Raw genomic sequence first — 57,671 nt, 5'->3', positions numbered from 1 at the left:
GTATGACGGGCTTGCGATCCCTGATCCTGCTTTTGGACATGTCGGAATGGGCGGCAGCCTGGGGTTTGCCGATCCTCAGCGTGAGCTTTCATTCGGGTATGCGATGAACCGGTTGGGGCCAACGGTGCTTCTGAACGAGAGAGCGCAATCGCTCGTCGACAAGCTGTATCAGACCCTTCCGGCCTGATCCGTCGATCAACACATCCTCAAAGAAGGCTCCGAAGGCCTTGGTGGGGTGCACCAATCTCGTGGGACATCACATGCCGGTCTGCGACACTTGCGCCGCGCTTCGCAGGCGGGCGTTGGAAGGGCGCGGCGAAGGACTTTATTAGCCATATCAGGCTACATAAGCGGGCATGAAAGCTGCTCCCCATTCTGCCGGTTCGGATCTTTACCGCCCGTATTTGCTGACTGGTCACACCCTCGGGCTGTTGATCGTCATCCTGGTATGCTTCGAAATCGCGGGGAACTTTGCTGCGCCGCACAGTCTGGATTTCGTAAGTTTCTGGGGGGCCGCGAAGTTCGGTTTGGCGGGCACACCGGAACTGGCATATGATAGCGTTGCCCTGCACGCGCTTCAGGAAAAGGCTGCCACGTTCGCGCCGGATACCGGAATGCCGTTTCCCTACGCTCCGGCGTTCCTCCTGCTGATCCTTCCTTTCGGGGCAATGTCTTATCCGGTCGCATTGGCTGTGTGGTCGCTGGGCACATTCGCGATCTACGCCATTGTCGCGCGCCGTTTTGCGCCGCAGTCGCAGTGGCTTCTGCTGTCATTCCCCCCCGTTTTCGTCATCGGGGTGCTGGGCCAGAATGGCTTTGTGACTGCCGCCTTGTTCATTGGCGGCCTGCTTCTCCTCCACCGGGAGAAAAAATTTGCAGCGGGCCTCGTCCTGGGATGCTTGATCATCAAGCCCCAATTGGCGTTGATGCTTCCGGTCGCGATGTTGGCGGGTCGGGAATGGCGGGTTATCGCGGGAGCCGTGGTTTCAGCAACGGCGGTGCTGCTTGTGGGTCTGATCGTTTTCGGCTTCGGGACATCTGCCGCGTGGATCGAACAGATGCCGCTATTCGTTGAAATCGCGCAGGAAGGCCTTGTGGGCTGGCACAAGCTGGTAAGTGTCTATGCGACACTTCGCCATGCCGGATTGTCCGACTCTGTCGCATTTGCTGGGCACTGCGCCATCGCGGTGATTGCAGCGGCTCTGGTAGCGCAGGTTTGGCGCTCCGACGCGCAGCCCAACGCAAAGGCTGCCGTCCTCGCCGCAGCCACAATGCTCGCAAGCCCATATGTTTACCTCTATGATGCGCTCGTCCTGATCCCGGCCTTTGTGTGGCTGGTGCAGCGCAAGGCCCCGGTGGGCGTGGTCGGATCACTGTGGCTCCTGCCCATAGTGATCAGCGCCCAGAACGCTTACGATTTCGGCCCTGTGACCATCGCGCCGATCCTCCCGATCCTCCTTTTGGCTCTCTGCTATTATTTGCGGGACGAGCGGACGACGACACATTCTTCGATTGAGGAAAGCCCCGCCCCGCTTCTTCGGCGCGATGTCCCTTCAGGACATGGTGCCTGAAGGTCCGCGACCATCGCTGACTGAAAATTGTTCGGCCCGCCGCGGCCATTCGCTGCGGCTCGTAGTCGCTGGGTTACGCTAGGCTTCGCGTCGCGGTCGCTGGAAGGCCCAGAATTTCGCCAGCAGGAATGTCGTGGGCGGAACGGTCAGGACCACGATCAACGCATAGGCATAGGTCGGAAGGCCGTTACTCTCGACAAACGCAAGTATCGCGCTCGAAAGTACCAGGCTCACAATTGTGACTGCCAGATACCGAACTGCGCCGCCGGGCAGGCCGCGTGCGCTAGGGAAGGTGATCCGGGCATTGCCGAGATACGAAACCGAAAATGCTGCCGCCGCACCGCAGGCATTGGCGGCAAAGCCGTTAAAGGCGGCCTGTTCGATCAGCGCCCATGCCAAGGTGACGTGAACCAAGGTTGCGCATAGTCCCACCGCCCCGAACGAAGCGATCTGTCGCAGCAATGCCACCTTACAGTGGCCGCCTGCGTACGACCGCGAACAGCGACAATCCGATCGGGAAGTTCAGCCGGCCCAGCAGTTTTCCTTCGAACGTGAAGATTGCGGTGAGTACGGCGTTCAAGGGTTCGGCAGGTGCAGCATGATCAGCGCCGCGTCCGCCCATAACCCGCGAAACCAGCCGCTGGGCCAGCGCCAGCGGGAAGAGGAGCGCGTTGAAATAACCGATCCCGACGGGCTCGAACCCTGCCTCATGCAACCGTCTCGTCAACAGGGCTTTCGTGTAGCGCCGCTTGTGCTGGTGAAGCACGTCGTGATCGGACCACAGCCATGGCACGGCCGGAACCGTTATCAGCAGGCGGCCGTCAGGGGCCAGCCGATCGCCGAGCGTGCGGAGCGAGCCCACATCGTCGTCGATGTGTTCGAGCACGTCGAGCATGGCGATCAGGTCAAAGCGATCGTCGGCAAAGCCGATGTCGTCCGGCAGTTTTCCGTAGGCCACCGCCCGGCGCGAAAGCGCGGCGGCGTGGGCGCGCGCAGCATCGTCGAATTCGAACGCCTGAACGTCGCCAAGCTCACTCAACATCGCAAGGTTGCCGCCATAGCCGCAACCGGCCTCGAGCACCCGCGCGCGCGCAGGCAATGGCACAAACCGTTCGATCAGCCGTGCGACGATCCGGCGGCGGCCAACGAACCACCAATGGTGGTCCTGCTCGTCCCGCAGTGATTGGTAAGCGGCCAGTTCCACGTCAGAATCCGATGGTTTCGGCGACGACATAGAGCGGGCGTCCCCGGACCTGGATCGCGATCCGGCCGATATATTCGCCCATCAGTCCAAGACTGAACAGATTCAGCCCGCCAAGGAACAGGACGGTGACCATGATCGAGGCATAGCCGGGCGTATCCACCCCCGAGATGATCGTGTGAGCCACGAGGAAGGCTGCATATCCGAACGCCAGGAGCGATATGATCGCGCCGATCATCGTCCAGACGCGCAGCGGAAATGTGGTCGACGAAGTGATCCCGTCGATTGCCAGCGCCACAAGCCGGGAGACGTCCCACTTGGTGGAGCCGGTCTGCCGCGCAGGCCGGGCATATTCGATCGTTTCGGTCCGGAACCCGATCCACGAAAACAGACCCTTGTTGAAGCGGCACCGCTCGGTCATCTCGTTCAGAACGGCGACAGCGGACCGATCCAGCAAGCGGAAATCGCCCACGTCCGCCGCAATGGGATGGTCGGCGATTGCGTTGATCGTCTTGTAAAACAATCGCGATGTTGAGCGTTTGAAGAACGAATCCTGGCTGCGATCGATACGCTTGGCGTTGACGATCTGGGCACCGGCGAGCCATTTGTCGACCATCGGCCGGATCAACTCCGGCGGATCCTGCAAATCGACATCCATCGGAATGATCGCATCGCCGGTGGCCGCCTTGAGCCCTGCACTCAGGGCTGCTTCCTTTCCGAAGTTGCGCGACAGCGAAACGAGCTTGATGCGGCGATCCACGCGGCACATCGCCCGAACCACCGCCGCCGTGGCGTCGCGGCTGCCATCATCCACAAAGACGATTTCGAAATGCGGGGCGATCTCACCTTCCCGCCAGCTTTCAGCGGCCGCCTTCTCGATCGCAGCGGCAAAATCCGCCACGGATTCCTCTTCATTATAAACCGGCACGACAAGCGAGATCTGCCGCCGATCCACCGCTCGTGTTGTAGAAGCGAATTTCAGACCCTCGATCATGCCGCGCGCCGATCATCATGGCGGCGGAGGCAAGGGAACGGGGGGGCTGCACTGCAACCAATCGCTTCAGGTTCGATCACCGGCACCACCAATTCCTTCGCTACGGATGCCGAATGTATAGGAGGCTATGGTAAACAAGGCCCTAATTGCACGCCCCTGACCGGTCAGATCTCGGTGGCAGAACGGCAGGCTATTGCCGCCATCAGTGATCACCGCAGGGCTGCTTCAACCGCCCGCAAAAATGGCAAAGCCGCCCGCGCGCCTATCGGGCGCGGGGCGGCTTTACATTCGTGTGCACAGTGGTGACCCCAGCGCGATGCCGTCCGGTCACCATCCGAAGCGTCAGCGCGGCGCCATCCGGATACCGCCGTCCAGACGCACGTCCTCGCCGTTGAAATAGCCGGTCTCGATCATGCACATGGCGAGCTTGGCGTATTCGGTGGGAATGCCGAGGCGCTTGGGGAACGGCACCGATGCGGCCAGCGCGTCGCGCACGTTCTGCGGCGCAGCGGCCAGCAGCGGGGTGTCGAAGATGCCCGGCAGGATTGTGTTCACCCGGATACCTTCGTTCATCAGGTCGCGCGCGATGGGGAGCGTCATGCCGATCACGCCGGCCTTCGACGCGGAGTAAGCCGCCTGCCCGATCTGGCCGTCCTCACCCGCGACGCTCGCGGTGTTGACGATCGCGCCGCGCTCACCGTTCTCGTCGAGCGGGTCGAGCGTCAGCATCCCGGCGGCCGATTTGGCGATGCAGCGGAAGGTGCCGATCAGGTTGACCTGAATGACGAAATCGAAAGCGCTGACCGGGAAGTGCTTGATCGATCCGTCTTCCTTGGAACGGCTGGCGGTCTTGATCGCATTGCCGATCCCGGCGCAGTTCACCAGAATGCGCTCCTGACCGTGGGCTTCGCGGGCCTTGGCGAAACCGGCGTCGACGTCTTCATCGCTGGTCACGTTGACCTTGCAGAACACGCCGCCGATTTCTGCGGCAAGCGCTTCGCCCTTTTCCTCGTTCATGTCGAAGATCGCGACCTTCGCGCCCTTGGCGGCGAGCGCGCGGGCGGTGGCCGCGCCGAGGCCGGATGCGCCCCCGGTGACGACGGCGGGGGTATTGGCTGAAACTTCCATTGTGTTTGCTTCCTTTTTCCGTTCGCCCTGAGCTTGTCGAAGGGCTGCATTTTCTTCTGTCCCGCGTCTTCCTAAGAAGGACGTCCCTTCGACAAGCTCAGGGCGAACGGGTGTGGGTGGTTGAGGTCAAAGGCTCTCGATAATGGTCACGTTGGCGACACCGCCGCCTTCGCACATGGTCTGGAGGCCGTATTTCTTGCCGTGACGCTTCAGCGCATGAACCAGCGTCGCCATCAGCTTGGTGCCCGACGCGCCGAGCGGGTGGCCGAGCGCAATCGCGCCGCCGTGGACGTTGAGCTTGTCCGGATCGGCGCCGGTGTGCTTGAGCCATGCCAGCGGAACGGAGGCAAACGCCTCGTTCACTTCGTACAGGTCGATGTCGGCCATCGTCAGCCCCGCGCGCTGCAAGGCCTTGTCGGTGGCGAACAGCGGTTCTTCCAGCATGATCACCGGATCGCCCGCAGTCACGGTCAGATTGTGGATGCGCGCCAGCGGGGTCAGGCCATAGCGCTTCAGCGCGGCCTCGCTCACCACCAGCACGGCGGAAGACCCGTCGCAGATCTGGCTCGCCGAGGCGGCGGTCAGCGCGCCATTGGGATTGATCAGTTTGACGCCCGCAATGCTCTCCAGCGTCGCATCGAAACGGATACCTTCGTCGACGGTGTGCATCGCGGTGCCTTCGGGCGTTTCGATCTCCACGGGCACAATTTCGGCCTCGAACGCGCCTGCCTTGGTCGCGGCAATCGCCTTTTGGTGGCTGGACAGCGCGAAGCGGTCGAGATCGTCCTTGGTGAAGCCGTGCTTCTGGACGATCATCTCGGCGCCCATGAACTGGCTGAACTGGATGCCGGGATACTGCGCCTGAAGCTCGGGCGACATGTAGTGGCCCAGGCCTTCCTTCATGTGCAGCGTTGCGTTGGAACCCATCGGCACGCGGCTCATGCTTTCGACGCCGCTGGCGATCACCGCGTCCATCGTGCCGCTCATCACCGCTTGTGCTGCAAACTGGATCGCCTGCTGGGAAGAACCGCACTGGCGATCAATCGTCACCGCCGGGGTGGATTGCGGCAGCAGCTTAGACGCGAGCACGCCCATTCGCCCGACCTGCATCGCCTGTTCGCCCGCCTGCGTGACGCAGCCGGTCACCACATCCTCGATCGCGGCAGGATCGATCCCGCTGCGTTCGACCAGCGCATCGAGCGACTTTGCCAGCAGGTCGACAGGATGCACCCCTGCAAGGCGACCGCCGCGTCGCCCCCCGGCGGTGCGGACGGCTTCGACGATATAGGCAGTGCTCATTGCTCTCTCCTTGCAATCTTTTCAGGCGCCATCGGCGGATCAGTTTCGTATCGCCACTCGCCTTTGCCCACCCGCCTATTCAACGCGGCGGAGCAAATCAAGCTGGCAAAAGCGACGGCGCTCCTACAGCGCCCTTGCCCCTGCTTACGCGCAGCGATAGCGCCGGTGCGATGAGCGACGGCGTCTCCCCCGATCAGGCCCAACGCGCACTGGCGAGCGGCGATCCGGCCGCGCTCGGCATGTTCGACCGCCTGCTGGCGCGCGATCCGGGCAATGCGCGGTTGTGGCTGGGCAAGGCGCAGGCGCTCGAACTCAATGGCGACGGGCGCGGCGCGCGGATCGTCGCGCAGCAGCTTGCCGATCAGGCACCCGGCTTCACCGCCGCGCTCACTTATCTTGCTGGATTGCGGCTGGCGGCGGGCGAGCCCGATTTCGCGGCCCCGTTCCGCGTCGCTGCGGCGCGTGTGCCGTATGATCCCAACATCCCCGCCGCCCATGTCGAGGCGCTGGCCGCCGCCGACCTGTCAGGTGAGGCCGCTTTGGTGGCCGCAGAGGCGCGGCGGAGCTTCCCGGACGAGGCGCATTTTACCCTGCTCGAGGCGATCCACACCGGCGCCGCAGGCCAATGGGCGCAGGCCGATGCGCTGTTTGGCGAGCTTGGAGCCGACCATCCCCAGCGCCTGCTTCACGAAGCGCGGCACCGGCTGCGCGGCCGTGATCCGGCGGCGGCAGAGCGCCTGCTCGCACAGGTGCTGGCGAGCGAACCGCACGATATCGCCGCATGGGCGCTGCGCGGGATCGCTTGGCGGCTGGCAGACGATGGCCGGGCGGCATGGCTCCACGAACAGGCGGGGCTGGTCGCGCTGCTGCCGCTCGCCGCACGTGACGGACTGCTTGCGGAAGCCGCTGCCCAACTGCGCGATCTGCACGCGTCCGCCCGCCTGCCGCTCGGGCAGTCGCTGCGCGGCGGAAGCCAGACCCGCGGCATCCTGTTCCAGCGCGAAGACCCTGTGCTAGCCGATCTTCACGCCGCTATCACCGAGACGCTGGATACCTACCGTGCCCAGCTTCCGCCATCCGATCAAACCCACCCGCTGCTGCGTCACCGCGATGTACCGTGGCGGCTGGCGGGCTCATGGTCGGTGCGACTGACCGGCGGAGGCGATCACCACAAGGCGCACATCCATCCGCAGGGCATCGTCTCCTCCGCGCTCTATCTGGTCGTGCCGGATCAGGCGCAGGACGAAAGCGAGCGCGCAGGCTGGCTCGAGATCGGTCGCCCGCCGCCCGATCTGCGGCTCGATCTGGAACCGCTGCAGGTGATCAGGCCACGCGAAGGCCACCTCGCGCTGTTTCCCTCGACACTCTATCACGGCACGACCGCGTTCGGTTCGCCCGGCAACGCGTCAGCCGAGCGCCTGACGGTTGCTTTCGATGTTGTGGCAGCGCCTGGAACTGCGGCATCGTCCGGTCCGCCACAAGCGGCCGCCCCCGAAGCATTGCAGAGGCCCTAGGTCAGCCCCGGTCCAGACTCTGTTTTTCGTTGCATCCGCGCACCACTCCCAAGGAAAGACAGCATAAATACTGTTGCATTCAAGTTACAACCTCGGGGCGAACGCCCCCTCGGCCCGGGGAAGTGCTTGGCTTCTTTGTTGCCATGCGCCAACGGTTCAACCCTGTGTGTGATACCACCCCCCAAGGGTGCAATGTCACACCTGATTTTCTGACCGGCTCCGGCGCCTAAAAAACGGTCCGGCGGTCAGGCAATTTGGGGTCTACCTGACAAGGCGCCCCTAAATAGAGGGAACGTTATTACTATGAAGATCTCGACCAATCTCAGGCTGAGTGTCGGCACGGTCGCACTTGGCCTTGCCCTGACGGCTTCGCCTGTCCTTGCGCAAGATGCCGAGGAAACCACCGAGACCGCGACCGAGGAAGCTCCGACCGCGATCGTCGTTACCGGTTCGCGCATCACCAACCCCAACCTCGTGCTTTCCAGCCCGGTTTCGGTCGTCAGCGACACCGAACTGAAGCTGCGTCAGACCAACACCGCGGAACAGTTCCTGCGCGAACTGCCTTCGGCTGTTCCGAGCATCGGTTCGGCTGTGAACAACGGCAACGGCGGTGCATCCTTCGTCAACCTGCGCGGCATCGGCTCGCAGCGTAACCTCGTGCTACTCGACGGCCGTCGCTTCGTCCCGGCTGACCAGACCGGCCGCGTCGACCTCAACAACATCCCGCTCGCCGTGATCGAGCGGACTGAAATTCTGACCGGCGGCGCGACCACCACCTATGGTGCGGACGCGGTTTCGGGCGTGGTGAACTTCATCACCAAGAAGAATTTCGAAGGCGTGCAGCTGGATGCCAGCTCGCAGATCACCGAGCGTGGCGATGGCCTGACCCACCGTGTCGACCTGACCTTGGGCGCCAACTTCGCCGATGGCCGCGGTAACGCCGTGTTCAGCCTCGGCTACCAGTCGACCGACGAAGTGCTGCAGGGCGATCGTTCGTTCTCGGAATTCAACGTCGATTCGTTCAGCGGCGCAGCCGGCGGTTCGTCGGCAGCGGTTCCGGCCGTTATCATTGGCCCGGCAGGCCCCGGACCGGCCGTTTCCGGTCAGATCAACGCGGCAGGGACCGACATCGGCGCCTTCGATCGTCCGTTCAACTTCAACCCGTTCAATATCTTCCAGACCCCGTTCGAACGTTACAACATGTACGGTTCGGCGGACTATGAGATCTCGGACGCGCTTGAAGTCTATGCGCAGGGCGTATTTTCGAAGCAGACCGTTTCGACCATCATCGCTCCGGGCGGGACGTTCTTCAACACCTACCAGGTGAACCTCAACAACCCGTTCATCCCCGATGCCATCGCCCAGCGTTTCGGCGATCGTCTGGGTCTGACGGCGGCGCAGTTCGCTGCCGCGCGCAACACCCAGTTCGGCCCGACTTTGGCTGACGGTTCGCCGAACCCGGATTATGTCCAGTTCGGTACGCAGGTCCGTCGTCGCTCGGTCGAGGCCGGCGTGCGTTTCTCCGACTTCACCACCACCCTGTTCAACATGGTCGTTGGTGCACGCGGCGGGATCACCGACGATATCTCGTGGGATATTTCGGCAACCTACGGCGAATCCGAGCGTATCCAGCGTCAGGGCGGCTTCGCCCGCCTCGATCGTCTGCAGCAATCGTTGTTGGCCGTTCCTGATGGCGCTGGCGGCGTTCAGTGCGTCGACACCTCGCGCGGTTGTGCGCCGCTCAACCCGTTCGGCCTTGAAGGCAACCTCGGTTCGCCCGAAGCGATCGCGTTTGCGTTCGATCTGACCCAGCAGGTCATCGACATTTCGTCGATTGGTACTGTCAGCGGCCTGATTTCCGGCGATCTGCCCTTCGCAATCTCCGCAAGCCCGGTCGCCTTCGCGATCGGTGCTGATTACCGCACGTATGAAGCATCGACGGTTTCGGACGAAGCCTCGCAGACACCGGGTGCGGTTGTCGGCGGCGGCGGTGCCAGCCCGAACTTCGATGGTTCCTATGAAAATATCGACGTCTACGGCGAACTCGTCATTCCGATCCTCGAAGGGGTAAACTTCTTCGAAAGCCTGACGCTTGAACTGGGTGGCCGCTATTCCGACGTGAACATCGTCGGTTCGGAGTTCACCTGGAAGGCTGGCGGTTCCTGGGAACCGGTTGATGGTCTGCGTATCCGCGGCAACTACTCGCGTGCTGCGCGCTCGCCGAACATCAGCGAACTGTTCTTCCCGGAAACGACCGGATTGGACAACCTGGCGAATGATCCGTGCGCAGGCGCGGCTCCGGTTGGCAATGCGCAGCTTGCTGCGGTTTGTCAGGCTCAGGGCGCTCCTGCCTCGTCGATCGGGAACATCCTGCAGCCTGCTGCTGGCCAGATCAACGTCACCACGGGCGGTAACCAGAACCTTGATTTCGAAATCGCCAACACCTGGACGGTCGGCTTCGTCACCACCCCTGCGGCGGTTCCGGGTCTGTCGGTCTCGGTCGATTACTTCAACATCAAGCTCGACGGTGCCATCGGTACTCCGGGCATCGGTGACGTGATCGGCGGTTGCTATGGCGGAACGCTGGACTTCAACACCAACTCGTTCTGCCAGCTGATCTCGCGTAGCCCGACGACCGGTGGTCTTGACGGCTCGCCGGACGAAGTGCGCGGCCTGCTGCTCAACCTGACCAACCTTGGCCGCATCAAGACCGATGGTATTGATGTGTCCGTGAACTGGGGCACCGAACTGACCGACACGATCGGCTTCGACGTTTCGGTTAACGGCACCTGGACCAACCAGAACCGGTTCCAGGCGATTGCAGGTTCGGATGACTCGCCGTTCCGCGATTGCGTTGGGTTCTACTCGGTCAACTGTGGTTCGATCCAGCCGGAATACGTGTTCGACACCCGCACATCGCTCAGCTTCGCTGAAGATGCGCTGCTGTCGCTGCGCTGGCGTTACCTCAGCGGCACCGAGCAGGAGCCGCTGGACATCGAAGATCAGGGCCCGGCCTTCATCGGCGACACCGACCTGTTCGGTGACGTGGACTTCACGCAGATCCCGTCGGAGAGCTACTTCGACCTGACTGCGCAGTTCTACGCGATGGACAACCTGACACTGACGCTGACGGTGCAGAACCTGCTGGACAACCAGCCGACTGTCGTCGGTTCGACCATCGGCAGCACCGCCTTCAACAGCGGCAACATCTTCCCGTCGACCTACGACGCGCTGGGTCGTCGTTACGCAGCTGCGGTCAGCTTCCGCTTCTAAGCGGACGTCTGATCCAACGAGAAAGGGGGCGGGTCGCAAGACCCGCCCTTTTTTTATCTGCTCAGGTCTGTAAGATACAATTTGCATTCCTGCGAAGGAGACCAATCATGATCATCACTCTTGCTATGGCAATCCCTGCGCTGCTGCTTCAGGCCGCGCCTTCGGCCACGGACGCAGCGGCTGCGCCGCAGTCCGACAGTCAGGCCACACAAGCCAGCGCATCGGCCGAAGCCGAATCCGCCCCCGCAACAAAGGTCGCGGACGCGTCGGTCCCCATCACCGACAAGAGCCACCCCGATTATGTACGCTGCCGCAGCGAACGCGTCATCGGCTCGCTCGCCAAGCGCACGAAGACCTGCAAGACTAATCGCGAGTGGGAAGAAGTCGCCCGCGTCGGCAACCGCGGTGCGCGCGACATCGTTGAGAGCCAGCAAGTCGGCATGAACGGCCAATAACGCCGTCTGCCACGGGGCCGGACCAGCGGCGGCGTAACCGCTTCTGCAGGTCGCCGTAGATCAGGGTTCACCCTGCCGCCATCGCCAGGCAAAACAAAAGGGGCTCGGCCATCTCTGGCCGAGCCCCTTTTGCGTGTGCCGTGTGGCTTGGCCGTTACAGCCCGCCAGGCCCGCAATCATTCGCGAGATAATCGAGCATCTTCGTGTAGAATTGCTGCTGATGGTTATACATCAGCGTCACATAGAAGTGGTCGGCATCCTTCAGCGTGACGAACTCGCCGGTCTTGCCGAGCTCCTCGAACTTCTTCTTGTAGTCGGTGTAGTGGTAATAGAGCACGCGGCTGTCGTCTTCCGGATGCACCATCAGCAGCGGGATGTTGACCTTGTCGACCTCGGCATAGGGGTTGACGCCGACGGTCACGCCGCGGCCCTTGAACCATTCGTCGATCGCCTTGGGCGTGCCGGGACCCACGACGTCGCGATACCACACCTCGGGGCGGGAAACCGCCGCACCGGCGATCGCGCACTGATAGATGTTCGGCTCGCGAGCGGCCGCAACCAACGCCGCGTATCCGCCATATGACCAACCGAACATGGCAATCCGGTCAGGATCGACGAGGCCTTGCTCGACGAGATAGAGCGCCCCGTCGTCCTTGTCGTCCTGCATTGCGTAGCCGTGTTCATTGTGGCCGAGGTCGAAGTGCTTCTTCCCCCAACCCACAGTCATGCGGTAACCCGGCTGCAGCACCATATAGCCGGCACTGGCGAGCAACTGCCCCCATTCGTCGTAATCCACGACTTCGGGGACCGCCGGGCCGCCGTGAGGCAGCACGATCAGCGGGAATGGCGGGGTGCCCTTCGGTACTGTGACGTAACCCGGGATCGTCAGCCCGTCACGGGCGGGATAGCGGATGTATTTGACATCGGAGAGCTGCTCCGGCGTCACCAACGGATTCCGGCTGCCGAGCTTTGCCAGCTTGCCGTCCTTGACCAGCCAGAACGAACCCGGATCGCGCGGCCCCGAATTGTACACCACCATCGATTTGCCATCGCGTGAACGGCTGGAGATGTTCAGCTGATGCGCATAGGGTATCTGCTGTTCGAGCGCCTCGTAGAGCGCCTTTTCCTCTTCGTCGAACCAGTGACGCTCCATCTTCGCGCCCGGATAGGACGCATAGGCGAGCTTGTTGTTACCGGGGATCGAGTGAAGCCCGATGCCCATTACGTCGGCATCTTCGGCCTGAAACAGTTTCTTGCCGAACTGGCCGGTTTCAAAATTGAACTCCCACAGCGCGGCCTTGTCTTCGCCATTGCGGGCGTCGATGATGTAGCCGATGTTCGGATTCTCCGCATCGAAACCCGCAAGACCCTGAAAGTTGGCGATAAAGCGGTAAAGGTTTTCCATGAGGTTCTGGTCAAGAACATCGCCGAACTGGGTCCACGATCCGTCGCCAGGCTTGCGGTAATAGGTCTTGATCGTGTTGTCGCTGTCCCGCCCGATGGCGAAGCGAGGGTTGCCCTTGTTGTCGAAAGTGACAGCGCCGTATTTGCTGCTCCCCCGCAGCACCAATTCCTGCGCCCCGGTGATGAGATCGAGCTTGTAGAAATCGCGCGGACGAAACGCCGCCAGAGGATCGCCCCCCGGGCCACCGGTTACAGAGTTGCCTGATGCGATCAGGATCTTGTTGGGCTCGTCAGGCAGCAGGTTGGCGATCTGGAAGCTGCCCCTGATCTGGTCGAACTTGTTGGTTTCCAGATCGTAGAAATAGGACGCGAAGTTGCGCGTGTTTTCTTCCTGCCTCTTCACCGACTTGCGCACTTGCTGCCAGGCGTTCCCGAAAATTTGGGTATCGCTCACCCAGCGAGCGTTGATGATCTCCATCGGATCCGCCGCGAGCGTCTTGTAAGGCGTGGTGAGGTCGTCGGTCTTGAAGATCTGCAGCAGGTAATCGCCCTCACGGCTCGGGCTGATGTGAACCAGCAGATGCTTGCCATCCGGCGAGATCTGAACCTGATTAACGACATCGCGCAGCGCCCATACCTCGATCGGCACGGTGCTGCCGGATTGCGCCTGCGTATCGACGGGCGCGGCAAGGCCAAGACCCATGACGAAGGCCCCGGCCACCGCAGCCATCAGTGGTGCTTTGATGTATTTCATGAGAGCGATCTTCCAAGATTGATTTCGAACAGAGAAAGCGGTGAACCAGCCATTCGGCCAGCGACAGCACAGCGCCTATAAGAACAAAAAAGCGGCCCCCCGACAAGCGCGAGAGGCCGCTTTTTCTTGACGTGTCAGATCATCCCTCGATCAGAATGCGTAACGCACCGAAGCGAAGAACTCGCGGCCATCGAGATCATAGCCGTTGCCGATCGGCACGTTGTTGACGCCGAACACCTCGTTGGTGTCGATTTGCGCCGGAGCGCGATCGAACAGGTTGGTGATACCGGCGATCAGCGTCAGATCGTTCTTCCGGTAGCGGACCGATGCAGTGTGCTCGAAGTAATCTTCGGCAAAACCGACATCGCGGCAATACACCCCGTCCCCGGCAACGTTGCCGTTGATTGTTCCATCGGCATCGCGCGAACCGGCGCCGAGGCAGGTGTCGGCGAAGAACCCGGTGAAGTTTCCGTCCGGATCATAACCGAAAGCATCGGACAACGGATCGATGTCCTCTTCTTCCTGCTCCACACGGCCGATCCAGCGGGTTTCCCAGGTGAACCGGAAATCGCTGACATCGGCGAAGAAGGTGGCGGTGCCGGTCCACGACGGGAAACCGAATTCGCCGGCGTCCTCGTCGAAGGTCGGTGTGCCATCATCGCCGATGAACAGGCTCGAACGCTCGATCAGGTGGTTGCCCCGCAGGATCAGGTTCAGGCTCACGTTCTCATCGAAGAGCGTGACATCCTTGCCGAAGCGGGCGTTGAGATCGATCCCGCGCACGCTTTCCTGGTTGAGGTTGATGAAGCCGCTGGCAACATCGGTCACCAGACCGCGGGTCGAAGAGTCGAGCGGACCTGCCGTGATGCGATCACAGAAGGGGCTGCGATTGGCTTCCTGCCGCGCAAAGCAGTCATTGAGGATGAAGCCGGTCGAAGGCTCGACGATCGAACCCTTCAGCTTGATGTCGTAGTAGTTGAAGTTCAGCGCAACATCCCAGTCACCCGCGAAGGATTCCTCGAAGGCGAAACCGGTCGTGATCGAGCGCGAGGTTTCCGCCTCGACGTCGAGCGAACCACCGGTCGTGATCTCGATCCCGGTCAGCTGGTTCGGCGACAGTTCGGCATTGTTCGGATCGAGACCGACGCGGGTCGGATCGCGACCTTCGCGGCGGCAATTTTCGAGGATTACCGGATCACGGGAGTCACCCGACTGAACGTATTCACCGGTTTCGGTGTTGTAGGCATCGTCCGGAACCGCGCAGGGATCGGAGAAGGTGTTGAAGCCCGACTGACCGGCGAGGAAGTTCTCGCGCAGGTTCGGCGCACGGAACGAGGTGCCGTAGCTGACCTTGAACAGCAGCGAGGGAATCGGACGCCAGCCGCCCTTAAGCGCGAAGGTACCATTGGTGCCGTAGAATTCCTCGTCGGTCAGACGACCCGAGATGTTGACGGTCAGCTCTTCGACCAGCGGCTTGCCGGCCTGAAGCGGAATATCGACTTCACCGAAGATTTCACGGATCCACTTGCTGCCCGTTGCACCCTGGTCGGCGCTGAAGCCGAAGAACAAGCCATTGCCAGCTTCATCATTGGGCCGCGAGTCGATTGCGTCCTCGCGCCATTCGGCACCGAGCACCACCCCGACCGGACCGGCCGGCAGTTCGAACAGATCGCCGGTGACAAAGCCCGAAATCAGGGTCTGTTCGTAGATCGTCTTGAACCTGCGTTCACCGAACAGGTAGTCACGCTCTGCCGCGGTGTCGAAATTGCCGATCACCTGGCCCAGCGCACCCGGCGCGAACAGGTTCACGGGGACGCAGCCCTGCGTGAGGTCGGACAATGCAGCGCCTGGATTACGCAGGCCAGCAGCGTTGCAAGGTCCGCCGGTCAGCGGCATGAAAGCGAGGTTCTGGTTGTAGTCGTCAGCAATGCCATCGCCGTTGTTGTCGATGATCCCGTCACTGCTGAAATCAGCGGTCGGGTCGATCCCCAAAGCGAAGGCAAGCTTATCTTCGCGGATACCGCGAGTCACCGAATTGCCTACCGAGCGCGAATAGACACCGGCAAGCTCGAAGGTCCAGGTCGAACCGATGAACGGCAAGTCGCCGCGCACACCGAGCACGCCGCGATATTGCTCCTGCGTGATATCGAAATTGTTGCGGTCACCGTCGATCGCAAGGACCGGAATAACCGGCAGGCTGAACCCGGAATTGCCGCCCGGACGGCCCAGCAGCGTAACTTCGGCCGCCGCACAATCATTATTGGCGATGTTGCAGGGGTTGAACGCGTTGCTGGCGGGCACATAGGGGAACAGCTGCGGCGCCCCGGTGTTGTCGGCACCGATATCCGCGCGGGTGTAGTTCGCTTCGAAGAAGGGCGTGATGTTGGCCGCACCGGGGAAGGTGTATTCCCCGTATGCCATAACGTTGTAGAGTTCCTGACGGCTCAGGAAGATCTGCTCGAGGTTGGTGCCGTTACGGTTCACTTCCTGGAAGTCGACATCGCGCAGACCGTCGCCATCGGCGTCGATATCGCGGCCACCGGTGAAGAACACGTCATAGCCCGGAATGCCCGAGTTGCCGTTACCGGGGATGCTCCACAGGTTGCCATAGGTCTGGAACTGCGAAACGAACCGACCGACCTGGCTGGTGATCTTGCACTCGTCGCGCGAGGTGCTGACGCCCGGAGTACGGTTTTCGACGATGGCGGCAGACCGAACGTCAAGCGTGCGGATGTTGCCGGCCTCATCGATTTCGTAGTGCGTGTCGCAGCCGTTGAAGAAATCGCGATCCTTCAGGCGGATTTCGTCACGAACGCGGTATTCGGCACCGATCCCGAACACGGCACGATCGGTGTTGAAGCCCCATGCGCCGCTGAGGGTGTAATCGTTACCGGCCCCCTGCTCATTGAGGTCGCCCGCAGCGAACAGCTCGAGACCGTCGAAGTCCTTGCGCAGCACGATGTTGATCACGCCTGCGACAGCGTCCGAACCGTAGATCGACGATGCGCCGTCAAGCAGCAGGTCGAAGCGGTCGACCAGCGATGCGGGGATCAGGTTGGTCGAAGGACTGGTCGGCGCGCCTTCAACGCCTGCCGGTGCAAGGCGGCGGCCATTGACCAGCAGCAGCGTGCGGCTGGCATCCAGACCGCGAAGGTTGATCGTTTCCGAACCAGGGCCGTTGTCGAGCACGAAGCCGTTGAAGGTCGCATCGATCTGGAGACCGGCGGCTGCCTCGCTACGCTGGAGGATCTGGGTCGGGTCGAATGCGCCGACAGCCTGGCTTGCTTCGGTCGAAAGCACCTGAAGCGGCGAGATCGAGCTGTAGGTGTCGCGCACGATGCGCGAACCGGTAACGGTGATGTTGCCAGCGGGCGCCGTTTCCGCAGGCTCACCGGCTGTGGTCACATCGACCTGCTCTTCCTCTTCCTCTTCAACCGGCTGGTCGGCGTCCTGCGCCCACACAGGACCGGCAATCACAAACGCGATTGCGGAAGCGGAAAAGGCCAACGCCTTGATCGAATTGCTCTGAAATTTCTTCATGATCGCTCCAGTTGCCCAAACCGGAGAATGAAAAAGCAACAACGCCGCCACACCACATAATTGCCCCATGTGGATGGCGCGTAGCTAGTTGGTTGCTCTGTCAGTCCCCGCAGTGACAGATTTGTGCAATAGCGAAGGTTTGATGTCAAAGCGCCGTGTGGGCCGCCCGCACTTTTCCGGGTGGTGTTGCGTTAATCCCACATTAAGCCGCGATCCGCCGGGTCCGACGCAATTTTGTTACTTCGTAGCTTTGCAGATACGAAAAGAAAGGCGCAGTTGCGCGTAACAAAACGCCAGCCTTGCCGGAATGAACCCGGCGGACTCATATTGTTTCAGAGCCGCGCACGACCACAAATTCCGGTGACGAGCGCGATTGCGTGGTCAGCGGCTTAGCGAATCGTCATGCTCAGTTGCCCGTCGCCTTCGTCGATCACCAGCGTGCTGCCGTCCGGTAGCTTGCCCTCCAGCAGCATCTCGGCGAGCGGATCCTGCAGGTAGCGCTGCACCGCTCGTTTGAGTGGCCGTGCGCCATAGACTGGATCGTAACCCACCCGCCCGAGCCAACGCAGCGCGGCGTCGGTCAGGTCGATGGTGATCTTGCGATCGGCGAGCAGTTTCTGAACGCGCTTCACCTGAATCGCGACGATCGGAGCCATATGTTCCTGCGCCAGCCGGTGGAACAGGATAATCTCGTCCAGACGGTTCAGGAATTCGGGCCGGAAATGCCCGCGCACCACGTCCATCACGTCCTTCTCGACCGTCGCCGGTTCGGCGCCGTCGGGGAGGTTGGCGAGATACTGGCTGCCGAGGTTCGAGGTGAGAATGATCAGCGTATTGCTGAAATCGACCACCCGCCCCTGCCCATCGGTCAGGCGGCCATCGTCGAGCACCTGCAGCAGCACGTTGAAGACGTCGCTGTGAGCCTTCTCGACCTCGTCGAACAGCACCACCTGATAGGGGCGGCGGCGCACCGCCTCGGTCAGCACTCCGCCTTCTTCATAGCCGACATAGCCCGGAGGCGCGCCGATCAGGCGGGCGACCGCGTGTTTCTCCATGAATTCGCTCATGTCGATCCGCACCATCGCGCTGTCATCGTCGAACAGGAACCCGGCGAGCGCCTTGGTCAGTTCGGTCTTGCCGACGCCGGTCGGGCCGAGGAACAGGAAACTGCCGAGCGGACGGTTCGGATCCTGCAATCCCGCCCGCGCGCGGCGGACGGCCTTGGATACCGCCGTGATCGCCTGCGTTTGGCCGATCACCCGCTTGCCGATGATGTTCTCCATGTCGAGCAGCTTTTCGCGCTCGCCTTCCATCATCTTGTCGACCGGCACACCCGTCCAGCGGCTGACCACGCCGGCGATGTCCTCTTCGGTCACTTCCTCGCGCAAAAGGGCATTTTCCGATAGCGCCTGCGCATCGACCAGCTTCTGTTCGAGTTCGGGAATGCGCCCGTAGGACAGCTCGCCCGCCTTGGCGAGATCGCCGCTGCGCTGCGCCTGTTCGAGCTCCAGCCGCGCGGCATCGAGCTGCTCCTTGATCTTGCCTTCGGCCTCGATCTTGTCGCGCTCGTTCTGCCAGCGGGTGGTGAGTTCGGAGGATTGCTGTTCGAGGTTCGCCAGCTCCTCGCGCAGGGCGACAAGGCGATCCTTCGACGCCTGATCGGTTTCCTTGCCGAGCGCGCTCTCCTCGATCTTCAGCTGGATAATCCGGCGGTCGAGCGCCTCGATCTCTTCGGGCTTGCTCTCCACCTCCATGCGGATGCGGCTAGCGGCCTCGTCCATCAGGTCGATCGCCTTGTCGGGCAGGAAGCGGTTCGAGATGTAGCGGTCGCTGAGCTTCGCCGCGGCGACAATCGCGCCGTCGGTGATGCGCACGCCGTGGTGCAGCTCGTACTTGTCCTTGATCCCGCGCAGGATGCTGATCGTGTCCTCGACCGTCGGCTCGTCGATAAAGACCGGCTGGAACCGCCGCTGGAGCGCGGGGTCTTTTTCGACGTACTTCTGGTATTCGTCGAGCGTGGTCGCGCCGATGCAGTGCAACTCGCCGCGTGACAGGGCGGGCTTCAGGAGGTTGGAGGCATCCATCGAACCTTCGCTGGCGCCCGCACCGATCAGGGTGTGCATCTCGTCGATGAACAGGATGATCTGGCCATCGGCGTTCTTCACTTCGTCGAGCACGCTTTTCAGCCGTTCCTCGAATTCGCCGCGATACTTCGCGCCCGCGATCAGCGAGCCCATGTCGAGGCTCATCAGCGTGCGACCCTTGAGGCTGTCGGGCACGTCGCCATTGGCGATCCGCAGCGCGAGGCCTTCAGCAATCGCGGTCTTGCCGGTGCCGGGCTCGCCGATCAGGGCCGGGTTGTTCTTGGTGCGACGGGCGAGGATCTGGATCGTGCGGCGGATTTCCTCGTCCCGGCCGATCACCGGATCAAGCTTTCCGTCGCGCGCGGCCTGGGTGAGATCGCGGGCGAATTTCTCCATCGCGTCATAGGTGTTTTCGGCGCTGGCGCTATCGGCACGCTTGCCGCCGCGCAGCTGTTCGATCGCGGCATTGAGCGATTGCGGCGTAATGCTGGCCGATTTCAGCGCTTCACCCGCCGCGCCCTGCGACAGCGCGAGCGCGACAAGCAGGCGTTCGACGGTGACGTAGGAATCGCCCGCCTTGTCGGCGATCTGTTCGGCCTGGTCGAGCACCCGCACCGCATCATTATCGAGACCGGGGGTCGCCTGCGCGCCGCTGCCGGTGACAGCCGGAACCTTGGCGAGGCCCGCATCGACCGCCGCAACCGCCAGCGCCGGCGTGCCGCCCGCACGCTGGATCAGCCCCGCGGCCATGCCCTCGCTATCTTCGAGCAGCGCCTTCAGCAGGTGCAGCGGCGTAATCCGCTGGTGGTTCATGCGGATCGCCACGGTCTGCGAGCTTTGCAGGAAGCCCTTGGCGCGGTCGGTGAACTTTTCGAGATTCATCTGGTCAAACCCCTCACTGGAACGTCTGGCCCCGAAGTAGTGTTGCAAATTGGCAACACAAGGCCCGGCGGTAAAATTTATCCCTGATCCCGCACCGATAATTGGGAAGCCCTGCCGCCAAGGCAAGGGGTGTTGCGCAACTAATACACCCACCGCCACTCCCTTGACCTCGTGCCGCCGCCAAGCGATGGAACCGTCAAGCGATTTGGGAGAGAAATCGGCATGAAGTGGGTCAAGGGCGGCGCTATCGCGCTGGTGGCGGTTGTGGTGCTGGCGTTTACCGTGCTCGCCACGTGGGAGCCGTTCTTCGCCAGCGCGGCCAATCCGCCTGCGGACAGGGTCTACACAGCCGAGATCATCCGCGACGAATTCGGCGTGCCGCATATCTACGGGGCAACCGATGCCGACACCGCCTATGGTGTCGCAATCGCCCATGCCGAGGACGATTTCTTCACCCTGCAGGATGTCGTCGCGATGAGCCGCGGGCGTTATGGCGCGATTGCGGGCGAGGACGGGGCGAAAGTCGATTATGTCTACCACCTGATCGACGCGCGCGGCACGGCGGAGGCGAATTATCCCAAGCTGCCCGCAGATACCCGCGCGCTGTTCGAAGCCTATGCCGCGGGCCTCAACCAATATGCGGCAGACCATCCGGAAGAACTGAAGCTGGGCAACCTGTTCCCGGTCAACGGGATGGATGTGGCCGCCGGGTTTGCGCTGCGCCAGCCGTTCTTCTTCGGACTGGATTCGGTGATCGGGCCGCTGGTGGCAGGGGACGACCTGCGCCGCGAACACGGCCCCGACATCCCCGGCTTCCCGCGCCCGCCGTTGTCCGGCGCCGAACCTGCAGCGGAAGCCGCCGCCCAGCCCGATCAGGCGCGCGCACTGGTTCTGCCGCTGGGCGAGGATGCCGAACACATGGGCTCCAACGCCTTTGCCGTCAGCCCTGAAAAATCGGGCGGGCCGACCACGCTGATCTCCAATTCGCACCAGCCCCTGCGCGGCGGCGTGGCGTGGTATGAACTGGTCGTCGAAAGCGGTGAAGGCTGGCATTTCGCGGGCGCGAATTTCCCGGGATCGCCCTTCCCCTTCCTCGGCCATAACGAACATCTCGGCTGGACCAACACGGTCAACACCCCCGACATGATCGACATCTACCAGCTGGAACTCGACGACAGCGGGATGCGCTACAGGCTCGACGGCGAATGGCGCGATCTGGAGAGCGAGATGGTGACATTGCCGGTCAAACTCGGTCCGGTGGTGCTGCCGATCCGGCGCGAGGTGCTGCGTTCTGTCCACGGCCCCGTGATCCGCAACGACACCGGCGCGTTTGCGGTGCGTTACGGCGGGATCGGCCAACTCGGCCAACTCGACGCCTATTACCGCATCAACAAGGCGACCACTTTCGAAGAATGGGAAGCGCAGATCGCGCGGCTGGCGATCCCTTCGACCAACTTCATCTATGCCGACAAGACCGGCACCATCGCCTATGTCTACAACGCCGCCATTCCCGACCGGCCGGAGGATGTCGCGGCCAATTGGCGCTCCGTCCTGCCGGGCGACCGGTCGGACCTGATCTGGGACGGCGCGGTCGATTACGCGGAACTGCCCAAGCTGGTGAACCCGGCGAGCGGGTGGATCTACAATTCCAACAACGAGCCCTTCACCGCTGCAGGCGCGGGCAGCGATCTGTCCCCCGACGATTTCTCGCCGGTGCTGGGGATCGAGCGCAAGCAGACCAACCGGTCATGGCGCGCCTACAAGCTGCTGAGCGAGGCGAGCCTGCTCGACCGCGCGACGCTGGAGGCGATCAAGTATGACACCGGCTACGAACGCGAAGGCTATGTCGCGCGGCTGTTCGACAGATTGGAGGCGATGCAGGCCGACGGCGAACTCGCCAAAGCGCGCGATCTGCTGCTGACCTGGGATTTCACCGCCGACAATCTGGGCAAGGCCGATGCGATTGCGCTGCTGATGATCCGCGACTTCATGTCGGCCGATTACAGCAACAAGCCCTTCCCCGATGTCGCCGAAAAGCTGCAGGCCGCCGCTGACCATCTGACGACGCATTTCGGAAGGCTCGACCCGCCGATGGCCGAACTGCTGCGGCTCCGGCAGGGCGATCTCGACCTGCCGCTCGACGGTGGTTCGGACACCTTGCGCGCCTCGACCACGTGGGATGTTGCCGACGACGGGCGATTGAGCCTCAAGCACGGGGACAGCTTCATCATGTGGATCGAATGGCTGCCCGGCGCGCCGGTCGTTTCGCGCTCGATCCAGCCATTCGGGTCCGCCACCACCCGGCCCGAAAGTCCGCATTACAACGACCAGATGCAACTATTCGTCGAACACAAGCTGAAACCCGTGCACTTTTGGCGCGATGATGTGTTGGCCAATGCCAGTGCCCGCACCGCTGTCACAAACGCCCGCTGAGCACCCCCTCCCTTTCCGCAATTTCCCTTTGCGCAACCGAAGAGACCACCATGACCAGACGCTTTGCTACTGCCAGCCTTACCGCACTCGCATTCGTGCTCGCCGTTCCCGCTGCCCCCGCGCTGGCGGATAATCACGCCGCGACCAGTGCCGCACCGCAGGCCACTGCCGATCTGCCATCGCTGGTCGATCAGGTCGCCATTCCCTACGAACAGTTCGAGCTTGCCAACGGCCTGACCGTGATCGTTCATGAGGACCGCAAGGCGCCGATCGTCGGCGTGGCGGTGTGGTACAATGTCGGATCGAAGGACGAACCCCAAGGCAAGACCGGCTTTGCCCACCTGTTCGAACACCTGATGTTCAACGGTTCGGAAAACGCGCCCGCGGACTACTTCCAGTATCTTCAGGAAATGGGCGCGACCGATTACAACGGCACGACCAATTTCGACCGCACCAATTATTTCCAGACGGTGCCCCGCCCCGCGCTCGAACGCGCGCTGTGGCTTGAAAGCGACCGGATGGGCTATCTGCTGGGCGCAGTGACGCAGGAAAAGCTCGATAACCAGCGCGGCGTCGTCCAGAATGAAAAGCGTCAGGGCGATAACCAGCCGGGCGGGCTCGTGTTCTACGAGATCCTCGAAACGCTTTTCCCCGAAGGCCACCCCTATCGCCATTCGCCGATCGGTTCGATGGCTGACCTCGACGCCGCCTCGATGGAGGACGTGCGCGACTGGTTCCGCGACAATTACGGCCCCAACAACGCGACACTGGTGCTGGCGGGCGATATTTCCGCCGCCGAAGCGCGCCCGCTGGTCGAAAAGTGGTTCGGCCCGATCGCGCGCGGTCCGGTCAATGAACCGGCAGCCGCCGCGATCCCGACGCTGACGCAGGACGTGCGCAAGGTGATGAAGGATCAGGTCGCGGCGACTTCAGTGAGCATCTACTGGCCCGCACCGGGCATCACCAGCGAGGAACTGACCGCATTGAGCGTGGGCGCGGACATCCTTGGTGGGCTTGCTTCCAGCCGCCTCGACGAAATCCTCGTGCGCGACGAACAGCTCGCGGTCGGCGTTGGCGCCAGCAACTACGATTTCCAGCGGGTCGGCATTCTCAACGTCAGCGCGACATTGAAGGACGGGGTCGAGCTGGCGACGCTGGAGGCGCGGCTCAAGCAGCTGATCGACTGGTATATCGAAACCGGCCCGACCGAGGATGAGGTTCGCCGGTCCGCCACGAACCAGCTTGCCGGGACGATCCGCGGGCTGGAACAGGTCGGCGGGTTCGGCGGTAAGGCCGTGACGCTGGCGCAGGGCGAAGTCCTTGCCGGCACGCCCGATTTCTACGCTGAGCAATTCGAACAGCTGGCGACGTTGACCCCCGCCCAGGTGCAGGCGGCGATGAAGAAATGGATGACAAAGCCGGCCATGACGCTGGTGCTCGAACAGGGCGAGCGCGATGCCGAATATGTGGAAGCCGGATCGGTCACGGCAGAGGACGAGAACGCATCGGAACGCGATCGCAGCGCCGAACAGATCACCGTCTCGCAGGAGCGCCCTGCGCCGCCGATCGCCACCATCGCAGCGCTCGATTTCCCCGATCTTGAACGCACCACGCTCGCCAACGGGATGCAGCTGACCTACGCGCAGCGCGACGCCGTACCGGCGACTTATGTCGCGATGTCATTCAATGCCGGCAGCGCGGCCGACCCGGTCGGTATGCGCGGTCTGGAAGACCTCACCATCGGCCTGTTCGACGAAGGCACGGCGCAGCTCACCGCGCAGGAAATCGCCGAGACCCGCGAACGGCTGGGTGTGAACATCTCCACCGGCGGGGGCGATGACCGTTCGACTTTCACACTCTCGGCGCTCTCGGCCAATCTTGCTCCGTCGCTCGAATTGTTCAGCCAGGTGATCCGCGAACCGGCCTTCAACCAGAGCGATCTTGACCGCGTGAAGGCGCAGACCGTCACCGGCATCCGCGCCCAGATGCGCTCGCCGCAGGGTCTTGCCGCGCGCGCGATCGGGGTCGAACTGTTCGGAACCGACACGCCTTATGGCGGGGTCAGCACGATCGAAAGCGTCCAAAGCATCTCGCGCGATGATCTTGTCGCGTTCAAGGATCGCTGGATCCGTCCCGACAATGGTCAGGTCTTCGTGATCTCCGACCGGCCGATGGACGAGGTTGTGAACCAGTTGAACGCCGCGTTCGGAGACTGGACCGCACCGGCCGCGCCGAAGGGGGAAAAGGACTTCTCCTCGATCGGCCAGACCGAAGTCGCGGGCAACCGGATCGTGCTGATCAACCGGCCCAATTCGCCGCAAAGCTTCATCCTTGCAGCGCAGGTCACCGATCTCGATGCGCGCGACGACAGCTGGGTCGATTTCACCAACGCCAACAACTCGCTTGGCGGCAACTTCCTCGCGCGGCTGAACATGAACCTGCGTGAGACCAAGGGCTGGAGTTACGGCGTGCGCGGCGGGCCGCAGGCGCGGGAGAACGCCGTGGTTTATGCAATTTCGGGCGGGGTGCAGGCTGACCGGACCGGCGATTCGGTTGCCGAGATGATCCGCGAGACGTCCGAATTCCTGACCACCAGCGGCGTGACCGAGGAAGAACTGGCCCGCAACGTCGCATCCGAGATCGGGACGCTGCCGGGCAGCTTCGAAACCTCGCCTGCTGTGCTGGGCGCGATGCAGACCCTGTCGCTTTATGGTCGGCCCGACAATTACTACGAAACTCTGGTGGATCGCTATTCGGCCCAGACCCGCGCATCCCTCGATGCCGCCGCGCGTGCGGCGCTCGATGTCGAGGATTTCGTGTGGGTCGTGGTCGGCGATGCGGAGAAGGTTGCGCCGCAGCTGGAATCGCTCGGTCTGCCGGTCGAAATCCGTCAAATGGATGCCGGGGAATAGGGCAAGCCAGCGCGCTTCGATCCAAAACCCGGTTGAAGCGCGCTGACATAAGTGTAAGTAGGCACAACCATTCGGGTGGTCGGGAGCGTCCTGCCACACGCGTTTCCAAGCCCGGGTCGCATCATGGTCCGGTTTCACATCAAGGAGTTGGACTATGTCTGTTGCAGGTACATACAAGGCCGTCGTCAAAAGCCCGATGGGCGATCAGAACGGCACGTTCACCGTCGTTCCGGCCGAAGGCGACAGCTTCACCGGTTCGCTGGTCGGCAGCCTGGGTTCGATGGATGTGGTCGACGGCAAGATCGACGGCAACACCCTGACCTGGAAGATGAACATGACCGTGCCGATGCCGATGACGCTCGATTGCGAAGCGACCGTCGAAGGCGACCAGCTGACCGGCAGCGTCAATGCCGGCGCGTTCGGCGCGATGCCGCTGACCGGCCAGCGCGAAGGCTGATCGCATTCCCCCACGGGGGCAACAAAAGGCCGCCGGAGTTCGCGCTCCGGCGGCCTTTTTGCATGGGTGCGCGGCGGTAGTTGCCAGCAGCCCGCCCGGCGGGTTATCTTCATCTTACGTCTGAACAAGGGAGGGACGCAAAATGAAGTTTCACGCTATTCTCGCAGGAGCCGCCGCGCTGGCGCTGACCGCCTGCAGCGGCAACACCGCCAACAGCAATATCGCTGCCGAAGAGGCCGCCGACGAGGCTGCCAGAGCCCCGGCAGCAGTCGAAACGCCGGTCGAAGCCGTCTTCCCTGATGCGGTCGGCGCTTTCGGTGACGGTTATCCCAATGCGGGCGATCCGTGCCGTAACCTCGGTGAAACCGCCGCGACGTCGAACTATCTCGACGACAGCCTGATTCTGGTCGGCTGCCCCGACACCGCCTCTGCCGAAGCGCTGAACGGCAAGATCGTCAGCACGGTCGAAGGGATCGTCATGGTCTCGGTTGAGACGGGCGACACACCGGTCGCGCCGACCACGGGCGAAGCCCCCACGCCGGACGAATAGGTTTGCCCGGCAGAAACCTGATCGCAGGCGGCGCGCTGATGATGCTCGCCGCCTGCGCCACCACCTCGTCCCCGCACCCGCTGACGGGGAGCGAATGGCAGCTTGCCGCAATCGACACTTCCGGCAGCACCACCACGCTCACCCCGGCGCTGCAGGCGCGGCACATGCTGACCTTCGGCGATGAGGGCGCGCTGGCGCTGCAGCTCGATTGCAATCGCGGGCGCGCGTCATGGACAGCGGGCAAGCCGCGCAACGGGGCAGGCGCGATTAGTATCGGCCCGATCGCCAGCACCCGCGCATTGTGCCCCGAACCCAGCTTCGGCAACCAGATGGCCACCGCCCTGTCCGAAGCCCAGACCTATGTCCTGACGATGGACCGGCGCGAGCTGGTGATCGAAACCGGCACGCTGCGGTTCACCTTTACTGCCGCCGAATAGGCACGCGGCGCGCGGATTCCGCGTTAGACTAAAGTCGCTCTCGCGCAGACTCCCCCTCTGGCATAGCCTTGCAGGCAGGATCGGGCGCACCCTCGCGCACCGGTCGTGCCCATCAGAGGGGGAGGACACATGAGCCACGACACGCCGCAGGGCCATGCTTCGGAGCATGACGGGCCAGACGCCCTGCCCGACATCGATGAAACCACCGCCGACGGCGAAACCAATCTGCGCGAGGACGCCTATTGGCATGAAAACCTGCGCCTGCTTGGCGTGCTGATGGCGATCTGGTTCGCCTGTTCGTTCGGCGCGGGCATTCTGTTCCGCGAATGGCTCGATCAGTTCATGCTCGGCGGTTACCCGCTCGGCTTCTGGTTCGCCCAACAGGGTTCGATCTACATCTTCATCGCGCTGATCTTCTTCTACGTCGTGCGGATGAAGCAGATCGAACACAAATACGATCTCGACGATTGAGGGGGGCCAGGCAATGGACACACAAACTCTGATCTACCTCTTCGTTGGGGTAAGCTTCGCGGTCTATATCGGCATCGCCATCTGGAGCCGCGCGGGATCGACCAAGGAATTCTATGTCGCGGGCGGCGGGGTGAACCCGGTGGTCAACGGCATGGCCACCGCCGCCGACTGGATGAGCGCGGCCAGCTTTATCTCGATGGCCGGGATCATCGCCTTTGTCGGCTATGATGCGTCGGTCTACCTGATGGGCTGGACGGGCGGCTATGTGCTGCTGGCGCTGTTGCTGGCGCCTTACCTGCGCAAGTTCGGCCAGTTCACCGTGCCCGACTTCATCGGCACGCGGTACTACAGCAAGGCCGCCCGCGTGGTGGCGGTGATCTGCCTGATTTTCATCAGCTTCACCTATATCGCCGGGCAGATGCGCGGCGTTGGCATCGTGTTTTCACGCTTCCTCGATGTCGACATCACCACCGGGGTGATCATCGGCATGGGGATCGTGTTCGTCTATTCGGTGCTCGGCGGGATGAAGGGCATCACCTATACGCAGGTGGCGCAGTTCTGCGTGCTGATCTTCGCCTATATGGTGCCCGCATTCTTCCTCAGCTTCATGATCACCGGCAACCCGATCCCGCAGCTGGGTCTGGGTTCGACGGTCAATGACGGGTCGGGACTATATGTGCTCGAAAAGCTCAATCTGGTGCTCGGCGACCTCGGGTTCGGGGCCTATACCGATGGGCAGAAGAGCATGATCGACGTGTTCTGCATCACGCTGGCACTCATGGTCGGCACAGCGGGCCTGCCGCATGTGATCGTGCGGTTCTTCACCGTTCCCAAGGCATCGGATGCCCGCAAATCGGCGGGCTGGGCGCTGGTGTTCATCGCGCTGCTCTACACCACGGCTCCGGCGGTGGGTGCCTTCGCCCGGCTGAACTTCATCGATAACGTCAATGAACAGTCCTACAGCGAAGCCCCCGGCTGGTTCACCAACTGGGAAAGCAATGATCTGATCGCGTTCAAGGACAAGAACGGCGACGGGAAGATGCAATACCGCATGGGCAACGCCTTTGACGGGAAGCCCGAATTCACCGGAACCGCTGGCGCTTCGGGTGAACGCGCCGTCAGCAACACGCCGGTCGAGGGCAATGCCAACGAAGTCTATGTCGATCAGGACATTATGGTGCTGGCCAACCCGGAAATCGGCAATCTGCCCGGCTGGGTGGTGGCGCTGGTGGCCGCAGGCGGGCTGGCTGCGGCGCTATCCACGGCGGCGGGTCTGCTGCTGGTGATCTCCGCATCGGTCAGCCATGATCTGCTGAAGCAGACCTTCCGTCCGAACATCTCGGAGAAAGGGGAACTGCGGGCCGCACGCATCGCGGCGACGGCGGCGATCATCATCGCCGGTTATCTCGGCATCTACCCGCCGGGCTGGGTGGCGCAGGTGGTGGCGTTTGCCTTCGGGCTGGCGGCAGCGACGCTGTTCCCGGCGATCTTCATGGGCATCTTCTCCAAGCGCATGAACAAGGAAGGCGCGATTGCCGGAATGATATCGGGACTGGTGTTCACCTTCGGCTACATCTTCTACTTCAAGCTGATCGCTGCGCCCGAAGCCAATATCGCCGCCAATTGGCTGTTCGGGATTTCACCCGAAGGGATCGGGGTGATCGGGATGCTGATCAACTTCGGGGTCGCGATCGCGGTGTCGATGGTGACGGCAAGCCCGCCGCTGGAAGTGCGCAAGCTGGTGGATTCGATCCGCGTGCCGCGCGGTGCGGGCGAAGCCCACGTGCACTGATCGCCGGCTTCGCTCTCCCACCCCCGCTCCTTCGGGGCGCAAGCGGGAAAAGGGGCGGCATCCGGCGACGGGTGCCGCCCCTTCGCATTCGCGCGCGCTTGCAGATTCGCCCGGATGGAGTAGCTTTTCGCCTGAGGGAGAGGGCCGGATCATGATGCTGGGAGCCGCGCTTGCAGCGGCGATTGTGTACCTTGGTGGATTGTTCTGGCTGGCCGCCTGGCGCGACCGGACGCAAAGCCCTGCGCTGCAGCGCCACGCGGGAACCGTCTACGGCCTCAGCCTTGCGGTGTACTGCACCAGCTGGACGTTCTTCGGCGGGGTCGGCACGGCGGCGACGGCGGGGTGGGATTATCTGCCGATCTATCTCGGGCCGATTCTGGTGTTCACCTTGGGGTTCGGGCTGGTGCGCAAGATCCTTGCACAGGCGCAGGCGCAGCATTCGACCTCGATCGCGGATTTCCTGTCCGCGCGGTACGGCAAAAGCGCGAGTATCGCGGCGCTGGTGACGGTGATCGCCACCCTTGGGACGTTACCCTACATGGCGTTGCAGCTGGAATCGGTCGGCAGCGCATTGCTGACGCTCGACCCCACCTTGCGCACGCAGGTCGCGGCGGATGAGCTGGTGCTGCTGGTTGCCGCGCTGATGGGCCTGTTCGCGATCCTTTTCGGATCACGCCGGGCTGACCGCGCGGGCGACAACACCGGTCTGGTGCTGACGATTGCGGTGGAGGCGGTGGTCAAGCTGGCCGCGCTGCTGGCGGTCGCCGGACTGGCGCTGTGGCTACTGCTGAGCGGGGCGGAAGCGCCGGCTGGCTCCCCTGCCCCCGCCCTGTTCGCCGCCGACCAGTTGGATGCGCGTTTCGCGACCCTCACCCTGATCGCCGCCGCTGCCGCGCTATGCCTGCCGCGCCAGTTCCACATGAGCTTTATCGAAGCCCCCGGCGACCGCGCCACCCCGGCAATGCAATGGGTGTTCCCGGCCTATCTGGCGTTGACCGCGCTGGTGATCGTGCCGGTGGTGCTGGCGGGTTTGGCCGTGCTTCCGGCGGGCACCGATCCCGATACGATCGTGCTCGCCCTGCCGCTGGTGACCGATAACACGGCGCTGGCGGTGCTGGTGTTCCTCGGCGGCTTTTCGGCCTCTGCCGGGATGATCGTGGTGGCCAGCGTGGCGCTGTCGATCATGATCACCAATGACCTGATCGCCCCGCTGCTGCTGCGCCGTGCGCTGGCGGGGCGCGGCGACCGGGGCAAGATCGCGGCGCGGCTGCTGCTAATCAGGCGCTTGGTGATCGCGGGCCTGCTGCTGGCCGCCTATGCCTTCTATCGCGGGTTTGCCGGGATCACCGATCTGGCGGGCCTTGGCACCCTCGCTTTCGCGGCAGCGGCGCAATTCGCGCCCGGGCTGGTGCTGGGGATGGTCAGCCAGCATGGCAACCGCGCAGGGATGCTGGCTGGGTTGGTCGCAGGCTTTGCATTGTGGCTGGCGCTGCTGATCTGGCCAGCGGCGAGCGGCACCGCGCCGCTGGTGAGCATCCATCCCGATCCGCTGGTGTCGGGCGTGGTGTTGAGCCTCGGGGTCAACGCCCTGCTCTACTGGTTCGGCTCCGCGCTCGCCCGGCCTTCACTGCTCGATCAGGCGCAAGCGGCGGCCTTCGTCGGCACGCCGATGCCCGGTGCCCTGCCGCGCCGCCCCACTGCAAAGCGGGTGGGCGACGTTCGCGCGCTGCTGACGCAGTTCGTCGGTCGGGAACGCGCCGATGCGGCGCTCGCCGCCGTGCCGCTGCGCAACGGCGATCCGGCAGACGCCACGGTCTTGGAACTGGCCGAGCGCGTTGTTGCGGGTGTCATCGGCACCTCGTCGGCGCGGATGCTGGTGGGATCATGGGCGGGCGGCGACCCGATCCCGCTGCCCGAAGTGGTCGCGATGTTCGACGAGACTCACCGCCGATTGTCGTTCAGCGGCGATCTGCTCCAGACCGCAATCGAAAGCATCGATCAGGGCGTGGCGCTGGTCGATGGCGATATGCGGCTGGTGGCGTGGAACAGCCGCTATCAGCAGATTTTCGATCTGCCCGATGCGCTGGTCAGCGTGGGCACGCCGATTGCCGATCTCATCCGCTTCAATCTGGAACGCAGCCACCTGCCCGAAGCCGAGATTGCCGAACAGGTCGCCCGTCGGCTGTACCACATGCGCGCCGGCCGCGAACACCGGATCGAGCGCGAACAGCATGATGGCCGCGTGCTGCGGATCGTCGGCGCGCCCACGCCCGGCGGCGGCTACACCACGTCCTATACCGATATCACCGCCGACCGCCGGGCCGAACAGGCGCTGGAGGAAAAGGTCGCAGAACGCACCCGCCAATTGAGCGCCGCGAACGAGGCTTTGGCGCAGGCGACCCGGTCGAAAACCCGGTTTCTGGCCGCCGCCAGCCATGACCTGATCCAACCGCTCAACGCCGCGCGCCTGTTCGCCTCGGCCTTGGGAGAGGAAGTCGCGGGGCGGCCTGCGCTGGAACGGCTGGTGGCCGATCTGGATGGCTCGATCACCTCGGCCGACCGGCTGATCCGCGCGCTGCTCGACATATCAAAACTGGATAGCGGCGGGGTGATCGCCAATGCCGAGCCGGTCGCGCTGGATCAGGTGTTCGAGGATGTGGCGCGCGAATTCGCATTGCAGGCGCAGGCCAAGGGGTTGCGTCTGCGGCAGGTGCGGACAACGGCATGGGTGATGGCCGACCGCGCGTTGCTCACCAGCGTGCTGCGCAATCTCGTCAGCAATGCGGTGCGCTATACCGCCACAGGCGGCGTGCTGATCGGGGTGCGGCGACGGGGCGATGACGCGCTGATCTGCATTCACGATAGCGGGCGCGGCATTGCGCCCGGCGATATCGAGCGCATCTTCAGCGAATTCGAGCGAGGCGTTTCGACCGACCGCGAAGGGCTGGGTCTGGGGCTTGCGATCGTCCGCCGGGCCGCGCGGTTGCTGGGGATCGACATCGAAACAGCATCGCAGGTCGGGCGCGGCAGCCGCTTTGCCTTTGCCATGCCGGTGTTGCGGCGAGAGGCGCTGCCGGTTCGGGCGGCGGCACCCCAGCGATCACCGGGACGGCTCCCCGCCGCCGCCGTGTTGGTGGTCGACAATGACCCTTCGGCGCTGGCGGCAACGGCCGCTCTGCTGGGCAAGTGGGGGCTGACCGTCACCTGCGCGGCGAACGGCGCGGACGCGGCCAGGGCGATGGCGCAGTCACCGGATATTGCGATCATGGACTACCGGCTCGACGGGGCAGAACGTGGCGATGCCGCCTATGTCGCGCTCTGCGAGGCATGGGGGACGCGCCCGCCGGTGATCTTGCTGACGGCCGAGGCTTCGGACGAAACCGAGCTGGCAGCGGCCCGGATGGGCGCCAATCGGTTGCTCAAACCGTCGTCGCCTGCGGCCTTGCGCGCGTTGATAACCACCTGTCTGGCAAAGGGCCGCGCGGCGAGCGGTCAGGCAGTCGCGGAATCTGTCGCGGGCTGATCGACGTCGAGCTTGGCGGCAAGCAGCACGGCCTGCGTGCGGCTGTTGACCCCCAGCTTGCGCAAGATCGCGGTGATATGCGCCTTTACCGTCGCTTCGCTGATGCTGAGTTCATAGGCGATCTGTTTGTTCAGCAGCCCCTGCCGGATCGCCGCAAGAATGCGGCGCTGCGCAGGGGTGAGGCTGGCGATGCGGGCCAGATCGTCGTCGGCCTGCGGCTCGCCTTCCGGAAACCAGATATCGCCATCGCGCACCGCGCAGAGCGCTTCGCGCATCGCTTCGAGGCTGGACGATTTCGGAATGAACCCCGCCGCGCCCAATTGCGCCGCCGCTGCCGCTACGCGCGGTTCCTCGCTGGCGGAAACGATCACGATGGGCAGCGCCGGATGATCCTGACGCAAGTCCATCAGCACGCTCAGCCCGGTCGAATCCGCCATGTGCAGATCGAGCAGCAGCGCTTCTGCCGCGCCGTCTGCCAGCGCTGCGCGAGCCTCGGCAGCAGAGCTGGCTTCGATGATCGCGGCATCGGGCCACACCTTGCCCACCGCATGGGCGAGCGCGCTGCGGAACAGCGGGTGATCATCGGCGATGATGACGCGCATGGTCATCGCATCAGCGGTTCTGCCTGCCCTCGACCAGCCGTTCGACCAGCGAAGGATCGGCCAGCGTCGAGGTATCGCCGAGCGCGCCGAACTCGTTCTCGGCAATCTTGCGCAGGATGCGGCGCATGATCTTGCCCGAACGGGTCTTTGGCAGGCCATCGGTGAAGTGGATGATATCGGGCGTCGCAATCGGGCCGATTTCCTTGCGCACGTGAGCTTTCAATTCTGCCAGCAGCGCGTCCGAACCGTCCTCGCCAGCGTTCAGGGTAACATAGCAATAGATGCCCTGCCCCTTGATGTCGTGCGGGTATCCGACCACCGCCGCCTCTGCCACCTTGGGATGAAGCACCAGCGCGCTTTCGACTTCGGCCGTGCCCATGCGGTGGCCCGAGACGTTGATCACGTCATCGACCCGTCCGGTGATCCAGTAGTATCCATCTTCATCGCGCTTGCACCCGTCGCCGGTGAAATACTTGCCGACATAGGTGCTGAAGTAGGTCTGCACGAAGCGCTCATGGTCGCCGTAAACGGTGCGCGCCTGACCGGGCCAGCTGTGGGTGATGCACAGGTTACCCTCGGCCACGCCGTCCATCACCGCGCCCTCGTTATCGACAAGCTGCGGGCGGATGCCGAAGAACGGCAGGCCGGCGCTGCCGGGCTTCATGTCGTGCGCGCCGGGCAGGGTGGTGATCATGCAGCCGCCGGTTTCGGTCTGCCACCAGGTGTCGATAATCGGGCAGCGGCCCTCACCCACCACGTCGAAATACCAGCGCCAAGCCTCGGGATTGATCGGCTCGCCAACGCTTCCGAGCAGACGGAGCGAGGCACGGCTACGGCTGGTCACGTGGCTATCGCCTTCGCGCATCAGCGCGCGGATCGCGGTCGGCGCGGTGTAAATGATGTTGACCTGGTGCTTGTCGACCACGTCCCAGAACCGCCCGTGATCGGGGTAGTTCGGCACGCCTTCGAACACCACGGCGGTGGCCGCGTTGAACAGCGGGCCGTAGACGACATAGCTGTGCCCGGTGACCCAGCCGATATCGGCGGTGCACCAGAACACCTCGCCCGGCTGATAATCGAAGATGTAGTGGAAGGTCGTCGCGGTCCACACGCCGTAACCGCCGGTGGTGTGGAGCACGCCCTTGGGTTTGCCGGTGGAACCTGAGGTGTAGAGGATGAACAGCGGGTCTTCCGCCGCCATGACTTCACAAGGGCAATCGGCGTCGCTGGCGAGGCTTTCCAGCCAATGGTCGCGGCCTTCCTGCATCGCGATGTCGCCGCCGGTGTGGCGGATGACCAGCACCCCATCGACCGGAGTCGCGTGGGCGGCAAGGTTCAGCGCCGCATCGACATTGGCCTTCAGCGGCACGCGCTTTCCGCCGCGCAGGCCTTCGTCGGCGGTGATGACAAAGCGGCTGCCGCAATCCTCGATCCGCCCTGCGAGCGCCTCGGGCGAAAAGCCGCCGAACACCGCCGAATGCACCGCGCCCAGCCGCGCGCAGGCGAGCATCGCAGTGACCCCTTCAAGGATCATCGGCAGGTACAGCGTCACCCGGTCGCCCTTTTTGACGCCCAGCGATTTCAGCGCATTGGCCATTCGCACGACTTCGGTGTGCAGCTCGCCATAGGTGAGCGTCTTGCTCTCGTTCGCCGGATCGTCGGGTTCGAAGATCAGTGCCTTCGTGTCGGCGTGCGCGGGCAGGTGGCGATCGACCGCGTTGTGGCACAGGTTGAGCGTGCCGTCCTCGAACCACGTGATCCCGACTGGATCATAGGCCCATTCCCCGCCCATCGTCGGCGCGGTGAACCAATCCAGCCGCTGCGCCTGTTCCAGCCAGAACGCATCGGGCGTCTCGACCGAAAGGCGGTACATCTCGGCATATTGTTCGGGCGTGCAGTGGGTGGGGGTTTGGGCTTGGGGCCGCTCGACGGCGTGGATCATCTCGACTCTCCCTTATCTCGGCCTGCTTTTACATCAGGCTACACCCCGCGCGCCCTCAGACAAAGGTCTTACGACCATCCGCTAACTGTGCGGCTGTGCCTGACCGGCCCATTCTTGCTGACGATAACAAGAATGGGAGGGGTCTTATGGTTCATCATCGTGCAACCCGTGCGCTGCGGGTGGCCTTGCTTGGTGCAACGGTGCTTACGGCCTCCCCCGCGCTGGCACAGGAGCCCAGCGTGGATGAACGGCTTGAGCGGCTGGAAAAGCTGGTCGAAGGTCTGGTTGCTCGGCTCGATGCGGCCAACGGCAACCATGCCGAGCAGGATGATGCCTTGCGCGCCGAACAGGACGCCATGCGCGAACAAAGCGCCGCGCTGCTGGCCGCCACCCGCGATCTGCAAAGCCGTCAAGCCGCCCTCGCCGAGCAGGTCGCTGCACCCAAACTGCAGGAAGACAAGGGTTTCCGCGTCGGCAAGACCACCGTCGCCTATGCCGGATACGTCAAGGTCGATGCCATCGCGCAGCGCACCAGCGGCGGGCAATTGCCGAGCGGCAGCTTGCTGCGCGATTTCCTGATCCCCGGCCTGATCCCGGTCGGCGGTGAGGCATCGGGTTACGATACCGATTTCAGCGCCCGGCAGACGCGCTTCATCCTGAAAACCGCAACGGATGTCGGAGCCGAGCACAAGCTCAATTCGCATATCGAGCTCGATTTCATGGTCACCGATGGCGGCGATGAACGGGTCAGCAACTCCTATGTCCCGCGGATGCGGCAGGCCTTCATCACCTATGATAACTGGTTGTTCGGACAGGCATGGTCGACCTTCCAGAATGTCGGTGCGCTGCCTGACAGCCTCGATTTCATCGGCCCGACGCCGGGCACCGTGTTCGCCCGCCAACCGATGATCCGGTGGAGCAAGAGCGGTTGGCAAATCGCTGCCGAACAATCCGAAACCACCGTCACCTCGCGCACCGGCGGGCGGGTGATTACCGGTGACGATACCATCCCCGATCTCGTCGTGCGGTATGATCACAAGCGCGACTGGGGCACGCTGACCGCCGCCGCGATCGGGCGCAAGCTGACGATGTCGGACGACGATTTCGGCCAAGCTGACGACGCGCTGGGATACGGGCTCAGCCTGTCGGGCAAGGTCAAGGTGGGGGCGCGCGACGACATCCGCTTCATGGCCACTGCGGGCGACGGTCTGGGGCGGTATATCGGGGTGAATATCGTTAATGATGCGGCAGTGGATGCGGCCGGCAATCTCGATCCGATCTTCACGTATTCAGGCTTTGCCGCCTATCAGCACTGGTGGGGTCCGCGCCTGCGGTCGGTGGTGTCGGGGGCCTATTTCAAGGCCGACAACCCGGTGCTGCTGACCACCAATCAGGTGACCGACGAAAGCTGGAACGCGCTGGCGAACCTGATCTGGACCCCGGTCGATCCGCTCGATATCGGTATCGAACTGATGTATGCGAACCGCATGCTGGAGGATGGCCGGTCGGGCGATCTCAGGCGGTTGATGCTCTCCACCCGCTACAATTTCTGAGGCTGCTAGGTTTAACCAGTTTGGCAATGTTTCACGTGAAACATTGCCAAACTGGTATTGTCAGAGGATCAGAAGCGGTAGGCAACGCCCGCGCTGATCACCCACGCATCAAGCTTGTGCTCGGTCTCGATCGCCAGAGTATTGCCCGCGAACCAGCGCGCGGTGGTGTCGATGAAGTAGCGCTTGGCATCGAAGGTCAGGCCCAGGCCCTTATCGCCCAGCGGCACGTCGAACCCGGCCTGCAACGCGAAGCCGAATTCGTCCGACAGGTCGGTATCGGTCACACCCAGCGGGATCGTGGCCGCCCCCGGCTTGTCGCTCAGCCAGATGAAATAGGCCACGCCGCCGCCGACATAGGGCTTCACCCCGCCCAGATCGAAGTGATACTTGGCCGTCACCGTGGCGGGCAGCAGCAGCGCGTCGGACACCAGTTCCGCGCCCACAGGCAGGCCCGCCGTGGCATCGACATCATGCTGGGTCGTGCCCGCAATCGTCTCGACCGAGACATTGTCGGTGAGGAAATATTCGACCGCGATCGTCGGCACTACGTTGTCGTTTGCCTTGGTCTGGGTGTTCGCGGGCAGACCAACGATATCGACATTGACCGCAGTGATCTTGCCATCCGGCAGAACCGCCGTGCCGAGCACCTTGAACTGGATGTCGCCTGCACGGTCGGTATCGTTCTGGGCCATCGCCGGAGCTGCGGCCAGCGCCAGAGCTGCACCGCCAAGCATCAGAAAAGTCTTCATTGTGGTTGCGTCCTTCAGCGGCAGCAGTGGCCGCCTTGCGCGGCCCAGGATTGTTGCTGCCTGTGACCGCCCGTTAGCCCCGGATGCGGCGTGCGCTCATTGATCCCGATCAAAGACCATTGCTTCGTGTTCGTTCATTGCCGCACCATCATGGCGACAATCAGCACCAATTTCGGGCATGACAGCATGGAAGCTTTCCGTGATGCTTTGCCCATCGGATCCGGCGCGGCGGCGACCGCCGATCGGCTGTGCGAAATCGGCTATTGCCTGCAGCTTGCCAGGGGCGACCAACTGGCGCCCGATCCGCGCGAGGACCGGCTGGTCTATATCGCTGCAGGCGCCGCCAAGCTGGTGGCCCAGCCGGTCACCGGCTCACCGGTCAATCAGGTGCTGGCGTTCCATTTCGCCGAAGACATGATTTCGATGCTGCGTCAGTGTGCCGGCAATTCGTGGGGCGATTTCCGCCTGGTGGCGCTGACCGAATGCGACATCGCGGTGTTCCCGGCCGAACGTTTCCTCGATATCGCCCAAGGCGATCCGGCGGTGCTGCGTTCGGTGCTGGCGCGCAGCCTGCAGGCGCTCCACCGCAGCCGCACCCGGATGATGCAGATGGGGCACAAGTCGGCCCAGCAGCGGATCGCCGATTTCCTCGTTTCGATGGCCGAGCGGCTGGCCGATTGCACAGCCGGGCCGTGCGCCTTTGCCCTGCCGATGAGCCGCCGCGATATCGGCGACAGCCTGGGCCTCACCATCGAGACAGTCAGCCGCCAGCTCACTGAACTGCGCGAAGCCGGACTGGTCGAAACCGAAGGCCGGTCAAAAGTCTGCCTTTCCGATGTTTCGGCGCTCGCCCGGATTGCCGGTCGCCATGCGGACCAGACAGGCGATGCGCCCAATTATTGATCAAATTTGATCTGGATCAACCACACAGATTGCAGAGGCGCGGTAAAGCGGGCCGACGGAAGGAATACATCAACATGGAAGCAGTCGTTCGGCGGCTGGGGGTATGGGCGCTTGTCCTGCTTTCAGCCATAATCGCTATTGCGCTGACCCCGGACAGCGGGTTTGCGATCCACATGGGCATCGTCGCGTTGGTGGCGGTGATCCTGATCATCGCCACGCTGGGCAGCTATGATCCGCTGGCGCGTGCGCAGGGCATGTTCAAGATGCCGCCCGGCCCGTCGCGTTATGATGACGACGTGATCCGCTGGGGCGTGATCGCCACCATGTTCTGGGGCCTGGCAGGCCTGCTGGCGGGCGTGTTCATCGCCGCGCAGCTCGCCTTCCCCGCTCTCAATCTCGAACCGTATCTCAATTTCGGCCGGGTGCGTCCGCTGCACACCAGCGCGGTGATCTTCGCGTTCGGCGGTAATGCCCTGATCGCGACGAGTTTCTACGTCGTGCAGCGCACCTGCCGCACTACGCTGGCATTCCCCGGAATGGCCCGGTTCGTGTTCTGGGGGTATCAGCTGTTCATCGTGCTGGCCGCGACAGGCTACCTCCTCGGCATAACCCAGTCGAAGGAATATGCCGAGCCGGAATGGTATGTCGATCTGTGGCTGACGGTGGTGTGGCTGGCCTATCTCGCTGTGTTCGTCGGCACGTTGCTGCGCCGTCATGAACCGCACATCTATGTCGCCAACTGGTTCTACCTCGCCTTCATCGTGACCATTGCGATGCTGCACGTGGTCAATAATCTGGCGATCCCGGTCAGCTTCCTCGGGGCGAAAAGCTACAGCGCCTTTGCGGGTGTGCAGGATGCGCTGACCCAGTGGTGGTACGGCCACAACGCGGTCGGGTTCTTCCTCACTGCAGGCTTCCTGGCGATGATGTATTATTTCGTGCCGAAGCAGGCCGGGCGGCCGGTCTATTCCTACCGCCTGTCGATCATCCACTTCTGGTCGCTGATCTTCCTGTATATCTGGGCCGGCCCGCACCACTTGCACTACACCGCCCTGCCCGATTGGGCGCAGACGCTGGGTATGGTGTTTTCGATCATGCTGTGGATGCCCAGCTGGGGCGGGATGATCAACGGGCTGATGACGCTGAACGGCGCATGGGACAAGGTTCGCACCGATCCGATCATCCGCATGATGGTGCTGGCGCTCGCCTTCTACGGGATGAGCACCTTCGAAGGGCCGATGCTGTCGATCAAGGCGGTGAACAGCCTGTCGCACTATACCGACTGGACAATCGGCCACGTCCATTCCGGCGCGCTGGGGTGGAACGGGATGATCACCTTCGCCTGTGTCTACTTCCTCGTGCCGCGCCTGTGGAACAAGCCGCGCCTTTACAGCCTGCGGATGATCAACTGGCACTTCTGGCTCGCGACGCTGGGGATCGTTTTCTACGCCTCCAGCATGTGGGTCGCCGGGATCACGCAGGGCCTGATGTGGCGCGAATACGGGTCTGACGGCTACCTGGTGAACAGCTTTGTCGACACCGTCTCGGCGCTGCACCTGATGTATGTCGCGCGCGCTGTCGGCGGGCTGATGTACCTCGCTGGGGCTGTCATCATGGCCTACAACATCTGGATGACCATCGCGGGCAAGCAGCGCGATGAGGCTCCGATGGGCGATACCGCACATGATGAAGCCGCCGACCGCCCGATCCTCCCAGAACCGCAGGCTCAGCCGGCCGAATAAGGCAGGCGAGAAGGAACGCGAACAATGACTGAGCAAAAACGCAAAGACGTGTTTGAAGGCCACAAAAAGCTGGAGAAGAACGTTACCCTGCTGGCTGCGGCGACTTTCGTCACGGTGGCAATCGGCGGGGTGGTGGAAATCGCCCCCCTGTTCTGGATCGACAACACGATCGAGAAGGTGGAGGGGATGCGCCCGTACACCCCGCTCGAACAGGCGGGCCGGGACATCTACATCCGTGAAGGCTGCTATACCTGCCACAGCCAGATGATCCGTCCATTCCGGGACGAGGTCGAACGCTATGGCCACTACAGCCTCGCTGCGGAATCGATGTACGATCATCCGTTCCAGTGGGGATCGAAACGTACCGGGCCAGACCTTGCGCGCGTGGGCGGGCGCTATTCGGACGAATGGCATGTCCAGCACCTGAAGGCGCCGCGCAGCGTGGTGCCCGAAAGCATCATGCCCAATTACAGCTTTCTCGCCAACACGCCGGTCACCGTCCCTGATCCGGAAGCGAACCTGACAGCGCTGCGACGGGTGGGTGTGCCTTATACCGACAAGGATATCGAACTGGCGTCCACCGATCTGATGGCGCAGGCCGATCCAGACATGGACGCAGGCGATCTGGCGGAGCGCTATCCCAAGGCGCAAATCCGCGATTTCGACGGCGATCCGACCCGCGTGACCGAAATGGATGCGCTGGTGGCCTATCTGCAGATGCTCGGCACGCTGGTCGATGTGAACAGCGCCGCCGCCCAGGAAGCTCTGGCAGAGGAGAAAGGCCGGTGAGCCTGTACGAAATCCTTCGCCACTTCGCCGATAGCTATGGGCTGGCGCTGATCTTCGCGCTCTATCTGACGCTGTGCCTGTGGCACTTCCGCCCCGGCGCGAAGAGTCACGTGGAAACGGCCAAGCACTCGATTTTCAAGGATGACGAACATGGTCACTAAGCGCATCGACCAACCCACCGGCACCGAAACCGTCGGCCACGAATGGGACGGGATCGAGGAGCTCAACACCCCGTTGCCGCGCTGGTGGCTGTACACCTTTTACGCCACGATCGTGTGGGCGGCGGTGTATGTCGTGCTGTATCCGGCATGGCCGCTGATCGACAAGGCGACCGCAGGCACGCTCGGCTGGTCGAGCCGCGGCGATCTCGCCGAGGAGATGAGCGCCGCCGACTTGGCCCGCCAGGGCGTGGTCGAACAGATCGCCGCGACCGATATCGAGAAACTCATCGCCTCGCCCGAACTGATGGGACAGGCGATTTCGGGCGGCGCGGCAGCGTTCAAGGTCAACTGCGTCCAGTGCCACGGCGCGGGTGCGGCAGGATCTGCGGGCTATCCCAACCTCAATGACGACGACTGGATCTGGGGCGGCACGCTCACCGAAATCCAGTATTCGATCACCCACGGCATCCGCTGGGAAGGGGCCGACGATACCCGGATCAACTACATGCCCGCCTTCGATGGCATGTTCGACGCGGGGCAAGTCGATGCATTGGCCGGCCACGTGCTCTCGCTGTCGGGCAAGGGCAAGACCAGCGCCGCCGGTGCGACCCTGTTCGCGGAAAACTGCGCCGCGTGCCACGGCCCGGCGGGCGGCGGGATGCCGGACATGGGCGCGCCTGCACTCAACGATGCGATCTGGCTGTTTGGCGGAACCGAGGCCGAGGTGAAGAAGCAGATCCTCGCCCCGCGTCACGGCGTGATGCCTGCTTGGAAGGACCGGCTCGATCCGGTGACGATCAAGATGCTGGCAGCTTACGTGCACTCGCGCGGCGGCGGCCAGCAGGCAGCCCCGGCACAGGACGAGGTCGCAGCCGAAACCGACATTGCCCAAGCACCAAAGGCCGAAACCGATGGCTGATAACACGGAACTCGAGCGCCGCGTGCCTGCCGCGGGCAAGCCCCGCGACTGGGCCGGTGCGCTCGGGTCCTCCGCGCCGGAAATCGACGCTGCGGATGCAGGCCACGGCTTTCTGGGCAGCGACCTCTACGAAAAGGGCAAGACCGTCCATAACAAGCGGATCGACGGGTCTTTCCGGCGGTTCAAGTGGCTGGTGATGCTGGTCACGCTGGCGATCTATTACATCACGCCGTGGATCCGCTGGGACCGCGGGCCGTACGCGCCCGATCAGGCGGTACTGATCGACCTCGCGCATCGCCGCTTCTACATGTTCGATATCGAAATCTGGCCGCACGAATTCTACTTTGTCGCCGGGATGCTGATCATGGCGGGTCTCGGCCTGTTTCTGGTCACCAGCGCGGTGGGCCGGGCGTGGTGCGGCTATGCCTGCCCGCAAACGGTGTGGACCGATCTGTTCCAGCACGTCGACCGCTTCATCGACGGGGATCGCAATGCGCGCATCCGGCTGGACAAGGCACCCTGGGGCCCGGCCAAGATCGCGCGGCGCAGCGGCAAATGGGCGATCTACCTCGTTATCAGCCTGCTGACCGGCGGCGCGTGGATCCTGTATTTCGCCGACGCGCCGACATTGACGCGCGAGTTCTTCACCGGAGAGGCCGCGCTGGTCGCCTATGCGACCGTTGGCATTCTGACCGGCACGACCTTCTGGCTCGGCGGGTTCATGCGCGAACAGGTGTGCATCTACATGTGCCCCTGGCCGCGCATCCAGACCGCGATGCTCGACGAAAAATCGCTGATCGTCACCTACAAGGACTGGCGCGGCGAACAGCGCGGCAGCCTGAAGAAGGCGGCCAAGAACCCCGATCAATACGGCGACTGCATCGATTGCCTGCAATGCGTGGCGGTGTGCCCGACCGGGATCGACATCCGCGAAGGCCAGCAGATCGGCTGCATCACCTGCGGGCTGTGCATCGATGCCTGCGACAAGGTGATGGCCGAGGTCGGCCGTCCGCGCGGGCTGATCGATTACGCGACGCTGGAACAATGCGAGGCCGAGGCGGCCGGCGCGCCTGCCACGCCCGCATGGAAGGCACTGATGCGCCCGCGCACCTTTATCTATTTCGGCGCATGGGGCGCGATCGGAGCGGCAATGCTGTTCGCGCTCGGCACCCGCACGCACACCGACCTGACGGTGTCCCCGGATCGCAACCCGCCCTTCATGCTGCTGAAGGACGGATCGGTGCGCAACGCCTACACCTTGCGTCTGCGCAACATGGAAGCCCGCCCGCGCGACATGGAAGTGGCGCTGACCGGGATGCCCAGCGGCGCGGTGATGTGGACGGAAGCTGTCAGCCTCGAAAATGCCGCGCCCGTTCAGGTCATTGCCGTGCCAGCCAACGAAACCAAGGTGGTGCGCGCCTATGTCATGCTGCCGCCGGGCGAGCGGGCGGACAGCTTCAGCTTCCGCCTGACCAGCCTCGACGAACAGCGCGAACAGGACATCGCGACAACCACCTTTGCCATGCCGGGGAACGAATAATGGCCACCAAGCGCAAGGAATTCACCGGCAAGCACATGGCGATGGTGTTCGTCGCCGGTTTCGGCATCGTAATCGCCGTCAATCTCCTGATGGCCAGCTTTGCCGTCAGCGGCTTTCACGGGGTCGTGGTGCCGAATTCCTATGTCGCCAGCCAGAAGTTCAATGGCTGGCTCGAACAGGCGGAAGCATCTCGCGCGCTCGGCTGGGAGGTTCGGCCCGAACGCCGCGCAGACGGGCGGGTGGTGCTGACCACCGAAGCGGTTCCGCCGGGCGCCGCCATCACCGCCGAGCTGCGCCGTCCGATCGGCGCGAAGGATTTCGCCAGCCTCACCTTTAGCCCCGCTGGCGAAGGTCGCTGGCTCTCGAACGAGGCCGTCGCACAAGGGCGCTGGACGATACGGCTGGCGATTGCCGCTGAAGGTCAGGATTGGGCCGGGGAAAGCGAACTCAAGTGAACGCGCCCGCCCCCATCACTGCCGCCGCCGAAAGCGCGCTTGTCTCGACCCGGTTCACGGTGCCGGGGATGCGCTGCGCCGGATGCATCGGCAAGATCGAACGCGAATTGCCCAAGATCCCCGGCATCATCGCCGCGCGCGCCAATTTCTCGGCCAAGCGGGTGGCGATCCGGCATGATCCGGCGCTGGACGAAGACCGGCTGATTCAGGCGCTGCGCGACCTCGGTTTCGAGGCGCAGCGTCTGGCCGATAACCCGCTCGGCACAGAAACCGAGGAACGCAAACGCCTGATGCGGGCATTGGGCGTGGCGGGCTTCGGGATGATGAACGTGATGCTGCTGTCGGTCAGCATCTGGTCGGGCGCGGACGGGCCGACGCGCGATCTGTTCCACTGGCTTTCGGCGCTGATCGCCATGCCGGTGATCGCCTATTCGGGCCGCCCGTTCTTTGCCAGCGCTTGGATGGCGCTGAGCCACCGCCGCACCAATATGGACGTCCCGATCAGCATCGGCGTGATCCTCGCCGCCGCATTGAGCCTTTACGAGACGATCATCGGCGGCGGACACGCCTATTTCGAAAGCGCGGTGATGCTGCTGTTCTTCCTGCTCGCAGGCCGCGCGCTGGATGCCGAAATGCGCACCCGCACGCGCGCAGGCATCGGCGCGCTGCTGGGGCGGATGGGCAAGAGCGCCAGCGTGATCGGCCCCGATGGCAGCACCCGACGCGTGCCTGCAGCAGAGCTCGAACCGGGAATGCTGGTGCTGGTCGCCGCCGGAGAAGCGCTGGCCGCCGATGGCGAAGTCACCGAAGGGACCAGCGCCATCGACAACGCCATGCTGACCGGCGAAAGCGCGCCCGAACCCGTCGCGCCGGGCAGCGTGGTGCATGCGGGCGCGATCAACCTGTCCGCCCCCTTGCGCATTCGCCTGACCCGCGTGGCGGAGGATACCGCGCTGGCCGAAATTGCCCGACTGATGGACGAGGCCGGGCAATCGCGCAGCCATTATGTCCGCATCGCCGACCGCGCCAGCCGCCTCTATGCGCCGGTAGTGCACAGTCTGGCCGCGCTGGCGTTCATCGGCTGGATGATGGCGGGCTCGGGCTGGCACCAGTCGCTTACCATCGCGATTGCTGTCCTCATCATCACCTGCCCCTGCGCGATGGGCCTTGCTGTGCCCGCTGCGCAGGTGGTGGCAAGCGGCGCGCTGCTGAAGCGCGGCTTGCTGGTCAAGGACGGGAGCGCGCTGGAGCGCCTCGCCGAATGCGACATCGCGCTGCTGGACAAGACCGGCACGCTGACGCTGGGGGAGCCGCGCGCGGATATCGGCGCGCTGGATGCAGAGGCGCGGAGCCTGGCGCTGGGGCTGGCGCAGACGAGCCGCCATCCGCTCAGCCGTGGTCTCGCCGCCGCGTTGCTGCGCGAGGGCGTGGAGCCTGCCGTCATCGACAATGTGCGCGAAACCAGCGGCATCGGTCTCACCGGACGCTGGCAGGGGCAGGAGGTCGCGCTCGAACGGCCCGAGGACACAGCCCAATCCCTCGCCGCGCGCCTGCGGATCGGAGACACCGCACAGACCATTACCTTCGCCGACCCGCTGCGCGGTGATGCTGCCGCGACTATCGCCGCTTTGCAGGCCGAGGGGATCGACGCCAGCATCCTTTCGGGTGACCGCTCCGCGCCGGTTGATGACGTGGCTCGAACGCTCGGCATCTTCGCGCAAGCCGAGGCCAGCCCGCAGGCAAAGCTTGCCGCTTTGGAATCCCTGAAAGCCCAGGGCCGCCGCCCGCTGATGGTGGGCGACGGGTTGAACGATGGCCCGGCCCTCGCCGCCGCCCATGCTTCGATCGCGCCCGGTACCGCCTCCGATGCCAGCCAGCAGGCTGCCGATGCCGTCTTCATCGGTGAAAAGCTGATGCCGGTCGCGCTGGCGGTGCGGGTGGCCAGGCGCACCATGCGGATCGTGCGCGAGAATTTCGCCTTCTCGATCGCCTATAATGCGCTCGCCGTGCCGCTTGCGCTGTTCGGGCTGGTCACGCCGCTGATTGCCGCCATCGCCATGTCGCTGAGCTCGCTGGTGGTGGTCGCCAATTCGCTGCGGCTGGCCCGCGCCGCGCAGGAGAATGCGGCATGACCGGCCTTGCCTTCCTCATCCCAATCGCGCTCGGCATGGGGCTAGTCGGCCTCGTCGCCTTCCTGTGGTCGATGCGCGACGGGCAGTATGACGACATGGACGGCGCGGCCGCGCGGATCCTGATCGAAGAAGACGAGCCGCTGGAGAAGGATGCATGAGCGCCGCCCTGCCGTTTGCACTGGCCGCTTTGATCCCGGCACTGATCGGCCCGCTTCCTGCCGAAAGGACAGCAATCACCGCCAAGCTGTGCAATGGCGGAACCATCACGATCCCGCTGGATGACAAGAACACGCCCGGCGATAATGGCAACTGCGACCCAAAAGCCTGCCACGCCGGCAACTGCCGCGACAAAGACCGTCCGGAACGAGCCAAGCGCGGGATTTGATCTCGCGCAAAGACGCGAAGCGCCCGGCGCGCTTTAACCGCACTCATGTGGACCTATCACCCAGAATTGCTCGCCACGCCGGTGCCGCGTTACACCAGCTATCCCACCGCCGCCGATTTCGGTCCGCTCGCGGAAGGCACTATCGAGCGCGCCATTGCCGGGGCGGAGGGCGAGGTCTCGCTCTACCTCCACATCCCGTTCTGCGAGAAGATCTGCTATTATTGCGGGTGCAACACCGGCGCATCGGGCAAAATCGCGCGGGTGGAGAGCTATCTCGCCGCGCTGCATCAGGAAATCGCCACGGTCGCCAGCCTGCTGCCACCAACCGCGCGAGTGCGGCGGATCGCTTTTGGCGGGGGCAGCCCGAACGCGATCAGCACGGCCGAATTCATGGCGCTGGTCGATGCGCTGCACGCGCATTTTCCGCTATTCGCGCCGCAATGGTCGATCGAACTCGATCCGCGCAGTCTGACACCGGACTGGGGCCCGATCCTGCATGATGTCGGCATCACCCGCGCCAGCATGGGGGTGCAGACTTTCGCTGCCCATTGCCAGAAGGCGATCGGACGCGAACAATCGCTGACCATGATCTGCCGCAGCGTCGATCTATTGCGGCGCGCGGGCGTTACCTCGCTCAACTTCGATCTGATGTACGGCCTGCCGCATCAGACCGAAGGCGATCTGGAAGACAGCCTCGAATACACCGGCAAGCTGGGGGCAGACCGGGTCGCCGTGTTCGGTTACGCCCATGTGCCCCATCTGGTGCCGCGCCAGACGATGATCCCCGAACACGCCCTGCCCGGCCCCTACGCACGCTTCGCAATGGCGAGCCAGGCGTATGAATTCCTGACCGCCCACGGCTATGACGCGATCGGGTTCGATCACTTTGCTCTGCCGCATGATCCGATGGCGCGCGCCACGCGCGATGGCAGCTTGCAGCGCAATTTTCAGGGCTTCACCGATGATCCGTCGGAGGTGCTGATCGGCATGGGGTCGAGCGCCATAAGCGGCTTTCCCGGCCTGCTGGCCCAGAACGACAAACATAATGGCCGCTATCGCACGCTGTCGGGTGAAGGGCGGCTATCGGCCAACCATGGTATCGCGCGCTCGCCGCAAGATCGCCTGCGCGGCGACGTGATCGAGGCGCTGCTGTGCCGGGGCGAGGCGGAGCTATCGCTGTGTCTGCTGGCCGAAACGCGCGACAGGATCGCGCCGTTCACCGCAGCCGGGCTGGCCAGTCTGGATGGCAATACCCTGCGCATCGCGCCGGGCGGCATGCCGTATGCGCGCGTGGTCGCATCGCTGTTCGACAGCTATCGGCAGGTCACGCAGCGCAAGTTCAGTTCTGCCATCTGATCCCCCCGGCCCCGGTGCATGCGCCTTGCATGTCAGCCGCTTTGGGCTGATAGTTGCCAAAACAGGAAGACGCGAAGTCTCTGGCGGGCGCATCGTTCAATTTGGGGGGAATATTCATGGCCGTTACCGATCACGTCGACCTTAACCAGTTCATGGAAGGCGTCAAAAAGCGCAATCCGCACCAGCCCGAATTCGTTCAGGCGGTGCAGGAAGTGGCGCAGGACATCTTCGAATTCATGGAAGACAAGGTCCGCTATCACGAAGCGCAGATCCTGCGCCGCATCGCCGAACCTGACCGCATCGTCTCGTTCCGCGTCTGCTGGGAAGATGACAATCACAACATCCGCGTCCAGCGCGGCTGGCGGGTGCAGAACAACAACGCGATCGGCCCCTACAAGGGCGGCATCCGCTTTCACCCCAGCGTGAACGAAAGCGTGCTGAAGTTCCTCGCCTTCGAACAGACCTTCAAGAACTCGCTCACCGGTCTGCCGATGGGCGGGGGCAAGGGCGGCGCGAACTTCAACCCCAAGGGCAAGTCCGACGCCGAAGTCATGCGTTTCTGCCAGAGCTTCATGACCGAACTCTACCGCCACATCGGCCCGGAAACCGATGTGCCGGCGGGCGATATCGGCGTGGGCGGGCGCGAGATCGGCTACATGTTCGGCCAGTACAAGCGCATCACCGGCCGCTGGGAAGGCGTGCTGACGGGCAAGGCGCTCGAATATGGCGGATCGAAAATGCGGCCCGAGGCGACCGGTTACGGCGCGGTCTATTTCCTGCGCAACATGCTCAAGCACCGGGGCGAGGACATCGACGGACAAACCGCGGTGATCTCCGGCTCGGGCAATGTCGCGACCCATGCGGCGGAAAAGATCGTGCAGATGGGCGGCAAGGTGCTGACCCTGTCGGATTCGGACGGCTTCATCCACGATCCCGACGGCATCGATCAGAACAAGATCGATTGGGTCAAGGATCTCAAGAACGTGCGGCGCGGCCGGATCAGCGAATATTGCGACCACTTCACCAGCGCGACCTACCACGGCAATGGCGCAAGGCCGTGGAACGTTGCCGCCGATCTCGCGCTGCCCTGCGCGACCCAGAACGAACTTGACGAGGATGACGCCAAGGCGCTGGTCGCCAATGGCTGCAAGGCCGTGTCCGAAGGGGCCAACATGCCGACGACGCTGGCAGGCGTGAAGGTGTTCCACGACGCCAAGATCCTCTACGCGCCGGGCAAGGCGGCCAACGCGGGCGGGGTCGCGGTGTCGGGCCTGGAAATGAGCCAGAACTCCGAACGCATCAGCTGGAATCACGAACGGCTGGGCGAGATGCTGACCGAGCTGATGGAAGGCATCCACGAAAAATGCGTCGAATACGGCGATGAAGGCGCAAAGAACGGCGGCTATGTCGACTATGTGAAGGGCGCGAATATCGCGGGCTTCAAGAAGGTTGCCGACGCGATGCTCGCCTTCGGGGTGGTGTAAAGCAACCACCGGGTAACCGGATCGGACAGCGGGCGAAGACGGGCCGGGGTTTGGCATGCCAAATTCCGGCCTACCGCCGCAAAGTGAATTTCCTTTGGCAGACTGTCATTTTTCCGTCATGGGCCTCGCTCCGGCGGACGCAGGCCTGCGCCTGATTTTCTCAAATATTGATTCGCCTCAACTTCATCAGAAGACGCTCTCTTCCATGAACATTCAGTCGCGGATCGCATTAGAAGAGATCGAATATTCCAAGCCTTCGCGGCTCGGAAGCTGGCAATTTTTCGCTCCGCTACCAGAACTGACCCTAGCGCTTGCCTTCTCGGCGATCGCCCTGATCTTGTCCTGGCGTTTCGATCTTCCATTCTCGTTTCCCGCCAGTGACGCGCTGGAATTCACCGGCATGAGCTATGCCGTGCCATTGTCGCTGATTGCCGTGCTGGGCCTTTTCCTCGTCTTGGCAAAGCAGACCATGCGGCTGGTCTATTATGGCGCTGCAGGCCTTGCTTACGGCGTCATTCTGATCACCCATTTCAACGTCAAGATGTGGATGAGCCTGATCAACCCCGTCATCTGGGATGATTTCTATTGGCAGACCGATCAACTGGTGCGGCCATTGGTTGATGCCGCATTTGCGGTTCACAACGGGGTCGACACGGCCTTGCCTGCGGGCGAACACCTCTACCTGTTTGCCTTTCTGGCGATGTTTGCCGGCAGCATCATCGTACATTCGGCGCAGAGCTTCATCGTGTTCCGCAAAGTCATTTTCACCGCGATGCTGGTGCATGTCCTTGGCGCGCTCAGCTACCTTGTGATGCCTGCTGCCGGGCCGTTCCTGTACGAACAAGGCGTCAACGCGCTCGAAAGCGCGCGGCAGCAACACATGTATAGCGGTTATCAGGCGCTGGTCGCTGGCGGCAGGCCGTGGATCGCAAGCCAGGGCAGCCAGTTCATGTTCGCCGCGGTGGCCGCCATGCCATCGCTGCACGTCGCATCGTCAGCCGTGTTTGTCTTTTATGCCTGGAACAACGCGCGCTGGCTCGGCGTGCTGTATCTGCCCCTGTTCGTGTTCATCATTTTCGAGGCAGTGGCGACCCGCTGGCACTACTGGATCGATGTGGTCGCGGGGCTGGCACTGACGGCCTTGGCAATCGCGATCGCTGCGGCGGTGTTCCGCCCTATCGAAGCAAACGACGCCGCGCGCCAAAACCCCGCCTGACTACCCGGCGGGGGCTGCGAATTACCCGATCCCCAGCGCCTGCGCCTGCCGCTTCAGTTCCGCCGCTTCGCCCGGATTGGCCTTGACCGCCGCTTCGAGTGCGGCCTTGGCCTTGGCCGGTTCGCCCAGCGTCATGCGGCTGCGCATCAGCATCACCCAGCCATCGAGGTTGTCGGGCTGCCCCTGAAGCCGCGACTCCAGCTGGGCGACCATGCCCTCGGCCATTTCGCGCTGCTGGCTGGGAGTCATTGCGCCTGCTGCGGCCACTTCCGCCGCGTTCGGCCCGCGCAGGTCTGACGCCGCGGCCGATCCGGCAAGGCCGGCTGCGCCCGGAGCCAGAATGGCCGGCGTACGGCTTTCCTGAACCCCGGCGATCCGCTGTGCGACGTCGATATCGTTCATCGCGCCGACCTGTTCGATCGTGCGCACCAGATCGGCTTCCCACGGCGCACCTTGCGGCGAATCCGCCAGCAGATCGAGCCACGCGGCAATCGCGCCTTCGTGATCCTTGTCGATGTCCTTCTTCACCGCCAGAAAGTACCGCGCGCGCGGATCAGCCGCGTCGAGCGCGAGCGCCTTTTCAAACGCTTCCAAAGCTTCGGGCGGGAGCGGGTCGCGCGCGCTGCCCATCACCAGCGCCTCACCCAGAGCCGACCACAGCACCGCTTCATCGGGCGTGATGGCGAGCGCTTGGCGATAGCCGGCTGCGGCTTCGGCAAAGTCGCCGCCTTGGAAATAGGCGAAAGCCAGATCGCTCCACGGCGCGGCTTCACCGTTCGAGGCTTCCGCCGCCGCGCGCAATTGCGCGATGGTGAGCGGGCTGTCGGCCGCCGCGTCGCCATCCGCGCCGCCGCCCGAACCTTCGTAGATGTTGTACCCGATCGATCCTGCCGCCAGCAGCAATGCGCCGCCAAGCAGGAACCAGCCTGCCCGCCGACTATTATCGCCTGCGCCCTGTGTCGCCGGTTTGTTGTCTGTTTCCATGGCCGCACGGCTAGCACCGCCGATGCCGCCGGGCAATTCGCTCTGGCATCGAGTGCGCATTTGGCTATGGTGTAGGCTTGGACCTATCCGAAGGGGGGAAGGATAGTTGGCCGAAATCTTTGCAGTTGCTATCGTCGGTTCGGGGCCTGCCGGCCTCAGTGCGGCCGCGCGTGCGGCGGCTTTGGGCGTGAGCCACGTGCTGCTCGAAAAGACCGATCACCTGTCGGACACGATCTACAAATACCAGAAGGGCAAGCACGTCATGGCGACGCCCAGCAATCTGGTGCTGCGTTCGGACGTGGATTTCGACGCGGGCAAGCGCGAGACGATCCTTGGCATCTGGGACGAACAGATCGCAGGCCATAAGGTCAACGTGAAATACCACGCCGAGGCAAAGGCGATCCGCGGCACCGGTGATCCGATCCCCGGAAGCATCCAGCAGATCGTCACCCGTGCGCGCGATGGCACCAAGTCGGTCAAGGAAATCCAGCGCTGCGCGCCGCCCTATGCGATCGAATTGACGAGCGGCGAGACGATCATGGCCGAGAACGTGATCCTCGCCATCGGCACGCAGGGCAATCCCAACCGGATGCGCTGCCCCGGCGGCGATCTGCCGCACGTGCAGTACCAGCTGGATGATCCGGCCGAATATGTCGACGAACATATCGTTATCGTCGGCACCGGCGACGCCGGGATCGAGAACGCGCGCGGCCTTGCCGAAGACCCGGCGCAGCGCAACACCGTCTCGATCCTCAACCGCGGTACGGAATTTCCGACCGCAAAAGATGCCAACGTCAAGGCGCTGCTGGCCGATCATGAAGCAGGCAAGCTGATCGTCCGCACCGAAAGCGAGACCAAGTCGGTCGAGCCCGGCTTCATCACGCTGACCACCCGCGACGGCGAATTGCGCATCCCGTGCGACCGGATCATCGCCCGCATCGGATCGGCCCCGCCGCGCCTGTTCGTGGAAGAATGCGGGATCGAGTTTTCGAGCGAGGATCGCACCGCCTTTCCCAAGCTTTCCCCGGTGTTCGAAAGCACCGCGCCCGGCATTTTCGTGATCGGCGCGCTGGCTGGCTATCCGCTGATCAAGCATTGCATGAACCAGGGCCACGACGTCATCGAGTTCATCAACGGCAACACCGAACTGAAACCCGCCGACGAACCGATCATTGCAGCCAAGTTCGCCGATCTCCCCGGCAACCGCAGCACCGACGAATGGCTTGAATTCCTGCGCACCAGGGTGTCGATCCTGAACGGCATGAACCCGCTGCAGATGCGCGAATTCATGCTGGATTCGACCGCGCGGTACTTCGCGCCCGGTGAGGTGATCTTTGAACGCAATGCGCCCGGATCATCGCTGTTCGGGATCGCGAGCGGATCGGTCGCGGTGGAGGTCAATCCGGCCGATCCCTCGATCACGATCCCGATCGAGGCCGGATCGATATTTGGCGAAGTCGGGCTGATTTCGGGCCGCCGCCGGGGCGCGACAATCCGCGCGGCCGAAGACACCATCGTGGTCGAAATCTCGCGCCTCGCGGCGCTTAAACTGCAATCGCAGGTGCCCGCCGCGAAAAAGGCGATCGAGCGGATTTCTATCGAGCGGCAATTGCTGCAGATGTTCGGATCAGGCCTGAAAAGCGAGGATGTCGCCCCGCTGGTCGAAGCGGCGCAGGTGCAGGAAAAACGCGCAGGCGAGATCGTGGTGACCGAAGGCGCGGATGACAAGGACATCTTCATCATCCGGCGCGGATCGATGATCGTCGAAAAGCAGGTCGGGGACAGGCCTGTGTTCCTCTCCTACCTGCCGGCAGGCTCCTATTTCGGCGAAATGGCGGTGATCGACGGTTCGGCGCGGACCGCCACGGTCAAGGCGGCGATCAAATCCGAAGTGATCCGCCTGCCGGGCGAAGGCTTCCTCGAATTGCTCGAACGCAATCCCGCCCTGCGCGAACGGGCGCTGAAGGACATGGCCGGAAGGCGGGCCACCAATGCCTTTATCGAAAGCCGGAAGGGGGAATTTTCGGGCGCGGTCGATCTTTATTCGCAGACCGCGCAGTTCCTGGTCGATAACGGCATCGGCGAAGCGACCGACGTGCTGCTGATCGACGAGAAGCTGTGCATCGGCTGCGACAATTGCGAAAAGGCCTGCGCCGACAGTCATGATGGCCTGACCCGGCTCGACCGCGAGGCGGGCAAGACCTACGCTCATCTCCACGTGCCGACGTCATGCCGCCACTGCGAACACCCGCATTGCATGGCCGATTGCCCGCCCAACGCGATCAAGCGCGGGCCGGACGGCGAAGTGTTCATCGATGAAACCTGCATCGGCTGCGGCAACTGCCAGCGCAACTGCCCCTACGGCGTGATCCGGATGGACGCCAAACCGCCCAAGAAGCCCAGCCTGCTGCAATGGATGCTGTTCGGCTCCGGCCCCGGCCCGGGCGAGGCGTCCTATAGCTGGCGCAAGAAAGCCGCCGAAAAGGAAGACGCGCCCAAGGCCAAGCTGGCGATCAAGTGCGACATGTGTTCGGGCATCGAAGGCGGCCCGGCTTGCGTCCGCGCCTGCCCCACCGGCGCCGCAATCCGCGTGTCGCCCGACAAATTCCTGACCTTCACCAAACTGACCGAGGACGTCGAATAGTGGCGACCAAGGTTTCAGGCACATCCAATACCCGGTTCAAGCAGGATGAAAGACGGCGCGATTCCGATCACGTCAGCTTTCTCAAACACCGGCGCTTTCGCTGGCTGTGGATCGCGCTTGTGCTGAGCGGCATCAGCATCGCGGGCTTTGTGCTGATCGATCAGGAGCCGCGGCCCAATGGCGGCACGTGGTACGGCTACACGCTCGGCACCATCGGGCTGGGGCTCATTATCTGGCTATCGCTGCTGGGGGTGCGCAAACGCCGGATCAACCCCGGCGCGTGGAGCCTGAAGGCGTGGACATCGGCCCACGTCTATCTCGGCCTATCGCTGATCGTGATCGGCACGCTGCACACAGGTTTCCAGATCGGCTGGAACGTCCACACGCTGGCCTATGTGCTGATGCTGCTGGTGATCGCGACCGGGATTTACGGCGTAATCGTCTATGCCACGCTGCCCGCCAGCCTTTCGGCCAACCGCAAGGAAATGACCCGCGCGCAGATGCTCGACGCGCTGACCGCGATCGACCGCCAGTTGGAAAGCGCAGCCCAGCCGCTCGGGCGCGCGGACGCCGATTGGGTGATTGCCGCGCTGGAACAGGACACGTTCCATGGCGGCGCGCTGGGGCGGCTCACCGGACGTTATCCGCGCTGCGCTACCGCGCGGGCGCTGAAGGGCATGGCCGGATCATCCGGAGCGGTGGACCGGGTGATCGCGCTGCTGGAAAAGCGCCGCGATCAGCTCACCCAGATCCGCGGTGCGCTGCGCATCCGCGCGCTGCTGGAAATCTGGCTGTTCATCCACATCCCGCTCACCATCGCTTTGATCGCTGCGCTGACCGCGCACGTGATCAGCGTGTTCTACTACTGGTGAGGCGGGCGGCGTGGCATTCCTGATCCGCACCATCGATTTCACCGCCGCCGGGCGCGAGATCATCCGTGACCGCGTGGTCGAGCAGACCGCGCTGACCATCGGCCGTGCGGCGGAATGCGACATTCACCTTCCCGATCTCGCAGTCGAACAGCGCCATGTGCGGATCGATCGCCAGCCGGACGGCACGTTGGCGGTGGAGGCGCTCGGCACGCTCGGCTTCGGGCTTGACGGGCGGGTCGTTACCCAAGGCATCATCGATCCGCACACCGGCGGCGAGATCGCACTCGGCGCGGCGCGGCTGGCGGTGGCGCGCGAGGGTGACGATACCATCGCGATCACAATCCGCCAGATCGCGGCCGATGAAGGCAAGGGCGATGCCCTGCGCGGTTTCGCCCTCGCCAGCGCGCTGCCGAGCAAGCGGGCGATGAGCTGGATTTTCGCAGGCGCGATTCTGCTGGCGCTGCTGATGGTGCCGGTGGCGAGCCATCTGCTGCGCGATCCGGTCAAGAACGATCCCGAAACAATCGTTCCGGGACAGGTCGTGATGGATGCCGCATGGTCGGCGGGCGCATTGTCGCTGAAGCATCACGAGCTCGAAGATAATTGCGAAAGCTGCCATGTCGCCGCGTTCGAAAGCGTGCAGGATGAAACCTGCATTTCCTGCCACGAAGGCTTGGGCGATCATGCCAAGCCCACCCGGCTGGCCGGAGGGATGGCCCCGCTTTCCAGCGGCGATGCGCTGCAATGGCGGATTGGCGAGGCGCTGGGCAAGGAAGGGCCGCTGGGCTGCGTGTCCTGCCATTCCGAGCACGAAGGCCCGGTTCGGCAGAAGCCGGCGAGCGAGGCATTCTGTTCCGATTGCCACGATGCGCTGGACACGCGGCTGACCGACACGGCGCTGGCGAATGCGCATGATTTCGGCAAGGAACACCCGCAATTCCGCCCCGCCTTCTATGCCAGTTTCGGCGCGGCCAAGCCGGTGCGCGCCTCGCCGGATACCAAGCCGATCGAGCGCAGTGGCCTCAAATTCCCGCATGATGTCCACATGGATGCGCGTGGCGGCGCGGCGCGGATGGCGCTGTCCTTACCCGATTACGGTCAGCCGCTCGAATGCAAGGACTGCCATTCGCTCACTGCCGACAAGATCTCGTTCAAGGAGGTGACAATGGAGGATTCCTGCGAAGGCTGTCACAGTCTCGTATCGGGCCGCACGGCAAGCGGTGCCTTCAGCAATCTGCGCCACGGCGACGTGAAGGATCTGGCCGAAGACCTTGCGCGCATCAATCCGGCCCCGCGCCCCGCGCTCGCCTCGGGCCGCACACGCCCCGGCCAGTTCGCGCGCGGTGGCGCCTATGCGGCGAATTTCGGGCGACCCATGCGGGCCTACATCGGATTGTCGAACGCGCTGTCACCCGGCGGCATTTGCACTGAATGCCACCTGCCGACCACCAAGCAGGGGCGGCCCGATCTGATGCCGGTCAACCTGCCCGATCGCTTCCTGACCAGTGGCTTCTTCACCCACGAAGCGCACCGGAAGGAAGAATGCACCGATTGCCACGCAGCCGATACGTCGAAGGCGGCGACCGACCTGCTCATCCCCGATCTCAAGAGCTGCCGTGATTGCCACCTTGGAGCGACGGCGGTGAAGACCAAGAAAATCGTGCCATCCGACTGCGCGATGTGTCACGCCTATCACGTGCCGTCGGGCCAGTGGTCACCCAAGGGCAAGGCTCCCCACTACAGTCCCGCGCCTGCCCCCGACAAAACAACAATTGCCGCATTGTTCGGCCAGGCGAAACCCTGAGGATGGACCGGGTCGCACCATCCGGCGCCGTGCTGATTGCACAGATGACCGATATCCACGTCGGCTTTGCTCCGCACGAGCGCCCCGAGGAACTGAACCTCACCCGCTTTCGCGCGACGCTGGAACGCCTGCTGACGGGACCGAACGTCCCTGACATGCTGGTGCTGTCGGGCGATATCACCGATCATGGCGACGCGGAAAGCTTCGCCAAGACCGCCGAACTGCTGAAAGACTGCCCCTTTCCGGTCATCCCGATGGTGGGCAATCATGACAGCCGCGAAGGCCTGCTGGGCGCTTTCCCGCACATCGCGCCTGCCGAGGGCGGCTTCCTGCATTTCGTGATCGAGGCGCGGCTCGGCCTGCGGGTCATCTGCCTCGATACGCTGGAGGATGGCCGCCACGGCGGCGCGTTTTGCGAGGCGCGGGCGCGGTGGCTGGCAGCGCGGCTGGCCGAAGCGCCCGATCAGCCAACGCTGATCTTCATGCATCATCCGCCGGTGGTCGCCGGGATCGACTGGATGGATCCCGCACCGGACGAGCCATGGATTGTCCGCTTGCGCGAGGTTCTGAACGGGCAGTCACAGGTGCAGGCAATCCATTGCGGGCATCTCCACCGCCAGATCACCACCCGGTTCGCCGGTCTTCCGCTGGGGGTCACCCCCTCGGTCGCGCCGCTGGTGGCGATGGACCTGACCCCGATCGACAAGGACGTGCCCGACGAGCGCGAGTTGATCACCACCGAGCCGCCGACCTATGCGCTCCACC

Annotated in this window: 43 protein-coding genes (2 of these 43 only partly in view); 31 read left to right on the top strand and 12 right to left on the bottom strand. The window is 63.6% G+C overall.

What is annotated here, in order from left to right:
• Both Q0L48_RS04205 and Q0L48_RS04200 read left to right on the top strand, forming a co-directional pair.
• A protein-coding gene (locus Q0L48_RS04205) for a serine hydrolase domain-containing protein (protein ID WP_296717614.1) crosses the window boundary here: on the top strand, positions 1–187 show its final stretch. Its footprint begins 1,025 nt before the window's first position; only the last 187 of its 1,212 coding nucleotides appear in the window; the start codon falls outside the window, past its left edge; the stop codon is at positions 185–187.
• Between the two features lie 169 nt (positions 188–356).
• Complete coding sequence (locus tag Q0L48_RS04200) at positions 357–1,571, top strand: glycosyltransferase family 87 protein (protein WP_296717610.1); 1,215 nt, start codon at positions 357–359, stop codon at positions 1,569–1,571.
• Between the two features lie 78 nt (positions 1,572–1,649).
• On the opposite strand, the gene Q0L48_RS04195 is transcribed toward Q0L48_RS04200, so the two are convergent.
• The 5 genes from Q0L48_RS04195 to Q0L48_RS04175 form a co-directional block, all read right to left on the bottom strand.
• A complete protein-coding gene (locus Q0L48_RS04195) occupies positions 1,650–2,003 on the bottom strand; it encodes a GtrA family protein (protein WP_296717911.1) in 354 nt (117 codons plus the stop codon).
• A gap of 37 nt (positions 2,004–2,040) precedes the next feature.
• Positions 2,041–2,775, bottom strand: a complete 735-nt coding sequence (locus Q0L48_RS04190; RefSeq protein WP_296717608.1) for a class I SAM-dependent methyltransferase — start codon at positions 2,773–2,775, stop codon at positions 2,041–2,043.
• A 1-nt stretch (position 2,776) separates the two neighbouring features.
• Complete coding sequence (locus Q0L48_RS04185) at positions 2,777–3,766, bottom strand: glycosyltransferase family 2 protein (protein WP_296717605.1); 990 nt, start codon at positions 3,764–3,766, stop codon at positions 2,777–2,779.
• Positions 3,767–4,108: 342 nt separating this feature from the next.
• Positions 4,109–4,894 carry an SDR family NAD(P)-dependent oxidoreductase gene (locus Q0L48_RS04180; protein WP_296717602.1) on the bottom strand — a complete coding sequence of 262 codons (786 nt, stop codon included), beginning with the start codon at positions 4,892–4,894 and terminating at the stop codon, positions 4,109–4,111.
• Between the two features lie 126 nt (positions 4,895–5,020).
• Positions 5,021–6,193 (bottom strand): acetyl-CoA C-acetyltransferase, encoded by a 1,173-nt coding sequence (locus Q0L48_RS04175; RefSeq protein ID WP_296717601.1) that lies wholly within the window; start codon positions 6,191–6,193, stop codon positions 5,021–5,023.
• A 170-nt stretch (positions 6,194–6,363) separates the two neighbouring features.
• Here Q0L48_RS04175 and Q0L48_RS04170 point away from each other — a divergent pair, with 170 nt between their 5' ends.
• From Q0L48_RS04170 to Q0L48_RS04160, 3 genes are all read left to right on the top strand, one after another.
• Positions 6,364–7,707, top strand: coding sequence for a putative 2OG-Fe(II) oxygenase (locus Q0L48_RS04170; RefSeq protein ID WP_296717600.1), 1,344 nt, complete (start codon positions 6,364–6,366; stop codon positions 7,705–7,707).
• Positions 7,708–8,010: 303 nt separating this feature from the next.
• Positions 8,011–10,980 carry a TonB-dependent receptor gene (locus tag Q0L48_RS04165; RefSeq protein WP_296717599.1) on the top strand — a complete coding sequence of 990 codons (2,970 nt, stop codon included), beginning with the start codon at positions 8,011–8,013 and terminating at the stop codon, positions 10,978–10,980.
• Between the two features lie 107 nt (positions 10,981–11,087).
• Positions 11,088–11,435, top strand: a complete 348-nt coding sequence (locus Q0L48_RS04160) for a hypothetical protein (protein WP_296717597.1) — start codon at positions 11,088–11,090, stop codon at positions 11,433–11,435.
• A 154-nt stretch (positions 11,436–11,589) separates the two neighbouring features.
• On the opposite strand, the gene Q0L48_RS04155 is transcribed toward Q0L48_RS04160, so the two are convergent.
• The 3 genes from Q0L48_RS04155 to clpB form a co-directional block, all read right to left on the bottom strand.
• Entirely contained in the window at positions 11,590–13,593 is a 2,004-nt protein-coding gene (locus Q0L48_RS04155) for a prolyl oligopeptidase family serine peptidase (RefSeq protein WP_296717593.1), read from the bottom strand.
• 150 nt (positions 13,594–13,743) lie between these two features.
• Positions 13,744–17,133 carry a TonB-dependent receptor gene (locus Q0L48_RS04150; RefSeq protein ID WP_296717590.1) on the bottom strand — a complete coding sequence of 1,130 codons (3,390 nt, stop codon included), beginning with the start codon at positions 17,131–17,133 and terminating at the stop codon, positions 13,744–13,746.
• Positions 17,134–17,522: 389 nt separating this feature from the next.
• Positions 17,523–20,099: an ATP-dependent chaperone ClpB gene (gene clpB, locus Q0L48_RS04145; RefSeq protein ID WP_296717587.1), complete on the bottom strand. Its 2,577-nt coding sequence runs from the start codon at positions 20,097–20,099 to the stop codon at positions 17,523–17,525.
• 222 nt (positions 20,100–20,321) lie between these two features.
• Here clpB and Q0L48_RS04140 point away from each other — a divergent pair, with 222 nt between their 5' ends.
• From Q0L48_RS04140 to Q0L48_RS04105, 8 genes are all read left to right on the top strand, one after another.
• Positions 20,322–22,532: an acylase gene (locus Q0L48_RS04140; RefSeq protein WP_296717585.1), complete on the top strand. Its 2,211-nt coding sequence runs from the start codon at positions 20,322–20,324 to the stop codon at positions 22,530–22,532.
• A gap of 50 nt (positions 22,533–22,582) precedes the next feature.
• On the top strand, positions 22,583–25,444 hold the full coding sequence (locus Q0L48_RS04135) for a pitrilysin family protein (protein WP_296717583.1): 2,862 nt from the start codon (positions 22,583–22,585) through the stop codon (positions 25,442–25,444).
• A 154-nt stretch (positions 25,445–25,598) separates the two neighbouring features.
• The gene (locus tag Q0L48_RS04130; RefSeq protein WP_296717578.1) at positions 25,599–25,901 is read left to right on the top strand and encodes a hypothetical protein; all 303 of its coding nucleotides are present in this window, start codon (positions 25,599–25,601) and stop codon (positions 25,899–25,901) included.
• A gap of 142 nt (positions 25,902–26,043) precedes the next feature.
• A complete protein-coding gene (locus Q0L48_RS04125) occupies positions 26,044–26,451 on the top strand; it encodes a hypothetical protein (protein WP_296717575.1) in 408 nt (135 codons plus the stop codon).
• 2 nt (positions 26,452–26,453) lie between these two features.
• Positions 26,454–26,888, top strand: coding sequence for an META domain-containing protein (locus Q0L48_RS04120; protein ID WP_296717573.1), 435 nt, complete (start codon positions 26,454–26,456; stop codon positions 26,886–26,888).
• 129 nt (positions 26,889–27,017) lie between these two features.
• Positions 27,018–27,359 carry a DUF4212 domain-containing protein gene (locus Q0L48_RS04115; protein WP_296717571.1) on the top strand — a complete coding sequence of 114 codons (342 nt, stop codon included), beginning with the start codon at positions 27,018–27,020 and terminating at the stop codon, positions 27,357–27,359.
• A gap of 13 nt (positions 27,360–27,372) precedes the next feature.
• Positions 27,373–29,151, top strand: coding sequence for a sodium:solute symporter family protein (locus Q0L48_RS04110; RefSeq protein WP_296717568.1), 1,779 nt, complete (start codon positions 27,373–27,375; stop codon positions 29,149–29,151).
• Positions 29,152–29,302: 151 nt separating this feature from the next.
• Positions 29,303–32,674: a PAS-domain containing protein gene (locus Q0L48_RS04105; protein WP_296717565.1), complete on the top strand. Its 3,372-nt coding sequence runs from the start codon at positions 29,303–29,305 to the stop codon at positions 32,672–32,674.
• Here the strand turns inward: Q0L48_RS04105 and Q0L48_RS04100 are convergent.
• Positions 32,644–33,282 carry a LuxR family transcriptional regulator gene (locus Q0L48_RS04100; RefSeq protein WP_296717562.1) on the bottom strand — a complete coding sequence of 213 codons (639 nt, stop codon included), beginning with the start codon at positions 33,280–33,282 and terminating at the stop codon, positions 32,644–32,646. The two genes, Q0L48_RS04105 and Q0L48_RS04100, sit on opposite strands and share 31 nt — an antisense overlap.
• A gap of 4 nt (positions 33,283–33,286) precedes the next feature.
• A complete protein-coding gene (gene acs, locus Q0L48_RS04095) occupies positions 33,287–35,218 on the bottom strand; it encodes an acetate--CoA ligase (RefSeq protein WP_296717559.1) in 1,932 nt (643 codons plus the stop codon).
• Positions 35,219–35,457: 239 nt separating this feature from the next.
• Between acs and Q0L48_RS04090 the strand changes: the two genes are divergently transcribed.
• Entirely contained in the window at positions 35,458–36,771 is a 1,314-nt protein-coding gene (locus tag Q0L48_RS04090; RefSeq protein WP_296717558.1) for a DcaP family trimeric outer membrane transporter, read from the top strand.
• Positions 36,772–36,839: 68 nt separating this feature from the next.
• On the opposite strand, the gene Q0L48_RS04085 is transcribed toward Q0L48_RS04090, so the two are convergent.
• A complete protein-coding gene (locus Q0L48_RS04085) occupies positions 36,840–37,520 on the bottom strand; it encodes an OmpW family outer membrane protein (RefSeq protein ID WP_296717555.1) in 681 nt (226 codons plus the stop codon).
• Between the two features lie 90 nt (positions 37,521–37,610).
• On the opposite strand from Q0L48_RS04085, the gene Q0L48_RS04080 reads away from it, so the two are divergent.
• From Q0L48_RS04080 to Q0L48_RS04020, 13 genes are all read left to right on the top strand, one after another.
• Entirely contained in the window at positions 37,611–38,423 is an 813-nt protein-coding gene (locus Q0L48_RS04080; protein WP_296717554.1) for a Crp/Fnr family transcriptional regulator, read from the top strand.
• A gap of 74 nt (positions 38,424–38,497) precedes the next feature.
• On the top strand, positions 38,498–40,165 hold the full coding sequence (gene ccoN / locus Q0L48_RS04075; RefSeq protein ID WP_296717549.1) for a cytochrome-c oxidase, cbb3-type subunit I: 1,668 nt from the start codon (positions 38,498–38,500) through the stop codon (positions 40,163–40,165).
• 24 nt (positions 40,166–40,189) lie between these two features.
• On the top strand, positions 40,190–40,954 hold the full coding sequence (gene ccoO / locus Q0L48_RS04070; protein WP_296717547.1) for a cytochrome-c oxidase, cbb3-type subunit II: 765 nt from the start codon (positions 40,190–40,192) through the stop codon (positions 40,952–40,954).
• Positions 40,951–41,115, top strand: a complete 165-nt coding sequence (locus Q0L48_RS04065) for a cbb3-type cytochrome c oxidase subunit 3 (RefSeq protein WP_296717545.1) — start codon at positions 40,951–40,953, stop codon at positions 41,113–41,115. Before ccoO ends, Q0L48_RS04065 begins: the two co-directional genes overlap by 4 nt.
• Positions 41,105–42,034, top strand: a complete 930-nt coding sequence (gene ccoP, locus Q0L48_RS04060; protein ID WP_296717543.1) for a cytochrome-c oxidase, cbb3-type subunit III — start codon at positions 41,105–41,107, stop codon at positions 42,032–42,034. The genes Q0L48_RS04065 and ccoP overlap by 11 nt, the downstream gene beginning before the upstream one ends.
• Positions 42,027–43,574 (top strand): cytochrome c oxidase accessory protein CcoG, encoded by a 1,548-nt coding sequence (ccoG, locus tag Q0L48_RS04055; protein WP_296717540.1) that lies wholly within the window; start codon positions 42,027–42,029, stop codon positions 43,572–43,574. Before ccoP ends, ccoG begins: the two co-directional genes overlap by 8 nt.
• Positions 43,574–44,029 carry a FixH family protein gene (locus tag Q0L48_RS04050; protein WP_296717538.1) on the top strand — a complete coding sequence of 152 codons (456 nt, stop codon included), beginning with the start codon at positions 43,574–43,576 and terminating at the stop codon, positions 44,027–44,029. Before ccoG ends, Q0L48_RS04050 begins: the two co-directional genes overlap by 1 nt.
• Positions 44,026–46,161 (top strand): heavy metal translocating P-type ATPase, encoded by a 2,136-nt coding sequence (locus tag Q0L48_RS04045; protein ID WP_296717536.1) that lies wholly within the window; start codon positions 44,026–44,028, stop codon positions 46,159–46,161. Before Q0L48_RS04050 ends, Q0L48_RS04045 begins: the two co-directional genes overlap by 4 nt.
• Positions 46,158–46,319, top strand: a complete 162-nt coding sequence (gene ccoS / locus Q0L48_RS04040; RefSeq protein WP_296717534.1) for a cbb3-type cytochrome oxidase assembly protein CcoS — start codon at positions 46,158–46,160, stop codon at positions 46,317–46,319. Before Q0L48_RS04045 ends, ccoS begins: the two co-directional genes overlap by 4 nt.
• Complete coding sequence (locus tag Q0L48_RS04035) at positions 46,316–46,546, top strand: hypothetical protein (protein WP_296717532.1); 231 nt, start codon at positions 46,316–46,318, stop codon at positions 46,544–46,546. The genes ccoS and Q0L48_RS04035 overlap by 4 nt, the downstream gene beginning before the upstream one ends.
• A 45-nt stretch (positions 46,547–46,591) precedes the next feature.
• On the top strand, positions 46,592–47,902 hold the full coding sequence (hemN, locus tag Q0L48_RS04030) for an oxygen-independent coproporphyrinogen III oxidase (protein ID WP_296717530.1): 1,311 nt from the start codon (positions 46,592–46,594) through the stop codon (positions 47,900–47,902).
• A 116-nt stretch (positions 47,903–48,018) separates the two neighbouring features.
• Positions 48,019–49,386 carry an NADP-specific glutamate dehydrogenase gene (gene gdhA, locus Q0L48_RS04025; protein WP_296717528.1) on the top strand — a complete coding sequence of 456 codons (1,368 nt, stop codon included), beginning with the start codon at positions 48,019–48,021 and terminating at the stop codon, positions 49,384–49,386.
• Positions 49,387–49,591: 205 nt separating this feature from the next.
• The gene (locus Q0L48_RS04020) at positions 49,592–50,602 is read left to right on the top strand and encodes a phosphatase PAP2 family protein (RefSeq protein WP_296717525.1); all 1,011 of its coding nucleotides are present in this window, start codon (positions 49,592–49,594) and stop codon (positions 50,600–50,602) included.
• 21 nt (positions 50,603–50,623) lie between these two features.
• Here the strand turns inward: Q0L48_RS04020 and Q0L48_RS04015 are convergent, their stop codons facing one another.
• On the bottom strand, positions 50,624–51,586 hold the full coding sequence (locus Q0L48_RS04015) for a tetratricopeptide repeat protein (protein WP_296717523.1): 963 nt from the start codon (positions 51,584–51,586) through the stop codon (positions 50,624–50,626).
• A 106-nt stretch (positions 51,587–51,692) separates the two neighbouring features.
• Here Q0L48_RS04015 and Q0L48_RS04010 point away from each other — a divergent pair, with 106 nt between their 5' ends.
• The 4 genes in view from Q0L48_RS04010 to Q0L48_RS03995 are tightly spaced (at most 10 nt apart) and all read left to right on the top strand, a layout consistent with a single transcriptional unit that may run on beyond the window.
• Positions 51,693–54,230, top strand: a complete 2,538-nt coding sequence (locus Q0L48_RS04010) for a cyclic nucleotide-binding domain-containing protein (RefSeq protein ID WP_296717519.1) — start codon at positions 51,693–51,695, stop codon at positions 54,228–54,230.
• Positions 54,230–55,102 (top strand): hypothetical protein, encoded by an 873-nt coding sequence (locus Q0L48_RS04005; RefSeq protein ID WP_296717518.1) that lies wholly within the window; start codon positions 54,230–54,232, stop codon positions 55,100–55,102. Before Q0L48_RS04010 ends, Q0L48_RS04005 begins: the two co-directional genes overlap by 1 nt.
• A gap of 10 nt (positions 55,103–55,112) precedes the next feature.
• Positions 55,113–56,906 (top strand): cytochrome c3 family protein, encoded by a 1,794-nt coding sequence (locus tag Q0L48_RS04000; RefSeq protein ID WP_296717515.1) that lies wholly within the window; start codon positions 55,113–55,115, stop codon positions 56,904–56,906.
• A 2-nt stretch (positions 56,907–56,908) separates the two neighbouring features.
• Positions 56,909–57,671 carry the 5' portion of a metallophosphoesterase gene (locus tag Q0L48_RS03995; RefSeq protein ID WP_296717513.1) on the top strand. 119 nt of this gene lie beyond the right edge of the window, so 763 of the gene's 882 nt are visible here — the first part of the coding sequence; its start codon is at positions 56,909–56,911; its stop codon lies beyond the right edge, outside the window.

This window comes from Erythrobacter sp. (assembly GCF_024305245.1).
Taxonomy (GTDB): Bacteria; Pseudomonadota; Alphaproteobacteria; order Sphingomonadales; family Sphingomonadaceae; genus Erythrobacter.
This window is presented reverse-complemented; position numbering and strand designations above follow the sequence as displayed.

Coding starts and splice junctions, on each gene's coding strand:
- Q0L48_RS04015 (WP_296717523.1), bottom strand. CDS start 51,586: ATGGAAACAGACAACAAACCGGCGACACAGGGCGCAGGCGATAATAGT.
- Q0L48_RS04180 (WP_296717602.1), bottom strand. CDS start 4,894: ATGGAAGTTTCAGCCAATACCCCCGCCGTCGTCACCGGGGGCGCATCC.
- ccoP (WP_296717543.1), top strand. CDS start 41,105: ATGGTCACTAAGCGCATCGACCAACCCACCGGCACCGAAACCGTCGGC.
- Q0L48_RS04035 (WP_296717532.1), top strand. CDS start 46,316: ATGAGCGCCGCCCTGCCGTTTGCACTGGCCGCTTTGATCCCGGCACTG.
- Q0L48_RS04125 (WP_296717575.1), top strand. CDS start 26,044: ATGAAGTTTCACGCTATTCTCGCAGGAGCCGCCGCGCTGGCGCTGACC.
- Q0L48_RS04110 (WP_296717568.1), top strand. CDS start 27,373: ATGGACACACAAACTCTGATCTACCTCTTCGTTGGGGTAAGCTTCGCG.
- Q0L48_RS04105 (WP_296717565.1), top strand. CDS start 29,303: ATGATGCTGGGAGCCGCGCTTGCAGCGGCGATTGTGTACCTTGGTGGA.
- gdhA (WP_296717528.1), top strand. CDS start 48,019: ATGGCCGTTACCGATCACGTCGACCTTAACCAGTTCATGGAAGGCGTC.
- ccoO (WP_296717547.1), top strand. CDS start 40,190: ATGACTGAGCAAAAACGCAAAGACGTGTTTGAAGGCCACAAAAAGCTG.
- acs (WP_296717559.1), bottom strand. CDS start 35,218: ATGATCCACGCCGTCGAGCGGCCCCAAGCCCAAACCCCCACCCACTGC.
- Q0L48_RS04140 (WP_296717585.1), top strand. CDS start 20,322: ATGAAGTGGGTCAAGGGCGGCGCTATCGCGCTGGTGGCGGTTGTGGTG.
- Q0L48_RS04135 (WP_296717583.1), top strand. CDS start 22,583: ATGACCAGACGCTTTGCTACTGCCAGCCTTACCGCACTCGCATTCGTG.
- Q0L48_RS04165 (WP_296717599.1), top strand. CDS start 8,011: ATGAAGATCTCGACCAATCTCAGGCTGAGTGTCGGCACGGTCGCACTT.
- Q0L48_RS04100 (WP_296717562.1), bottom strand. CDS start 33,282: ATGACCATGCGCGTCATCATCGCCGATGATCACCCGCTGTTCCGCAGC.
- Q0L48_RS04115 (WP_296717571.1), top strand. CDS start 27,018: ATGAGCCACGACACGCCGCAGGGCCATGCTTCGGAGCATGACGGGCCA.
- Q0L48_RS04160 (WP_296717597.1), top strand. CDS start 11,088: ATGATCATCACTCTTGCTATGGCAATCCCTGCGCTGCTGCTTCAGGCC.
- Q0L48_RS04085 (WP_296717555.1), bottom strand. CDS start 37,520: ATGAAGACTTTTCTGATGCTTGGCGGTGCAGCTCTGGCGCTGGCCGCA.
- Q0L48_RS04175 (WP_296717601.1), bottom strand. CDS start 6,193: ATGAGCACTGCCTATATCGTCGAAGCCGTCCGCACCGCCGGGGGGCGA.
- hemN (WP_296717530.1), top strand. CDS start 46,592: ATGTGGACCTATCACCCAGAATTGCTCGCCACGCCGGTGCCGCGTTAC.
- ccoG (WP_296717540.1), top strand. CDS start 42,027: ATGGCTGATAACACGGAACTCGAGCGCCGCGTGCCTGCCGCGGGCAAG.
- Q0L48_RS04020 (WP_296717525.1), top strand. CDS start 49,592: ATGAACATTCAGTCGCGGATCGCATTAGAAGAGATCGAATATTCCAAG.
- Q0L48_RS04200 (WP_296717610.1), top strand. CDS start 357: ATGAAAGCTGCTCCCCATTCTGCCGGTTCGGATCTTTACCGCCCGTAT.
- clpB (WP_296717587.1), bottom strand. CDS start 20,099: ATGAATCTCGAAAAGTTCACCGACCGCGCCAAGGGCTTCCTGCAAAGC.
- Q0L48_RS04155 (WP_296717593.1), bottom strand. CDS start 13,593: ATGAAATACATCAAAGCACCACTGATGGCTGCGGTGGCCGGGGCCTTC.
- Q0L48_RS04185 (WP_296717605.1), bottom strand. CDS start 3,766: ATGATCGAGGGTCTGAAATTCGCTTCTACAACACGAGCGGTGGATCGG.
- ccoN (WP_296717549.1), top strand. CDS start 38,498: ATGGAAGCAGTCGTTCGGCGGCTGGGGGTATGGGCGCTTGTCCTGCTT.
- Q0L48_RS04130 (WP_296717578.1), top strand. CDS start 25,599: ATGTCTGTTGCAGGTACATACAAGGCCGTCGTCAAAAGCCCGATGGGC.
- ccoS (WP_296717534.1), top strand. CDS start 46,158: ATGACCGGCCTTGCCTTCCTCATCCCAATCGCGCTCGGCATGGGGCTA.
- Q0L48_RS04050 (WP_296717538.1), top strand. CDS start 43,574: ATGGCCACCAAGCGCAAGGAATTCACCGGCAAGCACATGGCGATGGTG.
- Q0L48_RS04150 (WP_296717590.1), bottom strand. CDS start 17,133: ATGAAGAAATTTCAGAGCAATTCGATCAAGGCGTTGGCCTTTTCCGCT.
- Q0L48_RS04170 (WP_296717600.1), top strand. CDS start 6,364: ATGAGCGACGGCGTCTCCCCCGATCAGGCCCAACGCGCACTGGCGAGC.